Origin of the sequence: Enterococcus sp. FR204, assembly GCF_031143325.1 — a bacterium.
Taxonomy (GTDB): domain Bacteria; phylum Bacillota; class Bacilli; order Lactobacillales; family Enterococcaceae; genus Enterococcus_B; species Enterococcus_B faecium.
The window spans coordinates 1-40718 of record NZ_JAKZIW010000019.1 but is presented as its reverse complement, the minus strand read 5'-3'; the positions used below and the strand labels follow the sequence as shown (position 1 = coordinate 40718).

Genomic DNA, 40718 nt, shown 5'->3' with positions numbered 1-40718 from the left:
TTATATAGAATCAACAAACACAATTTCACTAATCAAAGGAGTGTTTTTTATGACAATTTTAGTACTAGGCGGAGCCGGCTATATCGGTTCGCACGCTGTAGATCAGCTAGTTAAAAAGGGGTATCAAGTCGCTGTGGTAGATAATTTACTCACAGGTCACAAACAAGCAGTACATCCAGCTGCTCATTTTTATGAAGGAGATATTCGGGATAAAGAATTTCTACGTTCCGTATTTGAAAAGGAACCGATTGAAGGAGTAATCCATTTTGCTGCAAGCTCTTTAGTAGGAGAATCTGTCGAAAAACCATTGATGTATTTTAACAACAATGTATACGGTATGCAAATCTTGCTTGAAGTCATGCACGAGTTCAACGTCAATAAAATCGTATTCTCTTCCACTGCAGCAACTTATGGAGAGCCGAAAGAGTCTCCAATCACGGAAAATACACCAACTAATCCTAAAAATCCGTATGGTGAAAGCAAATTGATGATGGAAAAAATGATGAAGTGGTGTGACCAAGCGTATGGCATGCGCTATGTCGCTTTGCGCTACTTCAATGTAGCCGGAGCAAAAGCAGATGCATCTATCGGAGAAGATCATACACCAGAAACGCATCTTGTCCCAATCATTTTACAAGTAGCTCTTGGTCAAAGAAAAGCATTGGCTGTTTATGGAGACGATTACGATACACCAGACGGAACATGTATTAGAGATTATGTTCAAGTAGAAGACTTGATTGCCGCACATATTTTAGCTTTGGAATACTTGAAAGAAGGAAACGAAAGCAACTTCTTCAATTTAGGCAGTAACAAAGGGTATTCGGTCAAGGAAATGTTAGAAGCAGCTAGAGAAGTGACGGGGAAAGAAATCCCGGCAGAAATAGCACCAAGAAGAGCTGGAGATCCTAGCCGATTAGTCGCTTCAAGTGAAAAAGCGAGAGAGATTCTGGGCTGGAAACCTGAATACACAGATATCAAAGAAATTATCAAAACAGCATGGGATTGGCATGTCAGCCATCCAAATGGTTATGAAGAATAGGGGAATGAGATATGTCAATCAGTCAAACGATTTGTGATTTTGCCACACTTGCGATCGAAGCTGGCGGATGGATGGAAATGGACCGCTTATATTTACAGAATCGTCTTTTAGGGATGGTAGGAGAAGACGCTCTAGAAAGCGTCGAAGTAAGACCAGTTAAGGAAGAATCAGTAGACTTATTGGATCAGCTTGTCGCTAAGGCAAGAGAAAATGGTGTTCTTTCAGAATTACCAGCAGAACAAGAGATTTTTGAAGCACAATTGATGGATTTTCTTACACCGCCGCCTTCCGTTGTCAATGCATTCTTTGCACAGCATTATTCGAAAAGTCCAGAGGAAGCAACTGATTATTTCTTTGATTTAAGTAAGAAAAATGATTACATCAAAACAAGAGCCATCGCTAAAAATATCAAATTTCCAGCAGAGTCAGCATATGGTGAATTGGAAATCACGATCAATTTATCTAAACCAGAAAAAGATCCAAAACAAATTGCGGCAGAACGTGAGGCAGCCAAAGTAGATTATCCTACATGTATGCTGTGCATGGAAAATGAAGGATATAGAGGACGCTTGAATTATCCAGCCCGCACCAATCATCGAATCATTCGAATGAATCTAGATGGTGAAAGCTGGGGATTCCAATATTCTCCTTATGCTTATTACAATGAGCATTCGATCATTTTATCAGAGCAGCACCGTCCAATGAAAATTTCAAAGGAAACATTTGTTAGACTGCTTCGGATTACTGAAGTCTTGCCTCATTACTTTGTTGGTTCAAATGCTGACTTGCCGATTGTTGGAGGATCGATTCTTTCTCATGATCATTATCAGGCAGGACGTCATGAATTTCCTATGGCAAAAGCACCGATAGAAAAACTCATCAAATTAGCAGATTATCCGCAAGTCATCGCAGGAGTCGTGAAATGGCCGATGTCTGTGATCCGTTTGCAATCAACAGATAAAGAGTTGCTGATTGAAGCAGCTAATTCAGTGTTGGAAAAGTGGAAAGAATATTCGGATGAAACAGTAGAAATCCGGGCTTTTTCAGCAGATGGTACACCACACCACACGATTACGCCAATTGCACGAAGAAGGGACAATTATTTTGAGCTGGATCTTGTCCTTCGAGACAATAATGTTTCAGATGAGCATCCTGATGGTATTTTTCATCCGCATAAAGATGTCCAACATATCAAGAAAGAGAACATTGGATTGATCGAAGTAATGGGGCTTGCTGTTTTACCACCTCGTTTGAAACCGGAACTAGCAGAAGTAGAGCGGTTCTTATTGGGAGAAGAGAACCAGATGCCTGAATATCATCGTCCATGGGCAGAACAGTTGAAAAAAGAGCATCCTGATTTGACGAAAGACGCGGTCACTGATGTTGTACAAAAAGCTGTAGGTCAGGTTTTTGCTCGTGTCCTAGAAGATGCTGGGGTGTTCAAGCGAGATGAAAAAGGACAAGCAGCGTTTGAACGGTTTACTGCGATTTTATAAACGGAAAAAAGGAGGAGAGACAAATGGCAACAATTAAAGACATTGCTCAGTTGGCAGGAGTTTCTCCTGCTACTGTTTCAAGAGTGCTCAACTACGATCCTGAACTTTCCGTCGGCTTAGCCACAAAGCAAAAAATTTTTGAAGCAGCGGAACGCTTGAATTATACGAAGCACCGCAAAAATGCAGCAAATGCTAAGCAAACCCTTCGTCTGATCCAATGGTACGATGATACAGAAGAACTTGAAGATCTTTATTATTTGTCTATTCGTTTAGGAATCGAAAAAAAGGCAGAAGAAGCAAACATTACTTTGTTGAAAGAAACGTGGGATTCCATTAGTGAGCTTCCAGCAGATGGAACGATCGCATTAGGGAAATTCGATGAAGCTCAGCTGTTGGATTTGAAACAATCCCAACAAGCCTTGCTTCTGGTAGATTCTGATGGCACTTCTCAAGGAATCGATTCTATAGTTGTCGATTTTAAGTCGAGTGTTCAAAAAGTCATTGAGCACTTTGTTTCCCAGAATGCACAACATATCGCTATGCTTGCTGGAACAGAATATACAAAGAAAAACCATCAGCGACTAAGGGATCCTAGAATCATGGCATTCCAACAAGTTTTAGCAGAAAAAGGCTACGACGAAGGTTCAATTATCGAAGCAGATTTTTCTGTCGAGTCAGGCTATCAAGCGGTTAAAAAATATTTAAAAACAAACGAGCAGATTCCTGACGCACTTTTTGCGGCTAATGATGCATTAGCGATTGGCGCGCTGAAAGCGATTCAAGAAACAGGTTTAGCGGTGCCAGAAGATATTTCCGTGATGGGTTTCAACGATGTCAGTGTAGCGAAATATGTGACACCCTCTCTTTCTACTGTGAAAGTTTATACGGAATGGATGGGAGAGCTAGCGGTGGAGACGATCCTTCAACTAAGTAATTCCAAAGCACCAGTTTCAAGAAAAATCATTGTGGAAACAGAGTTGATTGTTCGAGAGTCGACGAAATAAAAAAAGAAAAAGTTGTGGTAAAGTGTCGTGATACCGCAACTTTTTTTGTGTATGTAAGGAAGAAACTAGATTTGCCGGTCAGCAGATAATCATGTATCATTGTACTAGTTTTGCCTTTGATATTTTCATCATTGGAATAAAAAAGTATGCTACAATGGAAGGCGAGAATGTTATAGCAGAAAGGATCAAATATATGATTACATTAGGAATAGATACTGCAAATCAAACTTTGGCGATCGGTGTGGTGGAAGATAAACAAATTCTTGGGCAAATACAGACAAATATCAAACGCAACCACAGTGTGACGCTGATGCCTGCCATTGACCAATTGTTTGCAGATCTTCAAATGAGTCCCCAAGACATTGACCGAATCGCGGTTTCTGATGGTCCTGGTTCTTATACAGGACTTCGTATAGGTGTAACGACAGCGAAAACGATTGCTTATACACTAGATAAAGATCTAATAGGAGTATCTAGCCTGAAAGCCATCGCGGCTAATTGTGTCGGGGTGAATAAAATGATTGTGCCCATGTTTGATGCTCGAAGAAAAAATGTCTATGCTGGGGCATACCGCTGGAAAGAAAATAGATTAGAAACTGTACTTGAAGATTTACATATTGCTGCTTCTGATTTGTTTGCACAACTACAAGAGCTGAATGAAGCTATTTATTTCGTTGGGAGTGATTGTCATAAATTCATCTCTGAAATAAAAGAAATGCTACCTGATGCGATGATTAATACAGTTCCAGCATGGGATATCCCAAGTGGTGTGACTGTGGCTCAATTAGGTGCGTTGGATGAACCAGTTGCAGATAAACAAGCTTTTCTCCCTCGTTATTTAAAACGAGTAGAAGCTGAAGAGAAATGGTTAGAGACGCACACGCCTGGAGACGAAAGCTATGTTGAAAAAATTTAAAGCATATGCTAGAAGCCTTTTTCAAGATAAAATGATCTATGCAGAAAAAACAATCGAACAAATCGATCGTCGCTATATACTAAGAGAATTGACTATAGAAGATATCAAGGAGCTGTTGGATGTCGAACGAGAAGTCTATAATGGCGAGTTGCCATGGACAAAAAGTGCTTTTATGTCAGAGTTGAAGTCACCGCTCCCTCATCTATATTTAGGGATCTTTGATAATGGAAGAATGATTGGGTTTGTCGGTTCAAGGGCGTTCGGTTTAGATTGTCATATCACGAATATTGCTGTTCGACCGGCATATCAGCGTAAACGAATCGGTTCGCTGCTTATTGACGAAATCGAGAACTTTGCTATAATGAATCGCTGTGAGACGATGTCATTGGAAGTGCGCATGAGTAATCAGGATGCGCAAAGACTTTATCGGAAATTAGGGTTTCAAGCAACGACGATCAAAAAAAGATATTACACTGAAACAAAAGAAGATGCGTTGGATATGATAAAAATTTTAGAAAATGAGTGAGATTAGTTGATTTGCAGAAAAAAAGATTTTGATGAAGCATATTTGGCAGAATGCGTATGGGCAATTAGCGAAAATGCTTATCCATATGGCTCACCTTGGACGAAGATGCAGTTTTTGACAGATATCCAACAGCCCCACACAGATTATCTTCTTTTAGTTGAAGATAATCAGATCTGTGGTTTTGTCGGGTATTCGAAAGTAATGGATGAAGTCGAAATCACGAATATCGCTGTTGCAGTTTCAGAACAAGGAAAAGGCTATGCACGGCATTTGCTACATCTGCTGATTGCGGAACAAATAAAAGATTCGCTGCATGTTTTTTTAGAAGTACGTCTGTCTAATGAAGCAGCAAGAAAACTTTATGAATCAGAAAAGTTCCGTGTATTAGGTAAACGGAAATCATATTATCGCAATCCGACAGAAGATGCGATCATTATGAGCAGAAAGTTAAAAACGGAGACGATAAAATGAATGAAGAATTGATTCTGGCAATTGAATCAAGTTGTGATGAAACGAGTGTAGCGGTCGTTAGAAATGGAACAGAGATCTTATCTAACATCGTTGCTTCCCAAATAAACAGTCATAAACGTTTTGGCGGAGTGGTGCCTGAAGTAGCTAGCCGCCATCATGTAGAACAAATAACCTTATGCTTGGAAGATGCACTGGTAGAAGCTGGTGTATCGGCAGAAGATTTATCGGCAGTCGCTGTCACTTATGGGCCTGGACTCGTCGGCTCTTTGTTGATTGGTATTTCTGCAGCTAAGGCTTTTGCTTGGGCACACCAATTGCCTCTGATTCCTGTGAACCATATGGCAGGTCATATTTATGCCGCACGTCTGGTCAAACCATTCCAGTTTCCATTGATGGCACTTCTTGTTAGCGGAGGACATACAGAATTAGTCTATATGCAAGAAGATGGATCATATGAAATCATTGGGGAGACAAGAGATGACGCAGCAGGAGAAGCTTATGACAAAGTTGGAAGAGTCTTAGGTCTTTCATATCCAAGCGGAAAAGAAATCGATCAGCTAGCTCATCAAGGAAAAGATAATTATCATTTTCCACGAGCAATGATCCATGAAGATAATTATGATTTCAGTTTTAGTGGATTAAAAAGTGCATTTATCAATTTGGTGCATAATGCACAACAGCGTGGAGAAGATCTAGACAAAAATGATTTAGCAGCTAGCTTTCAAGCAAGTGTGATCGATGTATTGATTACTAAAACACTTCGAGCTTGTCAAAATTATCCAGTCAAGCAACTGGTTGTAGCTGGAGGTGTGGCGGCCAATCAAGGGTTGCGTGAAGGATTGCAAGCTGCTCTGTCAGCTAAACTCCCTGAAGTAGAATTAGTGATTCCGCCTCTGAGACTTTGTGGAGATAATGCTGCAATGATTGGAGCAGCAGCACATGTGGAAATGCAAAAAAGAAATTTTGCCAGCTATCAGTTGAATGCTGATCCAAGCTTGGTTTTATCTGAATAAATGAAAGAGAGTGTGAAAAAGCTGCCTTGCATCAAGTTATAAGAACAGCAAAGAAAAAACAGCTTCACATGTTTTTGACTTGGTTGAACTTATTACCGTAGATGCAAGCTTTTGAACACTATTTATTGTAATAAGGGTTGTGGCAGATTTTTGTCACAACCCTATTTTTTGCCTATTTTTAATTTTTTATGTTATTTAAATTTATGAGATAACTTGTTTTAAAAATGTTTTATGCTGATATCTGTAATAAAAAATAGTTATTATATAAATTGTGTTCGTTTTTTTCCTGTGCTATGATTAATTCAATAAATCATAGGATTTATTCGTGTACATAGAAAGTCTGAATATAAAATGAAAAAAGAAAGTAGAGAGAATATGAAGAAAAAGAAAATAGCTGCCTCTCCGGTTCCTTTAGTTGCACTAGCTGATCAATCGATTACTGCCGAGAAATATTGAACGATCCGGTCCAATATCCAGTTTGCAGCGATTGATCGTGAATTGAATACATTGGTCATCACTTCTTCCGGCCCAGATGAAGGGAAATCTATTACTGCCGCTAATCTAGCAGTAGTTTTTGCAAATAGTGGAAAACAGGTCTTACTTGTAGATGCCGATTTGAGGAAACCAACTGTAGCATTGTCTTTTCAATTGCCGCATAATGAAGGATTGAGTAATTTACTTAGTGAGCGTGAACGGATAGCGGACGATTACATAACTGAAACACATATAGAAAATCTTTGGATCTTGCCCAGTGGTCCAAAGCCGCCCAACCCTTCGGAAGTTTTAGGGACGAAAAGAATGGAAGAGATAATAGAGGAACTGATACTTGACTTTGATCTGGTCATCTTTGATATGCCTCCGGTAGCGACTGTAACGGATGCTCAAATCCTTGCAGCAAAAACGGATGGAACGCTACTTGTTGTCAGAGAAAGAAAGACAAAGAAACAAGAGTTGTTAAAAGCGAAAGAACTGTTGCAGATTGCAAAAGCAAATATATTAGGTGTAGTTTACAATGGAACAAAAAAAGAGAGTGATCTCACTTATTATTACCAATCATTTGAATAGACGAAACAAAAAGAAACAGCGACCCCGATAAATATCAGGATCGCTGTTTCTTTTTGTCGCGTTATTCTCTCAAAGCTGGAGTAGTAGCGGTCTTACAGAAAGTAAAATGCTTTTTGTGATAATCTAACAGTCCTGAATCACGTAGTTGTTTGATTACTTGTCCAGCAGTTTCACGTGTCGTACCGCTATTCACTGCTAATTCTTTTAAGGTAATTGGATAAGGAATGGTGATATGGCCGTCTTCTGTTGGTACGCCAAGTTCTTCTTTCAAAATGAATAGATTTTGTTTCACTCGATCAAAAGCACTGGAGGTTAATCCAATTTGGATACGTAATTCATGTATTTCGACTACTTTAGAAATTTTTTGGATCATATAGATCAGTTGTTCAGGATTTTTTCGTGCTAATTTTTCATAGTAGGAAACAGGAAGATAGAAAGTTTCGATATCAGTCATCGCTTGAGCTGTATAAGTGTAGGTATCTTCTCCAAACATTTCTGACATAGGAAAAAGGTTATTGGTAGTCACGTAATCATAATAATAATAGGTGGCACTTTCATCGTAACGTTCTAAACGAACAAGTCCTTTGGTCAAGATATATAACCGTTGTCTAGGATCTCCATCATCAAAAAGGATTTGTCCTTTCTTATAGGAACGAAGAACAGTATGTTCCTTGATCTGTTGGAACTCTTCATCCGAGAAATGTTCAAAATCAGGTTGATATCTGAGTTTTGAAAAGTGAAAATCGATTTTATTAACACGCATTAAAAAGTCCTCTCCTTATTGTTCACTATAGTTATTGTTACTTTTTTTAAAGAATTTGTAAAGTTTTAACACATCTGGATTAAACATAAGTTTTAATACTTTACAAATAAAATTTGTTATTATGTAAAAAATATACATCTACATTGAATAATTTATTTTGAAGATAAGTATTTGTGTATAAAAAACAATAATAATACATATAGCAAACGATAACAATGTTAATATAGTTTATTTTTTTGATTTATTCAAAAAAATTTTTTAGATGAATAAATATTTTTTTGGAAGTGTATACAGAATAAAAAATGAATAAATTACGCTTAAAATTAGAAAAACGTTTAATTATTTAATTATCGAATATTAATGTGAGGGATGTCTCATTTTGAATGAGACAAAATTGTGAAAGTGATTACAAAAGGAGGCTATCCTATACATGTAATCAAAAAGAAGGAGGCAACACAACATGGATAAACCTATTCACGTTTTCTCTGAAATAGGGAAATTAAAGACAGTTTTACTGAAACGGCCTGGACAAGAAGTGGAAAATTTGACACCAGATATTATGGATCGTCTGTTGTTCGATGATATTCCATATCTTCCGATTGCTCAAGAAGAGCATGACAACTTTGCAAAGACCTTGCAAAACGAAGGCGTCGAAACTCTTTACTTGGAAAAATTAGCAGCAGAAGCGATTGACGCAGGCAACGTCAAAGAACAATTCTTGAATAAAATGTTGGATGAATCTCATATCGCATCGAATGCAGTAAGAGATGGTCTTCATGAGTTCCTTCTATCAATGGAAACACAAGAAATGGTAGATAAAATCATGGCTGGGGTTCGTACAAAAGATATCGAAGTACGTTCTAGCAGCCTATATGATCTTTCAGCAGACGACGACTATCCATTTTACATGGACCCAATGCCAAACTTGTACTTTACACGCGACCCTTCCGCATCAATGGGAAATGGAATGACCGTCAATAAGATGACTTTTGAAGCACGTCGTCGTGAATCGATGTTTACAGAATATATTTTGAAACATCATCCAAGATTTGCCAATAAAGGGATCGAAGTATGGTTGGATCGTGAAAATCCTGATCATATCGAAGGTGGAGATGAATTAATCTTAAGCGACAAAGTAGTAGCAGTTGGGATTTCTCAACGAACAAATGCAAAAGCTTTAGAAAAATTAGCACGCCATCTATTCGCAAAAAATTCAGGATTTGAAAAAGTATTAGCAATCAAAATCCCGAACAACCGTGCAATGATGCATTTGGACACTGTATTCACAATGGTAGACCATGACAAATTCACTATCCATCCAGCAATCCAAAGTAAAGACGGTAAGATGGATGTCTTTACAATCGAACCCGATGGTGATGATATCAAGATCACTCATTCAGATAACTTACACGAAACGATGAAAGCTGCTCTTGGATTAGATGATCTTGTATTGATACCAACTGGTAATGGGGATGAGATCGTTGCCCCTAGAGAACAATGGAATGACGGATCCAATACATTGGCAATCGCTCCAGGTGTCGTAGTCACTTACAATCGGAATTACGTATCGAACGAATTGCTTCGTAGCTATGGTATCAAAGTGTTGGAAATCAATTCAAGTGAATTGTCACGAGGTCGTGGCGGTCCACGTTGCATGAGCCAACCACTTGTCCGTGAAGACTTGAAGTAGTTTATAACCTGACGACAGTCTTACTGTCAGCTGTCGTCAGGATTTCCTCTTTAATCTTAAATAAAAACAATCTAAAGGAGAATGTTTAATATGAAAGAATCAGTATTCCAAGGAAGAAGTTTATTAGCAGAAAAAGATTTTACAAAAGAAGAGTTACAATATTTGATCGATTTTTCAGAACACTTGAAAGACTTGAAAAAACGTGGGATCCCACATCACTATCTAGAAGGAAAAAATATCGCACTTTTATTTGAAAAAACATCTACACGTACTCGTTCTGCATTTACCACTGCAGCAATCGATCTAGGCGCACATCCTGAATACCTAGGTGCGAATGACATCCAATTAGGTAAAAAAGAATCAACAGAAGATACAGCTAAAGTGTTAGGTCGTATGTTTGACGGAATCGAATTCCGTGGTTTCAGTCAAAAAATGGTAGAGGAACTAGCAGAATTCTCTGGCGTTCCAGTTTGGAATGGCTTGACTGACGAATGGCATCCAACACAAATGATCGCTGACTTTTTAACTATCCAAGAAAACTTTGGAACTGTAGAAGGTATCACTGTTGCATACTGTGGAGATGGTCGAAACAATATGGCTAACTCTTTATTAGTAACAGGTGCAATTTTGGGAGCAAACATGCGTATCGTTGCACCAAAAGAATTACAACCTGAAGAAGAAATCGTCAAAATGGCAGAAGGTTTTGCTGAAAAATCAGGGGCACAATTGATGATTACCGACGATGTTGATAAAGGTGTAGACGGAGCAGACGTGCTTTATTCTGATGTATGGGTATCAATGGGTGAAGAAGATAAATTTGAAGAACGGATCAAATTGTTGAAACCTTACCAAATCAATATGGAAATGGTAGAAAAAACACACAATACAGATCGTTTGATCTTCTTGCACTGCTTACCAGCTTTCCATGATACAAACACTGTTTACGGTGAACAAATGAAAGAACGCTTTGGCATCACTGAAATGGAAGTAACAGATGAAGTCTTCCGCAGCAAATATGCTCGTCAATTTGACCAAGCAGAAAATCGTATGCATTCAATCAAAGCAATCATGGCAGCAACATTAGGTAACTTGTTTATCCCTCGCGTTTAAGCATAACCACATTCATCTCACGAAAAAACGAGTCAGCATTGAGGGAAAATCACAAAACGCTGGCTCGTTTTGTTATCTAGAAAATTCAGGAGAACTGAAGAAAGGACGAATGAAATGGCCAAACGAAAAGTAGTTGTCGCTTTAGGAGGCAATGCCATCTTGTCTACGGATGCAAGTGCAAAAGCCCAACAAGAAGCGTTAATGGAAACAGCAAAGTATTTAGTGAAATTTATCGAACAAGGAGATGAACTAATCATCTCTCACGGAAATGGTCCGCAAGTCGGCAACCTATTGATTCAGCAGCAAGCTGCTGATTCTGAGAAAACACCAGCAATGCCTTTAGATACATGTGTCGCAATGACGGAAGGGTCAATCGGCTACTGGCTCCAAAACGCGATGGGTGAAGTACTGAAGGAAAAAGGAATCGATAAAGATGTAGTTTCTTTAGTCACTCAAGTTATTGTGGATGAAAATGATCCTTCCTTCAAAAATCCAAGTAAACCAGTCGGCCCATTCTACACGGAAGAAGAAGCGAAAGAACAAATGAATGCTGATTCTACTGTGACATTCAAAGAAGACGCTGGACGTGGATGGAGAAAAGTAGTCGCTTCCCCTAAACCAATCTCGATCAAAGAAGCACGTGTCATCGAAACGCTAGTCGAACAAGGAGTTATCACGGTGTCTGTCGGCGGTGGCGGGATTCCTGTTGTAGAAACAGCGACCGGATTAGAAGGGCGAGAAGCCGTGATCGATAAAGATTTTGCTTCAGAAAAATTAGCCGAAATCATCGACGCGGATTTGCTGATCGTTTTGACAGGTGTAGACAATGTGTATGTCAATTACCAAAAACCGGATCAAAAGAAACTAGAAACTGTTACTGTTTCAGAAATGAAACAATACATTGATGAAAAACAGTTCGCTCCAGGAAGCATGCTTCCGAAAGTAGAAGCAGCCATTGCATTTGTTGAAGCAAAACCGAACGCTAAGGCAATCATCACTTCTTTAGAAAATATCGAAAATCTTTTAGCTTCTGAAGAAGGAACGATTATCGTAGCTGATTAATTTGTTAAGTCTTTCGTATTTACGAAATGATTTATAACTATCCAGGTGGTATTTCTTCTCCTTTAGGCCATCTGGATTGTTTTTTTTATTAGAAACGACTAGCCTTTCGTTTTTTTTTCTGATATAATTCAAGAAAGTTTAATAAGATTAAGATTTGTTGAACAAGAGAGTACTTGTATCATTCTTGGCTAGCGAATTCGGAAGTGGTGGAAGCCGAATGAAGGAGATACAACGAAGCGCACTTGGAGAATTCTGTTTTAAACAGACGGTCGTCTACCGATATCAGATGGAGCTGGTCCTTTTTTAGGACAATTGGAGTGGTACCGCGGGAAATCTCGTCTCTAATGATGGCATACTAAGTATGTCGTCATTAGAGATTTTTTTTGTTGAACAAATAAGAGAGTATTTTAGGAGGAATAAAGATGAATAATAAAGATCTTGTCGCAAAAGCCGTCTATGACATTGTCAAAGACGATTTGACACTTGAACAAGTCGAACAATTACTAGAAAATCCAAAATCAGCCGAACACGGGGATGTGGCATTTCCAGCCTTTTCATTAGCAAAAGTTTACCGAAAAGCGCCACAGCAAATCGCTGCAGATTTAGCAGAAAAAATCGACTCTGCCAACTTTGAAAAAATCGAAGTGGTTGGACCTTACTTGAACTTTTTCATGAATAAAGAACTTATCAGCAAAAAAGTTTTGCAAACAGTAGTGAAAGAAAAAGAACATTATGGGGACAGCAATATCGGGAATCAAGGAACCGTACCGATCGATATGTCTTCTCCAAATATTGCAAAACCAATCTCAATGGGACATTTACGTTCGACAGTTATCGGTAATTCGATTGGCTTCATTATGGAAAAAATCGGATACCAGCCAATCCGCATCAATCATTTAGGTGACTGGGGCACGCAATTCGGAAAACTGATTGTTGCTTATAAAAAATGGGGTTCAGAAGAAGCGGTCAAAGCAGAGCCAATCAATGAACTGCTTCGTTTGTATGTCCAATTCCATGAAGTAGCTGAAACAGAACCGGAATTAAATGAAGAAGCTCGTGCTTGGTTCAAACGTCTAGAAGAAGGCGATGAAGAAGCTATCCAATTGTGGCAATGGTTCCGTGATGAATCGATGAAAGAATTCAACAAAATCTATGATCTACTGGAAGTACAGTTTGATTCATTGAACGGTGAAGCTTTTTATAATGACAAAATGGATGAAATCGTCGAACTTTTAGAAGAAAAACATTTGCTGAACGAAGATAAAGGTGCGGAGATCGTTGACCTTTCTGCTTACGACTTGAATCCAGCATTAATCAAGAAATCAGATGGCGCGACACTATACATCACACGTGACTTAGCTGCCGCATTGTATCGTAAACGTACCTATGACTTCAAACAATCTCTATATGTAGTAGGGAATGAACAAAGTTATCATTTCAAACAATTGAAAGCTGTTTTGAAGGAAATGGGCTTTGACTGGTCTGACGACATGCACCATATCCCATTTGGTTTGATCACACAAGGTGGTAAAAAATTATCAACTCGTAAAGGAAAAATCGTCTTACTAGAAGAAGTATTGAATGAAGCAATCCAATCTGCTAAAGAGCAGATCAGCGAGAAAAACCCTGATTTAGAAAACAAAGATGTTGTAGCTAAACAAGTAGGGGTTGGGGCAGTCATCTTCCATGATTTGAAAAACGATCGTCTCAATACATTTGACTTCAACTTAGAAGAAGTTGTTCGTTTTGAAGGAGAAACTGGACCTTATGTGCAATATACACATGCTCGTGCAGTCAGTCTGTTGGAAAAAGCAGGATTCGTCCCTTCAGAAACAGCAGACTATGCGTTGAATGACGATATCAGCTGGGAAGTAGTCAAATTGGTTCAAAAATATCCTGAAACAGTCTTATCCGCTGGGGAAAAATATGAACCTTCAGTGATTGCGAAACATGCAATCAAATTAGCACAGGCATTCAACAAATACTATGCTCATACGAAGATTTTAGCTGACGATGAACAAAAAGAAGCACGCTTAGCTTTAGTGTATGCAGTGACTGTATTATTGAAAGAAGATCTTCGTTTGCTAGGACTTCATGCCCCAGATAAGATGTAAGAAAAAAAGAATGTGAAATCAGTGTTCAGCTCCGAGTCACAAGGAACAATTTCAAAAAACAGCTTCTCATGTTTGTTGGATATTGTGACTTGTGACCGAGGAATTGGCAGGAGAACACCGTTTATTCGCAATAAGGGCTGTGACAATATTTTTGTCACAGCTCTTATTTTGTATAAAAGTCATTCTGGATTCTTGTCAGCGCACAAAATGTACTCTGTTAACTCCTTCAAGTTATTTACGCAAAGATCAGCACCAGCTTGTTGGAATCTAAGTGCAACAGACTGTTTTAAGCGATCTTTTTCCTCCATCTCTATTTGTTGGTATGCATCATATGAAAGTCCCATCAGCGAACTACCTTCAATCATACCTACTGTAAACACCCCAGCATTTTTCCCTTCTTGGATATCTGAGACCGTATCTCCGACTTTGATTACTTCATCAACCGACTTGTTTTTGAAATATTGTATGTTTTTATGAATCATATAAGGAAATGGTCGCCCATATCCTTCGACGTCTTCAGAAGTTGCCATGAAGTCTGGTGAATACCCTTCTTTTTTTGCGGTTTCTGCTACGATTGCCATCATAGGAGCAGTAAATCCAGTCGTGGAACCAATATTGATCCCAGCGCTTCTCAACTGTTCGATCGTTTCCAATGTGTCGGGTTTCAAGGTAGAATGTTGGGCCAAATCTTTAAACAGATAATGTTCAAATTGCTGATACAATTCCTCCACCTCTTTTTCCTGAGGTAGTTGTCCATGAATCGCTATCCATTGTTCTTTGACAGAAGGGAGGGAAAGAAGCTGTTGGATATGATCCCATTTTAATTTTCCCATCGGTTCGCGGATCTCTTTGTCAGTCAGTTGGATCCCTTTTTCTAGAAAAGCATTTCTAAAAGCGTGGACAGGAGCCATACAGCCAAAGTCCACAGTTGTTCCTGCCCAATCAAAAATTACAGTTTTAATCATTAATGTTCTCCTTATAGTCTTTGATAATTGCTGTCAGTTCTAAAATGTCTTCTGGATAAATCTCGCCAATATTACCGATACGAAAACATTCATGATCGCTGATTTTCCCAGGATAGATCACAAATCCGTTTTGTTTTAAATGCTGATAGAAATGATTGAAATCAAATCGCCAGTCTTTAGGGTAAAGAAAAGAGGTATGAATGGCCCCTGATACTCTTGGATGAAAGGCTGGAACCCCATCTCTGTCATTTTTTGTCGTAGCACATGATTATTGGCGAGATAACGTGAATATCGAGTTTCGATCCCTCCTTCTAGCTCTAGTTCCTTCAATGCCTGTTGAAAAGCCAAAACCGTATGAGTAGGGGAAGTGAAACGCCATTTGCCATTCTCGTTTTCCATCACGCGGTACTGGTCATACAGATCAAGTGACAAACTTCGACTCGCATTTTTTCGCTTTTCTAGTTCCACTTTATTAGCAAGTACAAAAGAAAAACCTGGAACACCTTGAATACATTTATTTGAGCTAGAAATCAAAAAATCGATCCCTAGTTCCGCTACATGAATCGGTATCCCACCAAAGCTAGACATCGCATCTACTATGAACAAAAGATCTCTTTCCTGTGTGACAGCAGCAATTTCTTCCAAATCATTTAAAATACCGGAAGTAGTCTCGCTATGGACCATTGCAAGTGCGGAGATAGACGGATTCTCTTCAATCAACTGTGTAATCATATGTGCTTGGGGGATTTGGTGTTCAGGTACTTCATAAACTGCATAGTTTAGTTGCAGACATTTGCACATGGCAATCATTCGTTGACCGTATGCGCCATTTGAACAAATCAGTAAAGTATCTTCTGGTCTGATCACAGAACTTAAAACAGATTCTACCCCAAAGGAGCCGCTGCCTTGCATCAAGACCGTTGTGTATAGTTCTTCCGGTACTTGAGCAAGCTCCAGCAATTTTTTTCTTATCCATTGTGTCATCTCTTTGTATTCTTGATCCCAGGTACAATGATCGGTCAGCATCGCTTTTTTCACTGTTTCAGAAGTCGTTAATGGTCCAGGCGTTAATAATTTATACATGCGATTTCCTTTCATTTCTTTTTTATTGACATACACAAAGAGCAAGACTCTGCTCTTGCTAACATCCAATATAAATGATGAGTATTGTGATTTAATCAAAGTTATGAAAAGTTTAAATAAAAACTGATGTATTTTTGTAAAGAGTGTAAAGGTTTATTTAACAAGGAAAATATTGAAAATAAAAAAACACGCATTCCTTATTAGGAACACGTGTTCTGATTAAAAAAGTGATACTTCAGTCGGATGGTGAAGAAATTCTTCTACTCGTTTTGCATCCTCCTCATTTTCTGAGATGATCATGATCGTATCAAATCCAGCAATCGTACTGACGATAGGAGGAGGCTTGATCTCATCTAAAACAGATGCAAATAAATGAGCATTGTCTGGCAAGGTATTAACGATTGTCAAAAAGTGGACTCGTTCGACTTTCAACACAATGTCCTCAATCATTTGAATCAGCCGATCCTCTTCTTCAGTCTTAGTATCAGGAGTACCTTTTTCGCGAAACAACACAAAGCGGGAAATACCGTTTTCATCAGGTGCTTTCACGATTTTCAGATCACGTATATCTCGAGAAATCGTTGCTTGCGTTGCGGTAACGCCATAATGCCCAAGTTTGTTTAATAGTTCTTCTTGCGTACGGATCGGGAATTCTTCAATGACTTGTTTAATCAGCAAATGTCTTTGAGCTTTGCGCATTTTCTTTCTCCTTTACGAAAGATTTCACATGTATCATAACAAAAAAAAGAAGGATTGCCCAATAATATTCGTCTTTTATATCTAAAATTATTTTATGGAAAAAAGAGAATAAAGAAACAAAGAGAAATCTACTGTTTTTCTTGAATTCTTTTTGTCTTTCAGGTAAACTATTGAATGTTGAGCAGAAAAGTACATTTGCTCTTGCGATACGGATCTTTTGTCTGTATAATAGCTGAGGGTGCTTTATGCATCAGCAAATCCACATTCTTATTGGATTGTCGGTAGGTGCTTGAAAAAGTTTGCCGGCAAGGTAGAAGATAAGAAGAGGGAAAATAAAACCAAATCGGAGGAAACAAACATGGCAGTAATTTCTATGAAACAATTACTAGAAGCCGGCGTACACTTTGGTCACCAAACTCGTCGCTGGAACCCAAAAATGAAGAAATATATCTTCACAGAAAGAAACGGAATCTACATCATTGACTTACAAAAAACAGTTAAATTAGTAGATGCAGCTTATGATTACATGAAGAGCGTTGCTGAAGAAGGCGGCGTAGCATTATTCGTAGGTACAAAAAAACAAGCACAAGAAGCAATCAAAGAAGAAGCAACTCGTGCAGGACAATACTTCGTTAACCATCGTTGGTTAGGCGGAACATTGACAAACTGGGATACTATCCAAAAACGTATCAGCCGTTTGAAACAAATCAATGCAATGGAAGAAGATGGAACTTTTGAAGTTCTACCTAAAAAAGAAGTTGCTGGTTTGAACAAAGAACGCGAACGTCTTGAAAAATTCTTAGGCGGTATCGCTGATATGCCAAGAATCCCAGATGTAATGTACATCGTTGACCCACGTAAAGAACGTATTGCTGTTCAAGAAGCACACAAATTAAATATCCCAATCGTAGCTATGGTTGATACAAACTGCGATCCAGATGAAATCGACGTAGTAATCCCTTCAAACGACGACGCAATTCGTGCCGTTAAATTGATTACTTCAAAAATGGCTGATGCTTTCATCGAAGGAAACCAAGGTGAAGATCAAGTAGTTGAAGAAGATTTCACAGAAGAAAACACAGCAACATCAATCGAAGAAATCGTAGATGTTGTTGAAGGCGACAATTCTTCAGCAGAATAATTTTGAATGATGGAGCTGTTTCAAAGGCTGGGCGACAAGCCTCACTCTCCTTTGAAGCAGCTTTTTTTAAAAAGAACACACACAGGAGGAGTTAAACATGGCAGACGTTACAGCTAAAATGGTAAAAGAACTACGCGAAATGACTGGCGTAGGAATGATGGATGCGAAAAAAGCATTAGTTGAAGTAGAAGGCGATATGGAAAAAGCAGTTGATCTTTTACGTGAAAAAGGAATGGCAAAGGCTGCAAAGAAAAATGACCGCATTGCCGCTGAAGGATTAGCTTCAGTTGCTGTGAAAGGTAACACTGCAGCAATCGTTGAAGTAAACTCAGAAACAGACTTTGTATCTAAAAATGAAATGTTCCAAGACTTAGTAAAAGAAATCGCAGAACTTGTTGCTGAAAATAAACCAGCAGACATGGAAGCTGCAATGAAAATCAAAACAGATAAAGGAACGATTGAATCTGACTTGATCGAAGCAACTCAAGTTATCGGAGAAAAAATCAGCTTCCGTCGCTTTGAAGTTGTAGAAAAAGACGACAATGCTGCATTTGGCGGATACTTGCATATGGGCGGACGTATTGCTGTATTGGCTGTTCTAGACGGAACAACAGATGAAACAGTTGCAAGAGACGTAGCTATGCACGTAGCAGCTATCAATCCTCGCTATGTAAACGAATCACAAATTCCAGAAGCTGAATTAGAACATGAAAAAACTGTTCTTACAGAACAAGCATTGAATGAAGGCAAACCAGCGAATATCGTTGAAAAAATGGTAGAAGGACGCTTGAAGAAATTCAAAGCAGAAATCGCTTTGGTGGACCAACCATTCGTTAAAGATCCTGATATGACTGTTGAAAAATACGTTGCTTCAAAAGGCGCAACTGTCAAAACATTCGTACGTTTCGAAGTTGGCGAAGGTATCGAAAAACGCGAAGATAACTTTGTAGAAGAAGTTATGAGCCAAGTGAAAAAATAATTCTGTTGAATGACAGACGGGAACGCACGCTTTGTGCGCTCCCTTTTTTTAAGCAAAACAAGAAAAAACAGGCTTAGCGTGTCGAAATCATCTAAGTATGGTAAAATGGCAATAGAAAATATTGGAGGAATGAACATGGTCACACCGAAATATCAGCGTGTAGTCTTAAAATTGAGTGGAGAAGCTTTAGCTGGGGATGCAGGATTTGGAATCAAACCACCAGTAATCAAAGAAATCATCCAAGAAATCAAAGAAGTTCACGAACTGGGCGTTGAAATGGCAATCGTTGTGGGCGGCGGAAATATCTGGCGCGGACAAATCGGAGCACAAATGGGCATGGAACGTGCTCAAGCTGATTACATGGGTATGTTAGCTACAGTTATGAATGCCTTAGCTTTACAGGATACGTTGGAAAACGTGGGTGTACCGACACGCGTGCAAACTTCGATTGAAATGCGTCAAATCGCAGAGCCATACATTCGCCGTAAAGCAGAACGTCATTTAGAAAAAGGACGGATTGTTATTTTTGCGGGCGGTACCGGCAACCCGTACTTCTCGACAGATACAACGGCAGCATTACGCGCAGCAGAAATCGGCGCAGATGTTATCCTGATGGCTAAAAACAATGTAGACGGTGTTTATTCTGCTGATCCGAAAGTAGATGCAAATGCAGTGAAATTTGAAGAACTGACTCATCTGGAAGTGATTGCTAAAGGATTACAAGTCATGGATTCAACTGCAAGTTCACTAAGCATGGATAATGACATTCCATTGCTTGTCTTCAATTTAAATGAACACGGAAATATTCGCCGGGCAATCTTAGGCGAAAATATCGGAACGACTGTAAGGGGGAAATAAAAATGGCAGATGCAATTATGACAGAAGCAAAAGAAAAAATGAAAAAAGCAGCACAAAATCTTCAACGTGAACTTGGGCAAATCCGCGCAGGCCGCGCGAATGCTAGCCTTTTGGATCGAATCACTGTGAATTATTACGGTGCACCAACTCCATTGAACCAAATGGCGTCAATCCAAATCCCAGAAGCACGTGTTTTAATGATCACGCCTTTTGACAAGAGCATTCTTCAAGATGTTGAAAAAGCTATTATGGCAAGTGATATCGGAATCAGTCCTACCAATGATGGAAATGTTATTCGTTTGGTTATCCCGCAACTGACAGAAGAACGCAGAAAAGAATTAGCTAAAGATGTGAAAAAAGAAGCAGAAAATGCAAAAATCGCGATTCGTAACATCCGTCGTGATGCGATCGACGAATATAAAAAACAACAAAAAAATGGTGACATTACCGAAGATGATTTGCGCGGACTAGAAAAAGACGTACAAACATTGACAGATAACAGCATTAAAGAAGTAGATAAGATCGCTGCTGATAAAGAAAAAGAATTATTGGAAGTTTAATAAAACCATAAAAACAGAGGGGCGGATCATTCCGCTTCCTCTGTTTTTATTTATGTTTTTTTTATTTAAAGATTAAAAAAAGAAAAAATTATTCAGTTTTTAAATAAAAAAACAATGATTTCATAGGAAAAACGTTTAGATATTGCTATAATACTTAAGATAGTGGGAATCTTTTAAGTATAGGAGGAAAAAGAATGTTACGTTTTTTTCCGCAAAAAAACAAATATATTCAAGAAAAAAGCGAATTTCAATTTAATGCCGATGGACCAATTCCTCAACACGTTGCCATCATCATGGACGGCAATGGTCGTTGGGCGCAAAACCGGCGTTTGCCAAGAGTCGCTGGTCATAAAGAAGGTATGGAAACAGTAAAGAAAGTTACAAAGAAAGCATCAAGGCTTGGAGTGAAAGTATTGACGCTTTATGCTTTTTCGACTGAAAACTGGAAGCGACCAAAAGATGAAGTAAGTTTTCTCATGCAACTACCTGTCGACTTTTTTGATACGTTCATACCAGAATTGATCAAAGAAAACGTCAAAGTCCATGTCATGGGGTATGAGAACGTGTTACCAGAACATACGCAAGACGCTGTAAAACGTGCAATTGAGCAAACAAAAGACAATACCGGAATGGTGTTAAACTTTGCTTTGAATTACGGAAGCAGAGCAGAAATCGTGACTGCAGTCCAAAAAATTGCTGAAGAAGTAGCAAAGGGAGAAATACAGGCAGAAGAAATCGATGATGAATTGATTGCCAACCATCTAATGACAGGTTTCTTGCCCAAAGAATTACAAGATCCTGAGTTGATGATCCGTACAAGCGGAGAAGAACGGATCAGTAATTTTCTGTTATGGCAGATTGCATATAGTGAATTGTATTTTACAAAAGCACTTTGGCCTGATTTTGACGGTGCGCATCTTGAAGAAGCAATTGCCTCTTATCAAAATCGAGATCGTCGATTCGGCGGTGTAAAAAAAACAGAAAATGAGAAAGGGGATCAGTCATGAAACAACGCGTAATCACAGCAGCCGTGGCGCTTGTCTTGTTTATTCCGATTATATGGATTGGGGGCATAGCGGTTGAGCTTACCGCAGCAGTCTTAGCTGTGGTAGGAGTTTATGAGCTTTTCCGGATGAAAGGATTGACTCTCCTAAGTTTTGAAGGAGTTTTATCCGCTATTGGTGCAGTGCTCCTTGTCTTGCCAAAAGAAAGATGGTTCTTCTTTCTTCCAGAGAACGTCAGTACATTTATGCTATTTTATCTTATCGTTATGATCCTTTTAGGGACGTCAGTTATTTCTAAAAATACGTATACGATTGATGAAGCAGGTTTCCCAGTACTTGTCAGTTTGTATGTAGGAATAGGCTTCCAGAATTTCGTCAATGCACGAACAGAAAGTTTAGCTGTTTTGATTTTTGGTCTGTTTATTGTTTGGGCAACTGATATTGGTGCTTATATGGTTGGCCGTCGTTATGGACAACACAAGTTAAGTCCGGATATTTCACCGAACAAAACGATTGAAGGTGCGCTAGGTGGGATCGGAAGTGCTGTTGTAGTCGCATTTCTTTATTTATTGTTGTATCCAGCAAAAGAACTATTCAATCATGGTATGTTTGTCATGCTTCTGATGACGATTATTTTTTCGGCAGTCGGACAATTTGGCGATTTGGTCGAATCAGCAATCAAACGCCATTATGATGTGAAAGACTCAGGAAATATCTTACCGGGCCACGGAGGAATTTTAGACCGTTTCGATAGCTTGCTGTTTGTATTCCCTATCATGCATTTATTTGGCATTATTTAGTAAGTATACCTGCGTTTCTTTGTGATTTTCATAAAAGACGCAGGTTTTTGTTTCTCATTTTATTGATACTATTGGTGTCTTAGGTATACTATGGTAAAATTATAGTGTTTTAACGTTGTTTAAAAAAACACACAAAAAACAAGTAAAGGAGAAAAAAGCTATGAAAACGATACTAACATTTATCATTGTTTTTGGTATATTAGTGATTGTTCATGAGTTTGGTCATTTCTTCTTTGCGAAACGATCAGGAATCCTCGTTCGCGAATTTGCTATCGGTATGGGTCCGAAAATTTATGGGCATCAAGCAAAAGACGGGACAACATATACGCTTCGCCTATTACCTATTGGCGGTTATGTTCGAATGGCAGGCAATGGGGATGATGAAACAGAAATGGCACCAGGTATGCCTCTTTCTCTTTTACTAAATTCTGACGGCATCGTAGAGAAGATAAATTTAAGTAAGAAAATCCAATTGACAAATGCTATCCCGATGGAATTGAGCCGTTATGATTTAGAAGATGAGCTAACTATCACTGGTTATGTGAATGGGGATGAAACAGAAGTAGTGACCTATCCTGTCGATCACGATGCGACGATTATTGAAACCGACGGAACAGAAATCAGAATTGCACCAAAAGATGTACAGTTCCAATCGGCTAAACTGTGGCAGCGTATGCTGACCAATTTTGCCGGTCCGATGAATAACTTTATCTTGGCAATCGTGTTATTCATTATTCTTGCATTCATGCAAGGCGGTGTTCAAGTGACAAATACTAATCGTGTAGGAGAGATTATCCCTAATGGTGCTGCGGCAGAAGCAGGCTTAAAAGAAAATGATAAGGTAGTTAGTGTGGACGGTAAAGAAATCCACTCTTGGAACGATTTGACAACAGTCATCACGAAAAATCCAGGTAAAACATTAGATTTTGAGATCGAACGAGAAGGTAAGATGCAATCTGTCGACGTGACACCGAAATCTGTAGAGTCAAATGGCGAAAAAGTTGGCCAACTTGGCATACAAGCCCCAATGAATACAGGTTTTATGGATAAGATCATCGGCGGAACACGTCAAGCTTTTAGCGGTTCATTGGAAATTTTCAAAGCCTTAGGATCACTGTTTACAGGTTTTAGTTTAGATAAATTAGGCGGACCTGTTATGATGTACCAATTGTCTTCAGAAGCAGCAAACCAAGGTGTAACAACTGTTATTGGTTTGATGGCGCTTCTTTCAATGAACCTGGGAATCGTCAATCTGCTTCCAATCCCTGCCTTAGATGGTGGGAAATTAGTGTTGAATATTTTTGAAGGGATTCGTGGAAAACCATTAAGTCAAGAAAAAGAAGGAATATTGACATTAGCTGGCTTTGGATTTTTAATGTTGTTGATGGTGCTAGTTACATGGAACGATATTCAACGATTCTTTTTCTAGAAAAAGTTGACAAATAGGGTATAATAACAAACGATAACTATTTTGAGGAAATAAAGGAGTATATAGAATGAGACAATCAAAAATGTTGATTCCAACATTACGTGAAGTTCCAAATGATGCAGAAGTATTAAGTCATCAAATCTTGCTAAGAGCTGGATATATCCGTCAAGTATCAGCGGGTATCTATTCTTATCTGCCATTAGCAAATCGTGTGTTAGAAAAGCTGAAACGTATCATGCGGGAAGAATTTGAAAAAATCGGTGCGGTAGAGATGCTGATGCCTGCCATCTTACCAGCAGAACTTTGGGAAGAGTCAGGACGTTATGAAACATATGGCCCAAACTTGTATCGTTTCAAGGACCGTAATGATCGAAAAATGATTCTTGGACCAACTCACGAAGAAACTTTCACTGATTTGATGCGTAATGAAATCAATTCGTATAAGAAATTACCTTTGAATCTTTATCAAATCCAACCTAAGTATCGTGACGAAAAACGTCCTCGCTTTGGTTTGCTTCGCGGACGTGAGTTTATCATGAAAGATGCGTATTCTTTCCATGCAACAGAAGAAAGTTTAGACGAAACATATAAAGATTATGAAAAAGCCTATACCGAAGTCTTCAAGCGTTGCGGTTTGGAATTTCGTTCGATCATCGGAGACGGTGGTGCAATGGGCGGAAAAGACTCAAAGGAATTCATGGCGATCTCAGAGATTGGGGAGGATACGATCTGTTATTCGACTGAAAGTGATTATGCTGCAAACTTGGAGATGGCTACAAGCTACTATGTATCAAAAAAATCGCATGAAACACAGCTTGAATTAGAGAAAGTAGCTACACCTAACGTAAAATCAATTGATGAAGTAGCAGATTTCTTTTCTGTTGAACCTCAAAAAATTATCAAGTCTGTATTGTTCATTGCGGATGAACAACCTGTCCTTGTTTTGGTACGCGGAGACCATGAAGTCAATGACGTAAAACTGAAAAACTATCTATCTGCTGACTTTTTAGAAGAAGCGACGGAAGAAGAAGCACAAAAATATCTAGGTGCTGAGTTTGGTTCTGTCGGACCAATCGGTGTTTCAGATGACGTAAAAGTATATGCAGACCGTTATGTCCAAGATTTAGCGAATGCCATTACTGGAGCGAACGAAACAGGATTCCACTATAAAAATGTGAATCCAGAACGCGATTTCACTGTGCTTTCTTATGAAGATCTTCGTTTTGTACAAGAAGGCGATCCTTCACCAGACAACAACGGTGTTCTTGCCTTTACACGAGGAATCGAAATCGGACATATCTTCAAAATTGGCACTCGTTACAGTGAATCTATGGGAGCAACCGTTCTAGACGAAAACGGACGGGAAAAATTTGTGATTATGGGCTGTTATGGTATCGGTGTGAGCCGTTTATTATCAGCAATCGTAGAACAACATTCAGATGAACAAGGAATCAATTGGCCAAAAGGAATTGCGCCATTTGATCTGCATATCGTCCAAATGAATCTAAAAGACGAATACCAAACAAACTTGACGAATGAACTAGAAGAAGCGATGACAAAAGCTGGCTATGAAGTACTGGTTGATGATAGAAATGAACGCGCAGGAGTGAAATTCGCGGATTCTGATTTGATTGGCTGTCCAATCAGAATTACTGTCGGTAAAAAAGCAGTGGATGGAATCGTAGAAGTGAAAATCAAGAAAACTGGCGAAATGGTTGAAGTACGTAAAGAAGAATTGGCGAATACTTTACCAATCCTCTTGAACCAAGGCGAATAATAAGCGTTAAAACACAGAAAAGTAAAATAGCTGAATCAGCTGTTTTTGACAACCTGATGTTTCGCTTTTAAAATTGGAACTGTGATGTGAATCACAGTTCCAATTTTTTAATGTAAAACTCAGAAAAAACGAGTATACTAAAAGGTACTGAAAAAGAAGAGGATACGATGTAATCAATTGCATAGTTTCTCATCAGAAAGGGCGTATATCTTTGTCAGAAAAACGAGATTTATTTGAAAAACTGTTGGAACAAATCCAACTAGAGGAAGCAGAAAAAAATCATCCACTGCTTACTGCTGGTGAAATGGATAGTGTAGTGGTCCATCGTAAATCGCGTTTATGGGAATTTACGCTGCATTTTTCTAAAATTTTGCCTATTATGCTGTATCGGTCATTGGCTCAGCATCTGACTGTCGCTTTTAAAGAGATTGCACAAGTCAAATTGAACATCTTAGCAGATGACCAGACATTCGATGAACAGCTCTTGCAAGATTACTGGGCCCAAGCTTTGGAAAATCAGCAATGCGATACACCACTAGCACAGCAAGTATTGAAAACGCAAGTACCTGTGATAAAAGATCGTAAAGTCATCTTGCCAATCGACAGTACAGGGGCTATTTCATATTTGAAACAGCAATACTTACCGTTAGTAGAAGAGTTGTTCGTCAGTTACGGATTCCCGAAATTTCGTATCGAACCAGAAGTGGATGAGCAGCAAGCGGAACGTGTATTGAAACTTTTTGAAGAACGTAAACAAGAACAGGCAGAAGCCTTTATGAAGCAAGCAGCTGAAAGTCTAGTTGTTCATGAGCAAAAGAAAAAAGAAAGAAAAGAACAGTCACCAGCTCTTGAAGGACCCATCCAGCTAGGACGAAATATTCCAGCAGATGAGCCCACAACACCAATGATCAATATCGTCGAAGAAGAACGGCGAGTCACTCTTGAAGGGTATGTGTTCGATAAAGAAGTCAGAGAACTACGCTCAAAACGCAAGATCTTGACTTTGAAAATCACAGATTATACTTCATCATTTATCGTCAAAAAATTCTCAAATGGCGAAAAAGATGAACAGATATTTGATGCGATCAGTGTCGGCAGTTGGCTAAAGGTACGTGGAAGTATCCAAGAAGATACGTTTGTCCGTGATTTGGTCATGAATGCGCAAGATATCATAGAAGTCAAACATACACCTCGCAAAGATTATGCTCCTGAAGGGGAAAAACGAGTAGAGCTTCATGTTCATAGCAATATGAGTACGATGGATGCAACAAACAGCATCTCTGATCTTGTGGCACAGGCAGGGAAATGGGGACACCGAGCTATCGCCATTACAGACCATGGTGGTGCGCAAGCCTTTCCAGAAGCTCATAGTGCCGGGAAAAAAGCAGGCGTGAAAATCTTATACGGTGTGGAAGCAAATGTCGTAGATGATGGTGTCCCAATTGCTTATAATGATGCGCATGAAGCATTGAACGAAGCCACATATGTCGTATTTGACGTGGAAACGACAGGATTGTCTGCGGTATACGATACCATCATCGAGCTCGCTGCAGTCAAAATGTACAAAGGAAATGTGATCGAAAGCTTTGATGAATTTATCGATCCAGGACATCCTTTATCCCGAACAACGGTGGATTTGACAGGTATTACGGATGAAATGGTTCGAGGATCGAAGTCAGAAGAAGAAGTCTTGCGGATGTTCCTTGAATTTTCAAAAGGTACAATTCTGGTAGCCCACAACGCGGCTTTTGATATGGGATTCTTGAATACTAGCTACGCAAGATATGGCATTCCTGAAGCAACCAATCCAGTTATTGATACCTTAGAATTAGCCAGATATCTATATCCGCAATTCAAACGTTTCGGATTAGGTGTGTTATCCAAAAAATTTGGTGTCAGCTTGGAACAGCATCACCGAGCAATCTATGATGCTGAAGCAACAGGTCACTTAGCTTGGATCTTTGTGAAAGAGGCAATGGACAGTCATCACATGCTTTATCATGATCAGCTAAATGAGCATATCGGAGAAGGAGATTCTTACAAACGAGCCCGACCTTTCCATGTAACGATTTTAGCAAAGAATCAGGCAGGACTGAAAGATTTGTTCAAACTGATTTCAATGTCGAATGTCGAATACTTCGAACGTGTCCCGCGAATACCACGCTCCCAATTGAAAAAGATGCGGGAAAATCTATTGATCGGCTCAGCTTGTGATAAGGGAGAAATCTTCGAAGCCATGATGCAAAAAGGGGTAGAAGAGGCAAGAAACCGAGCAAAATTCTACGATTATATTGAAGTTATGCCAAAAGCAGTCTATGCACCTTTGATCGAGCAAGAATTGGTAAAAAATGAACATGATTTGGAAGAAATTATCCAAAACTTAGTAGAAATCGGAAAAAGTTTGGATAAAATCGTTGTTGCAACAGGCAACGTTCATTATCTCAACGAAGAAGATGCCATTTACCGAAAAATTTTGATCAATTCTATGGGCGGAGCGAATCCGTTGAATCGTCATAGTTTGCCAGATGTCCATTTCCGAACAACCGATGAGATGCTCACCGCTTTTCACTTTTTGGGGGAAGAAACAGCAAAAGAGATCGTAGTGGATAATACGAATAAAATCGCAGATATCTGCGAAGAAGTGATTCCAGTCAAAGATGAGCTTTATACACCGAAGATTCCAGGTTCAGAAGATGAGATATCAGAATTGAGTTACACAAAAGCAAAACAAATGTACGGAGATCCGTTACCTGAAATTATCCAAAAACGATTAGAAAAAGAGTTGAATTCTATTAATGGTAATGGCTTCTCGGTTATTTATCTGATCGCCCAAAAACTTGTGCATAAAAGTAATGAAGATGGCTATCTAGTAGGTTCACGTGGCTCTGTTGGCTCTAGCTTTGTTGCAACGATGACTGGGATCACTGAAGTGAATCCTTTAGCTCCCCATTATTACTGTCCAGAGTGCCAATATTCCGAGTTCTTTGAAGATGGCACATACGGTTCTGGATTTGATATGCCAGAAAAACAATGTCCAAAATGTGGTGCACGCTTAAATAAAGATGGTCATGATATCCCATTTGAGACATTTTTAGGATTCCATGGAGACAAAGTGCCCGATATTGATTTGAACTTCTCAGGTGATTATCAAGCAGAAGCACATAACTATACGAAAGTATTGTTTGGTGAAGACTATGTTTACCGTGCCGGAACGATTGGTACAGTCGCCGATAAAACAGCATATGGGTATGTAAAAGGTTATGAAAGGGACAATAATCTGCAGTTTCGAAGTGCAGAAGTCGACAGATTGGCAAAGGGTGCAACAGGAGTCAAACGGACAACTGGTCAGCATCCTGGGGGGATCATCGTTATTCCAGATTATATGGATGTCTACGATTTTACGCCGATCCAATATCCAGCAGACGATCAAAATTCGGAATGGAAAACGACCCATTTTGATTTCCACTCAATTCACGATAATGTATTGAAATTGGATATTCTAGGACACGATGACCCAACTGTTATACGGATGCTTCAAGATTTATCAGGGATTGATCCACAAACGATTCCCACAGATGACCCGGAAGTGATGCGGATATTTGCTGGCCCTGAAGTACTAGGGGTAACCCAGGAACAGATTTATTCTAAAACAGGAACATTAGGTATTCCAGAATTCGGCACTCGTTTTGTTCGAGGAATGCTAGAAGAAACACATCCTACAACTTTTGCAGAACTACTTCAAATATCCGGACTATCTCATGGTACAGATGTATGGTTAGGAAATGCCGAAGAATTGATTCGACGTGGGGATGCGACATTGGCGGAAGTAATCGGCTGTCGTGATGATATCATGGTTTATTTGATTCATGCTGGATTGGACAGCGGGATGGCATTTAAGATCATGGAAACTGTTCGTAAAGGACAATGGAACAAGATCCCTGATGAATTGCGAGAAACCTATCTATCGGCGATGAAAGAAAATAATGTGCCCGACTGGTATATCGATTCTTGTTCAAAAATCAAATATATGTTTCCGAAAGCCCATGCTGCAGCTTACGTATTGATGGCTCTTCGTGTCGCTTATTTCAAGGTTTATTTCCCTATTTTGTATTACTGTGCATACTTTTCTGTACGTGCAGACGACTTTGATCTAGTCTCCATGTGCAAAGGAAAAGATGCTGTGAAACAAGCAATGAAAGAAATCACGGACAAAGGATTAGATGCTTCCGTAAAAGAAAAGAATCAACTGACAGTGCTGGAGTTAGCCAATGAAATGCTGGAACGAGGATTCAAATTTGGAATGATTGATTTGTATAAATCGGATGCCGTTAACTTTGTTATTGAAGGTGATACGTTGATCGCACCATTTAGAGCTGTCCCAAGTTTGGGAACCAACGTGGCAAAACAAATCGTTGAAGCAAGAAAAGACGGTCCATTTTTATCCAAAGAAGATCTTGCCACCCGCGGTAAAGTTTCAAAAACATTGATCGAATATATGAACGACAATGGCGTATTGAAAGATCTACCAGATGAAAATCAATTATCGTTATTCGATATGCTATAAGCATCTGTTTTCCTGTCTGCTTGTAATTTTAAGCAGAGTATGGTATAGTTCTTATAGGTAATGATACTAACTCTGAGTGAGCGGATTTTTCGCTCACTCTTTTTAATGGAATTACGCACTTAATTTTTAAGGAGGCGAAACTTTTGAGTAGCGTCGTTGAAACAGTCACAGAAATGGTGACACCGATTTTAGATGAACAAAATTTTGAACTTGTCGAAGTCGAATTTGTAAAAGAAGGAAAAAGCTGGTTCTTACGAGTATTTATTGACAAAGAAGGCGGTATCGATATCGAAGAATGCGCCTTTGTCAGTGAGAAACTGAGTGAAAAACTTGATGCAGCAGATCCAGATCCGATTCCTCAAGCTTATTTCCTGGAGGTATCCTCCCCGGGAGCAGAGCGGCCATTGAAAAAAGAAAGCGACTATGAAAAGGCACTTGGTGATTATGTCCATGTCTCCTTATACCAACCAGTAGATGGCGAAAAACAATATGAAGGATTTCTTCAATCATTTGATGCTGAACAGCTTACATTGAAAATACGCATAAAAACACGAGAAAAAGAATTGACTTTTGACCGAAAAAATATTGCAAAAGCTCGCTTAGCTATCCAATTTTAATCACGGAGAGGAATCAGAAAAAAATGAGTAAAGAAATGTTAAATGCGTTAGACGCTTTAGAAGCTGAAAAAGGGATCTCAAAAGAAATCGTGATCGATGCTTTAGAAGCAGCATTGGTTTCTGCATACAAACGTCACTATGGCCAAGCACAAAACGTCGAAGTGGAATTTGATCAGAAAAAAGGAAAGATCCATGTCTATGCGGTAAAAGAAGTAACGGAAGAAGTGATGGATTCACAGTTGGAAGTCTCATTGAAAGATGCACTTTTAATCAATCCAGCATATGAGATCGGTGATACGATCCGTTTTGAAGTAACACCAAAAGATTTTGGGCGGATCGCTGCGCAAACGGCTAAACAAGTTATTTTACAGCGTGTACGTGAAGCAGAAAGAACGATTATTTATAACGAATTCAGTGCTTATGAAAAAGACATCATGCAAGGAATCGTCGAACGCCAGGATAAACGTTATATTTATGTCAATCTTGGTAAAATTGAGGCAGTTCTTTCTAAACAAGATCAAATGCCAAATGAATTTTATCAACCACATGATCGAATCAAAGTTTATGTTTCCCGAGTAGAAAATACGTCTAAAGGTCCGCAAGTATTTGTTAGCCGCAGCCATCCAGACCTATTGCGTCGCTTATTTGAACAAGAAGTACCAGAAGTCTATGATGGAATCGTTGAAATTGTCAGCATCGCCCGTGAAGCTGGCGATCGTTCAAAAGTGGCAGTTCGCTCAAATGATCCAAATATCGATGCAGTCGGTACATGTGTCGGGCCAAAGGGACAACGAGTTCAAGCAATCGTCAATGAATTAAAAGGCGAAAACATGGATATCGTCGAATGGAATGAAGATCCAGCTGTATTCATTGCAAATGCATTGAATCCTGCACAAGTCATGGATGTGATCTTCGATGAGACAAATCCAAAGGCCTGCACAGTTGTCGTTCCAGACTACCAATTATCGCTAGCAATCGGTAAACGCGGACAAAATGCACGTTTAGCTGCTAAATTGACTAACCATAAAATCGATATCAAATCAGAATCTGACATGACGGAATTTTATGAAAATCAAGAACAACAAAAAGAAACAGAAGAACTGCATGATGAAGCAATCGTTCAGTCAGATTTAACAGACGATGAATATGAAACAATTGCATTCAACAATGAAACGGTCGAAGAAAAACCAGAAGCTTAACTTTAGTAAGGAGGCAAAGAGATGAAACAAAGGAAAATTCCTTTACGCAAATCCGTGGTTTCAGGTGAAATGAAACCTAAAAAAGAGATGGTCCGAATCACCCGTTCAAAAGAAGGGGAAGTATCGATCGATCCAACTGGAAAAATGCCTGGACGAGGAGCGTATGTCTCACTTGAGCCGGAAGAAGTACAACAAGCTTGGGATAAAAAAATTCTCGATCGAGTACTCGAAACAACATTAACAGATGAGTTTTATCAAGAACTTCTTGACTATGTCACTCACCAAAAAGCACGTAAAGAGTTATTTGGAAAATGAATACAGTTAATCGGCAAAAAGCCATGAATCTCATCGGTCTAGCGATGCGCGCGGGAAAACTAATCACGGGTGAAGAACTGACCATTGCTGAAATCCGCAAACAAAAAGCAAAATTGGTGTTTGTGGCAACCGATGCAAGCGAGAATACAAGAAAAAAGATAAAAGATAAGAGTTCATATTATGAAGTTCCTTGCTTTGAGCTATTTTCTGAAGCAGAAATCACGCAGATGATCGGAAAACCTCGCAAGGTATTCGGAATAATGGATGCCGGATTTGCGAAGAAGACCAAGGAGCTAATTGAAGGTTAGGAAGGTGATTGCATGGGCAACAAAAGAATCTATGAATTAGCAAAAGAACTCAAAAAATCTAGTAAAGACGTCGTGGAAAAAGCACAACAACTTGGCATCGATGTGAAAAACCATATGGGTGCGATTACTAGCAGTGATGAGAAGAAATTGCAACAAGCGTTCAAAAACCCAAGCACGAAACAACAAGCTGCACAACAAGCAAGCAGAAAACCAGCCAATCAACAGCCGAACGATCAACGTAAAAAAGAAACAACGAACAATCAACAAAAAAATAAAAATAACCGCAGTTATCAAGATCGCGGTCAAGGGAGCGGTCAAGTGAATCAAGGAAAAAAACCAACAACAAACCAAAATAATACGGGAAATACCAGCAGCCAAAATCGTCAAGGAACGAGCCAAGGCGGCAATCAAAACCGTACTAACAATAACAACAAACCAAACAATAACAATCGCGGCAAATTTAATAATAATAACCGTAATCGTTATAATAAAAAAGGTAAAAAAGGCAAACAGCAACAATCAACTAAACCAGCTGTACCACCACGCAAATTCCGTGAATTGCCAGATGTATTAGAGTATACTGAAGGTATGAACGTAGCAGATATTGCGAAAAAAATTCATCGTGAGCCAGCAGAAATCATTAAAAAATTATTTATGCTTGGTGTCATGGTCAATCAAAACCAAGCACTGGATAAAGATACGATTGAACTGTTAGCGACGGACTATGGCATGGAACCACAAGAAAAAGTCCAAGTTGACATTGCTGATATCGATAAATTCTTCGAGGCAGAAGAAGTCGATCCAGATAAATTAGTCTCACGTCCGCCAGTAGTAACGATTATGGGACACGTAGACCATGGGAAAACAACTTTATTGGATACATTACGCCATTCACGTGTAACAAGCGGAGAAGCAGGCGGAATCACGCAGCATATCGGTGCCTACCAGATCGATATTGATGGTAAACCAATCACTTTCTTGGATACACCAGGACATGCTGCCTTTACAAGTATGCGTGCACGTGGAGCAAGTATCACAGATATCACGATTTTAGTTGTTGCTGCAGATGATGGCGTCATGCCACAAACAGTTGAAGCAATCAACCATGCCAAAGCTGCAGGCGTTCCAATCATCGTCGCTGTAAATAAAATTGATAAACCAGGTGCAAACCCTCAACATGTTATGCAAGAATTAAGTGAGTATGAGTTAATTCCTGAAGCATGGGGTGGAGAAACGATCTTTGTTGAGATCTCAGCGAAATTCGGCCAAAACATTGAAGAATTGCTGGAAATGATCTTGTTAGTCGCAGAAGTAGAAGATTTAAAAGCAGATCCAACACAACGCGCAATCGGAACAGTGATCGAAGCACGTCTTGATAAAGGTAAAGGTCCTGTGTCAACCTTACTTGTCCAAGAAGGAACACTTCATGTTGGTGACCCAATCGTTGTAGGCAATACTTACGGACGTGTCCGTGTAATGACAAACGATCTTGGCCGTCGGGATAAAGAAGCAGGACCTGCAACGCCAGTAGAAATCACTGGCTTGAATGATGTACCTCAAGCAGGTGACCGTTTCGTAGTCTTCGAAGACGAAAAGACAGCACGTGCAGCGGGTGAAGAACGCGCAAAACGTGCATTATTGGAAAACCGTGCTGCAAGCAGCCGTGTAACCTTGGACAACTTGTTTGAAAGCCTGAAAGAAGGCGAATTGAAAGAAGTTAACGTCATTATCAAAGCCGACGTTCAAGGTTCAGCAGAAGCACTGGCTGCATCATTGAAGAAGATTGATGTGGAAGGTGTCCGTGTAAAAATCGTCCATTCAGCTGTCGGAGCAATCAATGAAAGTGATGTAACCTTAGCAGCAGCCAGCAACGCTATTATCATCGGTTTCAACGTTCGTCCTACACCGCAGGCAAAAGTGCAAGCTGATACTGAAGAAGTCGATATTCGTCTTCACCGTATCATCTATAAAGCCATCGAAGAAATCGAAACTGCGATGAAAGGGATGCTAGACCCTGAATTTGAAGAAAAAATCACCGGTCAAATGATCGTTCGTGAAACCTTCAAAGTTTCTAAAGTTGGTACGATTGCAGGTGCCTATGTAACAGAAGGATATATTCGTAGAGATAGCGGTGTCCGTGTAATCCGTGACGGAATCGTAATCTATGAAGGCCAACTTGCAAGTCTGAAACGATTCAAAGATGACGTGAAAGAAGTCAAAATGGGTTATGAATGTGGTGCAATGATTGAAAAATTCAATGACATCAAAGTAGATGACGTAATTGAAGGATTTATCATGGAAGAAGTCAAAAATGACTAAAAACTGATAAAAGGAGGCCAATCATTATGGCTAACTACCGTGACCGCCGAGTCGGTCAAGAAATCTTAAAAGAAGTCAATGATATTTTGCGCAAAAAGGTCCGTGACCCTCGTGTGGAGAACGTAACGATCACAGATGTGAAAGTTACGGGGGACTTACAGCAAGCAACGATCTATTACAGCATTTTATCTGACTTAGCATCAGATAAGAAAAAAGCACAAGATGGATTGAATAAAGCATCAGGATTGATTCGTCGAGAGTTAGGGCACAATCTAAGTATTTATAAGACACCTGAATTGTTCTTTGAACTTGATGAATCAGTTGTCTATGGCAACCATATCGATGAATTGCTTCGCGACTTGAACAAAGACTAATCAAAAAATCCCGCAAATCCTGTGAAATCAGGGGTTGCGGGATTTTTTTGTTTTCATTAAGACGTATTACCTAAGAGTTCCATGACTTTAGTCTGGTAGCGTGTCAGCTAACCAAAAAAGAGAAAAAGAAAAGTAAAAAATTCGACTTTCTTTTTTCTAGTAGTATATAAATTTTTGCATATAGATAAAGATCAAGATACCGATAACGGAAGCTAGATTGTAATCTATTTTAGTGACAGTCAGGTATAGCCAAGTAACTAGAAGATCAGTGGAACCTGCACCATAAAAGTTTGAATTGTCGGTCCGCCGACAGTTAAAAGAAAAACCACGTTGAAGTTATTGATATTTCCGATTACGCCGCTTCGATTTGGTCACGATCCAAATTTTGGATAATCCCTGTAGAAATTAGCATAGTAGCTGGGATACCAATTCACATATTGACAAAGATAACAGAGACTTTTACATAAAACGGATCAATCAGGAAAGGAATTGCTCGATCCAGCCCCAGTTTTCCAGCAATGTGTTAACTGGCCCAGCGTCATTCAGCAAATTACGCATGATGAGGAGCGAAATGAACTGCGGAACAGCCATTGTGATAACGATAAGTTTTTTGGATCAATGTAAAAAACGTCAGCGAAAGGAAAAATTTCGTGGTTTTTTATACCTGTTCATTTGGCTAGATATAAAATCCAAACAAATGAACAGAAGTGCTTATTAGGTTTCAATTAGGAGTATCTGCGCTAGAATAGGAGTAATAATGAAAAGGAGTGTTATGTATGGATTATTCTAGTAAAGAATACTTTGATAAAATGACGGCTTGGTGGCGTGCTGCTAATTATCTTTCTGTTGGGCAACTTTATCTTAAAGATAACCCCTTACTGAGACGTACACTGAAACCAGAAGATGTCAAAAAACATCCAATCGGTCATTGGGGAACGATTCCTGGCCAAAATTTTATTTATGTCCATTTGAACCGAGTCATCAATAAATATGATTTGAACATGTTTTATATTGAAGGGCCAGGACACGGCGGACAAGTCATGGTATCGAATGCTTATTTAGATGGAAGTTACACAGAGATCTATCCAGAAGTAACGGAGGATGAGACAGGAATGCAAAAATTATTCAAACGATTTTCATTTCCTGGAGGCATTGCTTCTCATGCAGCACCAGAAACACCAGGTTCTATCCATGAAGGCGGAGAGCTTGGATACTCTCTTTCACATGCAGTCGGAGCTGTATTAGACAATCCTGAAGTAATCTCTGCTGTCGTGATTGGTGATGGTGAAGCAGAAACCGGTCCTTTAGCTGGAAGCTGGTTCTCAAATGTCTTTATCAATCCAGTGATAGATGGAGCTGTTTTACCGATCCTTCATTTAAATGGTGCAAAAATAGCCAACCCAACGATCTTGGCACGTAAATCAGATGGAGAATTAGCAAATTACTTTAACGGACTTGGCTGGGAACCTTTCTTTATTGAAGGAAATGATCCAGAAAAATTAAATCCTGTTATGGCTGAAAAAATGGATCAAGCAATCGAGAAAATTAAATCCATCCAAAAAGAAGCTCGCCTGAAGACAGCAACAGATGTCGTGATGCCAAAATGGCCAGTATTGATCGTACGCACACCAAAAGGATGGACCGGTCCAAAAGAATGGGACGGGGAACCAATTGAAGGAACCTTCCGAGCACACCAAGTACCGATTCCTGTAGATCAAGAACATATGGATCATGCAGATGCTTTACTCCGTTGGCTGAAATCCTATGAACCAGAAAAATTATTTGATGCACAAGGACGTGTTTTAGAAGAAATCAGAGAAATCGCGCCTATTGGTGACCAAAGAATGGCAAAAAATCCTATCACCAATGGTGGAATCGATCCAAAACCGCTTATTATGCCAGATTGGAAAAAATATACTTTGCAATTTGAAAAACCAGGCTCCATTAAAGCAGAAGATATGACCGAACTTGGTAAATTCGTTCGCGAGATCATTGAGAAAAATCCAGAAAATTTCCGTATATTTGGACCAGATGAAACAAAATCAAACCGATTGAATCAAGTTTTCAAAACGACAAATCGCCAATGGATGGAAAAAATCGAACCAGAAAATGATGAATGGCTTTCGCCATCTGGTCGCGTCATCGACAGTCAATTATCGGAACACCAAGATGAAGGGTTCTTAGAAGGGTACGTTCTGACTGGACGGCATGGTTTTTTTGCAAGTTACGAATCATTCTTGCGAGTGGTTGATTCTATGTTGACTCAGCACTTCAAATGGATGCGGAAATCACATGACCTTTCTTGGCGAAATGATTATCCTTCGCTAAATCTCATTGCAAGCTCAACAGTCTTCCAGCAAGATCACAATGGATATAGTCACCAAGATCCAGGAATATTGACACATTTGGCAGAAAAGAAGGCGGAGTTCATCCGTGAATATCTGCCTGCGGATGCAAATACATTGCTTGCAGTCATGGATAAAGCATTCCTCTCGTCAGAAAAAATCAATTTGATCATCTCTTCCAAACATCCGCGTGCTCAATTTTACTCAGCAGAAGAAGCAGCCGTCTTAGTGAATGAAGGCTTGAAAATCATTGATTGGGCTTCGACAGCAAAAGAGGAGGAACCTGAATTGGTCATTGCTGCTGCAGGAACGGAATCTAACTTAGAAGCATTAGCAGCTGTAACTTTGTTGCTGGAAGAATTCCCAAAACTAAAAATTCGGTTCATCAATGTCGTAGATTTATTGAAATTACGTCATCCAAGTCAAGATCCGCGCGGGTTGAGCGATGAAGAATTTGATCAATATTTTACAAAAGACAAACCGATCTTATTTGCTTTCCACGGTTATGAAACATTGGTCCGCACGATTTTCTTTGATCGTCATAACCATCATTTAATGATTCATGGCTACAAAGAAAATGGAGATATCACGACACCATTTGACATGCGTGTAGTAAATGAACTTGATCGTTATCATTTGGCAAAAGACGCAGCTTTAAAAATCAAAGGAAGTCAAGCAGAAGATTTTGCGAAAAAAATGGATCAGAAATTACAAGAACATCAAAACTATATTCGTGAAAATGGTATTGATCTGCCAGAAGTATTGGATTGGAAATGGAAAAATCTTGACCAATAAAATGATAAAATCGATCCCGCAAAACAGAATTTTTTACATTGATTAAGAAACTGAAAAAATAAAAAAAAAAAAACGGAAAAAAGACTGGAAGAATGGCCAGTCTTTTTTTTCGTTTTTGGGAAGTGAAAACCAATCTATTTACCTGTAAGCCACCCATAAATCCAATCAAATGGTGCAAAGAAAAAATCTTCCATTCTATTCCCACCTTTAAAAAAAGCATAACATGATTTCTATTTACGTGAGCATGAATTTTGTTACGTTTTTATTGCCGAAAAATAAAAACCGTTCATTATGATGTCAAATTCGTCAGTAATTGATGCAATGTGTTATAATAATTCAGTTAAATCAAAAATGAAATGGAGAAAAGACATGGACGGGTTATTACCTTTATGGAAAGAACGCGGAATGACAAGTCATGATTGCGTATTCAAATTAAGAAAAATCTTACATACGAAAAAAATCGGACATGGGGGTACGCTTGACCCAGACGTAGACGGTGTGTTGCCCATTTGTATTGGAAAAGCCACAAAAGTTATCGAATATTTGACAGATTCTGGGAAAATCTATGTAGGCGAGATAACTCTAGGTTTCAGTACAACGACGGAAGATCGATCCGGAGAACGGGTAGAAACAAAACCAGTAGATATGTCTTTATCTGAAAAAAAAATAGATGAAGTGATGGCTTCATTTATTGGTGAGATCACCCAGATACCACCAATGTACTCAGCGGTAAAAGTCAACGGTAAGCGGTTATATGAATATGCCCGCAATAATGAAACAGTGGAGCGGCCTGTTAGAAAGGCTCAGATTTACCGTTTTATCCGGACAAGTGAATTGACAAGAGACGAAGTGACAGGAACCATTTCTTGGCGCTTCGAAGTAGAATGCGGGAAAGGAACCTATGTCCGCACATTAGCTGTAGATACAGGCAAGAAACTTGGTTACCCTGCGCACATGTCTGATCTGACCCGAACAGCAAGTGCCGGTATGTGCCAGAAGGATGCTCTGACATTAGAAGAAGTAGCTCAAGCTGTGAAAAATGGGACAATCGATGATTGTTTGCTGCCAATAGAAAAAGGAGTAGAACGGTTCAAACGAGTAGATATTACTGATGAAGTATGGCAGAAAGTAAAAAACGGTATGAGACTTAATTATACTGTATTTGCGCTCCCAGAAATGCCGTCAGAAGAAATTGCTTTGTTTTATAAAGGAAAAGTTGTCAGTATCTATCAGCCAAACCCGAAAGAAAAAAACAAATTAAAACCTAGTAAAGTATTGAGAAATGAGGAATAACGAATGAATATCATCAAGATCAGACATCCTTACCAATCAGAACAAATTCCAGAAGACGATGTCGTTTTAGTGCTGGGATTTTTCGACGGCGTGCATATCGGACACCAGAAAGTCATAAAGACAGGTATGGAAATTGCACAAAAAGAAGGATTGAAATTAGCATTGATGACTTTCAATCAGCATCCATCGATTGTCTTTAAAAAGATCGATCCTAGCAGCGTGAAATATTTGACTAGCCTTAAGCAAAAAGAAGAAAAAATGGCCGCTTTGGGTATAGATTATTTATATGAAGTTGATTTTACTTCTTCTTTTGCTCATTTAGCACCGCAGGAATTTGTTGATCAATACATCGTAGGGTTACATGCAAAATATGCTGTTTCCGGTTTTGATTATACGTATGGACCAAAAGACATTGCAGATGTCGCTCATTTTCCTGAATATGCCAAAGGAAGATTCAAAATCGTCACAGTTTCTAAAGAAGAAGAACAAGGTGAAAAAATCAGCTCTACCCGTATTCGAGGATTACTAGACAGCGGACAAGTAAAAGAAGCAGCAAAACTATTAGGTTGCACATATGAGGTAGAAGGAGTAGTTGTCCATGGCGATGCACGAGGCAGACTACTAGGATTCCCTACAGCAAATGTCAAAGTAAAGAGCACAGTTCATTTGCCTAAAGAAGGTGTTTATGTATCGGAAATAAAAATTGGGGAAACTTGGTATCCCGCCATGGGTTCAATTGGACATAATGATACATTCGGTGAAGGACGGGAGCTGACTGTAGAGTTGTATATTTTGGACTTTAATCAAGATATCTATGGTGAACATGTCGCAGTACGCTGGAATCAATTTTTAAGAGATCAAGTGAAATTTTCTAGTGTAGAGGAATTGATTGAACAACTCAAAAAGGATGAACAAGCAACAGCTGAATATTTTTCTCAGCAATAAAACATTATGCATAAAATCTCTTGTTTATGTATAACTAGCAATTACAATAAAATGGGTGATAAATAAGCCCAGGAAAGGGG

The 40718-nt window shown here is 39.2% G+C and carries 32 protein-coding genes and 3 pseudogenes; 30 read left to right on the top strand and 5 right to left on the bottom strand.

Annotated features, from left to right (window positions below; genetic code table 11):
- Positions 1-49: 49 nt before the first annotated feature.
- The 8 genes and pseudogenes from galE (at position 50) to RG571_RS06425 (ending at position 7530) form a co-directional block, all read left to right on the top strand.
- Positions 50-1039, top strand: a complete 990-nt coding sequence (gene galE, locus RG571_RS06460; RefSeq protein WP_002338836.1) for a UDP-glucose 4-epimerase GalE — start codon at positions 50-52, stop codon at positions 1037-1039.
- Between the two features lie 11 nt (positions 1040-1050).
- Complete coding sequence (gene galT / locus RG571_RS06455; protein WP_002338835.1) at positions 1051-2535, top strand: UDP-glucose--hexose-1-phosphate uridylyltransferase; 1485 nt, start codon at positions 1051-1053, stop codon at positions 2533-2535.
- A gap of 23 nt (positions 2536-2558) precedes the next feature.
- Positions 2559-3539, top strand: a complete 981-nt coding sequence (locus tag RG571_RS06450) for a LacI family DNA-binding transcriptional regulator (RefSeq protein ID WP_002338834.1) — start codon at positions 2559-2561, stop codon at positions 3537-3539.
- A gap of 193 nt (positions 3540-3732) precedes the next feature.
- Positions 3733-4455, top strand: coding sequence for a tRNA (adenosine(37)-N6)-threonylcarbamoyltransferase complex dimerization subunit type 1 TsaB (gene tsaB, locus RG571_RS06445; RefSeq protein WP_308947563.1), 723 nt, complete (start codon positions 3733-3735; stop codon positions 4453-4455).
- Positions 4439-4981, top strand: coding sequence for a ribosomal protein S18-alanine N-acetyltransferase (gene rimI / locus RG571_RS06440; RefSeq protein WP_002338832.1), 543 nt, complete (start codon positions 4439-4441; stop codon positions 4979-4981). The genes tsaB and rimI (RG571_RS06440) overlap by 17 nt, the downstream gene beginning before the upstream one ends.
- Positions 4982-4987: 6 nt before the next feature.
- A complete protein-coding gene (gene rimI / locus RG571_RS06435) occupies positions 4988-5452 on the top strand; it encodes a ribosomal protein S18-alanine N-acetyltransferase (RefSeq protein ID WP_002338831.1) in 465 nt (154 codons plus the stop codon).
- Complete coding sequence (gene tsaD / locus RG571_RS06430) at positions 5449-6465, top strand: tRNA (adenosine(37)-N6)-threonylcarbamoyltransferase complex transferase subunit TsaD (protein ID WP_002308884.1); 1017 nt, start codon at positions 5449-5451, stop codon at positions 6463-6465. Before rimI (RG571_RS06435) ends, tsaD begins: the two co-directional genes overlap by 4 nt.
- Positions 6466-6840: 375 nt before the next feature.
- Positions 6841-7530: pseudogene (locus RG571_RS06425) on the top strand (CpsD/CapB family tyrosine-protein kinase).
- A gap of 61 nt (positions 7531-7591) precedes the next feature.
- Here RG571_RS06425 and RG571_RS06420 read toward each other — a convergent pair.
- Positions 7592-8293, bottom strand: coding sequence for a Crp/Fnr family transcriptional regulator (locus RG571_RS06420; protein WP_002338829.1), 702 nt, complete (start codon positions 8291-8293; stop codon positions 7592-7594).
- A gap of 460 nt (positions 8294-8753) precedes the next feature.
- Between RG571_RS06420 and arcA the strand changes: the two genes are divergently transcribed.
- The 4 genes from arcA (at position 8754) to argS (ending at position 14269) form a co-directional block, all read left to right on the top strand.
- Entirely contained in the window at positions 8754-9983 is a 1230-nt protein-coding gene (arcA, locus tag RG571_RS06415; protein ID WP_002308888.1) for an arginine deiminase, read from the top strand.
- 90 nt (positions 9984-10073) lie between these two features.
- Positions 10074-11093 carry an ornithine carbamoyltransferase gene (gene argF / locus RG571_RS06410; protein WP_002288437.1) on the top strand — a complete coding sequence of 340 codons (1020 nt, stop codon included), beginning with the start codon at positions 10074-10076 and terminating at the stop codon, positions 11091-11093.
- A gap of 114 nt (positions 11094-11207) precedes the next feature.
- Positions 11208-12155: a carbamate kinase gene (gene arcC / locus RG571_RS06405; protein ID WP_002313642.1), complete on the top strand. Its 948-nt coding sequence runs from the start codon at positions 11208-11210 to the stop codon at positions 12153-12155.
- A 422-nt stretch (positions 12156-12577) separates the two neighbouring features.
- Complete coding sequence (gene argS / locus RG571_RS06400; protein WP_002335772.1) at positions 12578-14269, top strand: arginine--tRNA ligase; 1692 nt, start codon at positions 12578-12580, stop codon at positions 14267-14269.
- A gap of 179 nt (positions 14270-14448) precedes the next feature.
- Here the strand turns inward: argS and phnX are convergent, their stop codons facing one another.
- From phnX to RG571_RS06385, 3 genes and pseudogenes are all read right to left on the bottom strand, one after another.
- A complete protein-coding gene (gene phnX / locus RG571_RS06395; RefSeq protein WP_002338826.1) occupies positions 14449-15234 on the bottom strand; it encodes a phosphonoacetaldehyde hydrolase in 786 nt (261 codons plus the stop codon).
- Positions 15227-16317: pseudogene (phnW, locus tag RG571_RS06390) on the bottom strand (2-aminoethylphosphonate--pyruvate transaminase). The gene phnX and the pseudogene phnW overlap by 8 nt, the downstream one beginning before the upstream one ends.
- A gap of 219 nt (positions 16318-16536) precedes the next feature.
- Positions 16537-17016, bottom strand: a complete 480-nt coding sequence (locus tag RG571_RS06385) for an arginine repressor (protein WP_002316352.1) — start codon at positions 17014-17016, stop codon at positions 16537-16539.
- Between the two features lie 358 nt (positions 17017-17374).
- On the opposite strand from RG571_RS06385, the gene rpsB reads away from it, so the two are divergent.
- The 15 genes from rpsB (at position 17375) to rbfA (ending at position 35260) form a co-directional block, all read left to right on the top strand.
- Complete coding sequence (gene rpsB, locus RG571_RS06380) at positions 17375-18157, top strand: 30S ribosomal protein S2 (protein ID WP_002293880.1); 783 nt, start codon at positions 17375-17377, stop codon at positions 18155-18157.
- Between the two features lie 97 nt (positions 18158-18254).
- Positions 18255-19136 (top strand): translation elongation factor Ts, encoded by an 882-nt coding sequence (gene tsf, locus RG571_RS06375; protein WP_258430384.1) that lies wholly within the window; start codon positions 18255-18257, stop codon positions 19134-19136.
- Positions 19137-19271: 135 nt separating this feature from the next.
- The gene (gene pyrH / locus RG571_RS06370) at positions 19272-19994 is read left to right on the top strand and encodes a UMP kinase (RefSeq protein WP_002293877.1); all 723 of its coding nucleotides are present in this window, start codon (positions 19272-19274) and stop codon (positions 19992-19994) included.
- Positions 19995-19996: 2 nt separating this feature from the next.
- A complete protein-coding gene (frr, locus tag RG571_RS06365) occupies positions 19997-20554 on the top strand; it encodes a ribosome recycling factor (protein ID WP_002293875.1) in 558 nt (185 codons plus the stop codon).
- Between the two features lie 194 nt (positions 20555-20748).
- Positions 20749-21561, top strand: coding sequence for an isoprenyl transferase (locus tag RG571_RS06360; RefSeq protein ID WP_002338824.1), 813 nt, complete (start codon positions 20749-20751; stop codon positions 21559-21561).
- Positions 21558-22358 (top strand): phosphatidate cytidylyltransferase, encoded by an 801-nt coding sequence (locus RG571_RS06355; RefSeq protein WP_002308898.1) that lies wholly within the window; start codon positions 21558-21560, stop codon positions 22356-22358. Before RG571_RS06360 ends, RG571_RS06355 begins: the two co-directional genes overlap by 4 nt.
- A gap of 160 nt (positions 22359-22518) precedes the next feature.
- Complete coding sequence (gene rseP, locus RG571_RS06350; protein WP_002338823.1) at positions 22519-23787, top strand: RIP metalloprotease RseP; 1269 nt, start codon at positions 22519-22521, stop codon at positions 23785-23787.
- A 67-nt stretch (positions 23788-23854) separates the two neighbouring features.
- Positions 23855-25564: a proline--tRNA ligase gene (locus RG571_RS06345; RefSeq protein WP_002314809.1), complete on the top strand. Its 1710-nt coding sequence runs from the start codon at positions 23855-23857 to the stop codon at positions 25562-25564.
- 211 nt (positions 25565-25775) lie between these two features.
- Positions 25776-30128, top strand: coding sequence for a PolC-type DNA polymerase III (locus RG571_RS06340; protein WP_002338821.1), 4353 nt, complete (start codon positions 25776-25778; stop codon positions 30126-30128).
- A 143-nt stretch (positions 30129-30271) separates the two neighbouring features.
- Positions 30272-30745, top strand: a complete 474-nt coding sequence (rimP, locus tag RG571_RS06335; protein WP_002288499.1) for a ribosome maturation factor RimP — start codon at positions 30272-30274, stop codon at positions 30743-30745.
- Between the two features lie 23 nt (positions 30746-30768).
- The gene (gene nusA / locus RG571_RS06330) at positions 30769-31944 is read left to right on the top strand and encodes a transcription termination factor NusA (RefSeq protein WP_002288500.1); all 1176 of its coding nucleotides are present in this window, start codon (positions 30769-30771) and stop codon (positions 31942-31944) included.
- A gap of 21 nt (positions 31945-31965) precedes the next feature.
- Positions 31966-32259 (top strand): RNase P modulator RnpM, encoded by a 294-nt coding sequence (gene rnpM / locus RG571_RS06325; protein WP_002288501.1) that lies wholly within the window; start codon positions 31966-31968, stop codon positions 32257-32259.
- Positions 32256-32567 (top strand): YlxQ-related RNA-binding protein, encoded by a 312-nt coding sequence (locus tag RG571_RS06320; RefSeq protein WP_002288509.1) that lies wholly within the window; start codon positions 32256-32258, stop codon positions 32565-32567. The genes rnpM and RG571_RS06320 overlap by 4 nt, the downstream gene beginning before the upstream one ends.
- Before the next feature lie 12 nt (positions 32568-32579).
- The gene (gene infB / locus RG571_RS06315) at positions 32580-34886 is read left to right on the top strand and encodes a translation initiation factor IF-2 (RefSeq protein WP_002338820.1); all 2307 of its coding nucleotides are present in this window, start codon (positions 32580-32582) and stop codon (positions 34884-34886) included.
- 26 nt (positions 34887-34912) lie between these two features.
- Entirely contained in the window at positions 34913-35260 is a 348-nt protein-coding gene (gene rbfA, locus RG571_RS06310; protein ID WP_002294142.1) for a 30S ribosome-binding factor RbfA, read from the top strand.
- Between the two features lie 156 nt (positions 35261-35416).
- Here the strand turns inward: rbfA and RG571_RS06305 are convergent.
- Positions 35417-35872, bottom strand: a pseudogene (locus RG571_RS06305) (sugar ABC transporter permease); the annotation flags it as partial.
- Positions 35873-36036: 164 nt separating this feature from the next.
- Between RG571_RS06305 and RG571_RS06300 the strand changes: the two are divergent.
- The 3 genes from RG571_RS06300 to ribF all read left to right on the top strand — a co-directional run bounded on the left by RG571_RS06300 (position 36037) and on the right by ribF (position 40638).
- The gene (locus RG571_RS06300) at positions 36037-38400 is read left to right on the top strand and encodes a phosphoketolase (RefSeq protein ID WP_002338819.1); all 2364 of its coding nucleotides are present in this window, start codon (positions 36037-36039) and stop codon (positions 38398-38400) included.
- A 369-nt stretch (positions 38401-38769) separates the two neighbouring features.
- Positions 38770-39693 (top strand): tRNA pseudouridine(55) synthase TruB, encoded by a 924-nt coding sequence (truB, locus tag RG571_RS06295; protein WP_002338818.1) that lies wholly within the window; start codon positions 38770-38772, stop codon positions 39691-39693.
- 3 nt (positions 39694-39696) lie between these two features.
- Complete coding sequence (gene ribF, locus RG571_RS06290) at positions 39697-40638, top strand: riboflavin biosynthesis protein RibF (RefSeq protein WP_002301258.1); 942 nt, start codon at positions 39697-39699, stop codon at positions 40636-40638.
- The last annotated feature ends 80 nt before the right edge of the window (positions 40639-40718 follow it).

Excerpts from the sequence above, each read along its gene's own strand:
- galE (WP_002338836.1), top strand. The coding sequence starts at position 50 with ATGACAATTTTAGTACTAGGCGGAGCCGGCTATATCGGTTCGCACGCT.
- galT (WP_002338835.1), top strand. The coding sequence starts at position 1,051 with ATGTCAATCAGTCAAACGATTTGTGATTTTGCCACACTTGCGATCGAA.
- RG571_RS06450 (WP_002338834.1), top strand. The coding sequence starts at position 2,559 with ATGGCAACAATTAAAGACATTGCTCAGTTGGCAGGAGTTTCTCCTGCT.
- tsaB (WP_308947563.1), top strand. The coding sequence starts at position 3,733 with ATGATTACATTAGGAATAGATACTGCAAATCAAACTTTGGCGATCGGT.
- rimI (WP_002338832.1), top strand. The coding sequence starts at position 4,439 with ATGTTGAAAAAATTTAAAGCATATGCTAGAAGCCTTTTTCAAGATAAA.
- tsaD (WP_002308884.1), top strand. The coding sequence starts at position 5,449 with ATGAATGAAGAATTGATTCTGGCAATTGAATCAAGTTGTGATGAAACG.
- RG571_RS06420 (WP_002338829.1), bottom strand. The coding sequence starts at position 8,293 with ATGCGTGTTAATAAAATCGATTTTCACTTTTCAAAACTCAGATATCAA.
- arcA (WP_002308888.1), top strand. The coding sequence starts at position 8,754 with ATGGATAAACCTATTCACGTTTTCTCTGAAATAGGGAAATTAAAGACA.
- argF (WP_002288437.1), top strand. The coding sequence starts at position 10,074 with ATGAAAGAATCAGTATTCCAAGGAAGAAGTTTATTAGCAGAAAAAGAT.
- arcC (WP_002313642.1), top strand. The coding sequence starts at position 11,208 with ATGGCCAAACGAAAAGTAGTTGTCGCTTTAGGAGGCAATGCCATCTTG.
- argS (WP_002335772.1), top strand. The coding sequence starts at position 12,578 with ATGAATAATAAAGATCTTGTCGCAAAAGCCGTCTATGACATTGTCAAA.
- phnX (WP_002338826.1), bottom strand. The coding sequence starts at position 15,234 with ATGATTAAAACTGTAATTTTTGATTGGGCAGGAACAACTGTGGACTTT.
- RG571_RS06385 (WP_002316352.1), bottom strand. The coding sequence starts at position 17,016 with ATGCGCAAAGCTCAAAGACATTTGCTGATTAAACAAGTCATTGAAGAA.
- rpsB (WP_002293880.1), top strand. The coding sequence starts at position 17,375 with ATGGCAGTAATTTCTATGAAACAATTACTAGAAGCCGGCGTACACTTT.
- tsf (WP_258430384.1), top strand. The coding sequence starts at position 18,255 with ATGGCAGACGTTACAGCTAAAATGGTAAAAGAACTACGCGAAATGACT.
- pyrH (WP_002293877.1), top strand. The coding sequence starts at position 19,272 with ATGGTCACACCGAAATATCAGCGTGTAGTCTTAAAATTGAGTGGAGAA.
- frr (WP_002293875.1), top strand. The coding sequence starts at position 19,997 with ATGGCAGATGCAATTATGACAGAAGCAAAAGAAAAAATGAAAAAAGCA.
- RG571_RS06360 (WP_002338824.1), top strand. The coding sequence starts at position 20,749 with ATGTTACGTTTTTTTCCGCAAAAAAACAAATATATTCAAGAAAAAAGC.
- RG571_RS06355 (WP_002308898.1), top strand. The coding sequence starts at position 21,558 with ATGAAACAACGCGTAATCACAGCAGCCGTGGCGCTTGTCTTGTTTATT.
- rseP (WP_002338823.1), top strand. The coding sequence starts at position 22,519 with ATGAAAACGATACTAACATTTATCATTGTTTTTGGTATATTAGTGATT.
- RG571_RS06345 (WP_002314809.1), top strand. The coding sequence starts at position 23,855 with ATGAGACAATCAAAAATGTTGATTCCAACATTACGTGAAGTTCCAAAT.
- nusA (WP_002288500.1), top strand. The coding sequence starts at position 30,769 with ATGAGTAAAGAAATGTTAAATGCGTTAGACGCTTTAGAAGCTGAAAAA.
- rnpM (WP_002288501.1), top strand. The coding sequence starts at position 31,966 with ATGAAACAAAGGAAAATTCCTTTACGCAAATCCGTGGTTTCAGGTGAA.
- RG571_RS06320 (WP_002288509.1), top strand. The coding sequence starts at position 32,256 with ATGAATACAGTTAATCGGCAAAAAGCCATGAATCTCATCGGTCTAGCG.
- infB (WP_002338820.1), top strand. The coding sequence starts at position 32,580 with ATGGGCAACAAAAGAATCTATGAATTAGCAAAAGAACTCAAAAAATCT.
- rbfA (WP_002294142.1), top strand. The coding sequence starts at position 34,913 with ATGGCTAACTACCGTGACCGCCGAGTCGGTCAAGAAATCTTAAAAGAA.
- RG571_RS06300 (WP_002338819.1), top strand. The coding sequence starts at position 36,037 with ATGGATTATTCTAGTAAAGAATACTTTGATAAAATGACGGCTTGGTGG.
- truB (WP_002338818.1), top strand. The coding sequence starts at position 38,770 with ATGGACGGGTTATTACCTTTATGGAAAGAACGCGGAATGACAAGTCAT.
- ribF (WP_002301258.1), top strand. The coding sequence starts at position 39,697 with ATGAATATCATCAAGATCAGACATCCTTACCAATCAGAACAAATTCCA.